48 protein-coding genes, 1 other RNA gene and 1 pseudogene (1 of these 50 cut by a window edge) are annotated in these 57,671 nt (G+C 49.6%); 21 read left to right on the top strand and 29 right to left on the bottom strand.

All coding sequences use genetic code 11. The features are described from left to right. Positions 1-71: 71 nt before the first annotated feature. Positions 72-806 (bottom strand): helix-turn-helix transcriptional regulator, encoded by a 735-nt coding sequence (locus tag JKP77_RS04820; protein ID WP_218310066.1) that lies wholly within the window; start codon positions 804-806, stop codon positions 72-74. A 130-nt stretch (positions 807-936) separates the two neighbouring features. On the opposite strand from JKP77_RS04820, the gene JKP77_RS04815 reads away from it, so the two are divergent. Continuing rightward, entirely contained in the window at positions 937-1,554 is a 618-nt protein-coding gene (locus tag JKP77_RS04815) for a glutathione S-transferase family protein (protein ID WP_218310065.1), read from the top strand. Between the two features lie 128 nt (positions 1,555-1,682). Here the strand turns inward: JKP77_RS04815 and JKP77_RS04810 are convergent, their stop codons facing one another. The 6 genes and pseudogenes from JKP77_RS04810 to gcvT all read right to left on the bottom strand — a co-directional run bounded on the left by JKP77_RS04810 (position 1,683) and on the right by gcvT (position 8,370). Then, on the bottom strand, positions 1,683-2,261 hold the full coding sequence (locus tag JKP77_RS04810) for a DUF4136 domain-containing protein (protein WP_218310064.1): 579 nt from the start codon (positions 2,259-2,261) through the stop codon (positions 1,683-1,685). Positions 2,262-2,499: 238 nt separating this feature from the next. Then, positions 2,500-3,147: a hypothetical protein gene (locus JKP77_RS04805; RefSeq protein ID WP_218310063.1), complete on the bottom strand. Its 648-nt coding sequence runs from the start codon at positions 3,145-3,147 to the stop codon at positions 2,500-2,502. Between the two features lie 214 nt (positions 3,148-3,361). Further along, positions 3,362-3,682, bottom strand: a pseudogene (gene fadA, locus JKP77_RS04800) (acetyl-CoA C-acyltransferase); the annotation flags it as partial. 203 nt (positions 3,683-3,885) lie between these two features. After that, positions 3,886-6,783 (bottom strand): aminomethyl-transferring glycine dehydrogenase, encoded by a 2,898-nt coding sequence (gcvP, locus tag JKP77_RS04795; RefSeq protein WP_218310062.1) that lies wholly within the window; start codon positions 6,781-6,783, stop codon positions 3,886-3,888. Positions 6,784-6,873: 90 nt separating this feature from the next. Next, the gene (gene gcvH / locus JKP77_RS04790) at positions 6,874-7,263 is read right to left on the bottom strand and encodes a glycine cleavage system protein GcvH (RefSeq protein ID WP_218310061.1); all 390 of its coding nucleotides are present in this window, start codon (positions 7,261-7,263) and stop codon (positions 6,874-6,876) included. Positions 7,264-7,290: 27 nt separating this feature from the next. After that, positions 7,291-8,370: a glycine cleavage system aminomethyltransferase GcvT gene (gcvT, locus tag JKP77_RS04785; protein ID WP_218310060.1), complete on the bottom strand. Its 1,080-nt coding sequence runs from the start codon at positions 8,368-8,370 to the stop codon at positions 7,291-7,293. A 133-nt stretch (positions 8,371-8,503) separates the two neighbouring features. Between gcvT and JKP77_RS04780 the strand changes: the two genes are divergently transcribed. Next, positions 8,504-9,358 carry a LysR family transcriptional regulator gene (locus JKP77_RS04780; protein ID WP_218310059.1) on the top strand — a complete coding sequence of 285 codons (855 nt, stop codon included), beginning with the start codon at positions 8,504-8,506 and terminating at the stop codon, positions 9,356-9,358. Between the two features lie 168 nt (positions 9,359-9,526). Here JKP77_RS04780 and JKP77_RS04775 read toward each other — a convergent pair whose 3' ends face one another. The 5 genes from JKP77_RS04775 to JKP77_RS04755 all read right to left on the bottom strand — a co-directional run bounded on the left by JKP77_RS04775 (position 9,527) and on the right by JKP77_RS04755 (position 15,554). Then, on the bottom strand, positions 9,527-10,810 hold the full coding sequence (locus tag JKP77_RS04775) for a M24 family metallopeptidase (protein ID WP_218310058.1): 1,284 nt from the start codon (positions 10,808-10,810) through the stop codon (positions 9,527-9,529). A 417-nt stretch (positions 10,811-11,227) separates the two neighbouring features. Then, positions 11,228-12,400 carry an FAD-dependent monooxygenase gene (locus JKP77_RS04770; RefSeq protein WP_218310057.1) on the bottom strand — a complete coding sequence of 391 codons (1,173 nt, stop codon included), beginning with the start codon at positions 12,398-12,400 and terminating at the stop codon, positions 11,228-11,230. A 34-nt stretch (positions 12,401-12,434) separates the two neighbouring features. Continuing rightward, positions 12,435-13,655 (bottom strand): 2-octaprenyl-6-methoxyphenyl hydroxylase, encoded by a 1,221-nt coding sequence (gene ubiH, locus JKP77_RS04765; RefSeq protein ID WP_218310056.1) that lies wholly within the window; start codon positions 13,653-13,655, stop codon positions 12,435-12,437. 2 nt (positions 13,656-13,657) lie between these two features. Continuing rightward, complete coding sequence (gene pepP / locus JKP77_RS04760; protein WP_218310055.1) at positions 13,658-14,971, bottom strand: Xaa-Pro aminopeptidase; 1,314 nt, start codon at positions 14,969-14,971, stop codon at positions 13,658-13,660. Between the two features lie 16 nt (positions 14,972-14,987). Continuing rightward, a complete protein-coding gene (locus JKP77_RS04755) occupies positions 14,988-15,554 on the bottom strand; it encodes a UPF0149 family protein (RefSeq protein ID WP_218310054.1) in 567 nt (188 codons plus the stop codon). A gap of 789 nt (positions 15,555-16,343) precedes the next feature. Between JKP77_RS04755 and ssrS the strand changes: the two genes are divergently transcribed. The 7 genes from ssrS (at position 16,344) to serA (ending at position 22,982) form a co-directional block, all read left to right on the top strand. Continuing rightward, a non-coding RNA gene (gene ssrS / locus JKP77_RS04750) (6S RNA) lies at positions 16,344-16,528 on the top strand. A 21-nt stretch (positions 16,529-16,549) separates the two neighbouring features. Continuing rightward, a complete protein-coding gene (locus tag JKP77_RS04745) occupies positions 16,550-17,446 on the top strand; it encodes a ribokinase (protein ID WP_218310053.1) in 897 nt (298 codons plus the stop codon). A gap of 21 nt (positions 17,447-17,467) precedes the next feature. Next, on the top strand, positions 17,468-18,409 hold the full coding sequence (locus JKP77_RS04740; protein WP_218310052.1) for a nucleoside hydrolase: 942 nt from the start codon (positions 17,468-17,470) through the stop codon (positions 18,407-18,409). A 180-nt stretch (positions 18,410-18,589) separates the two neighbouring features. Then, entirely contained in the window at positions 18,590-20,215 is a 1,626-nt protein-coding gene (locus JKP77_RS04735; protein ID WP_218310051.1) for a GAF domain-containing hybrid sensor histidine kinase/response regulator, read from the top strand. Between the two features lie 3 nt (positions 20,216-20,218). Then, entirely contained in the window at positions 20,219-20,812 is a 594-nt protein-coding gene (locus tag JKP77_RS04730) for a 5-formyltetrahydrofolate cyclo-ligase (protein ID WP_218310050.1), read from the top strand. Positions 20,813-20,884: 72 nt separating this feature from the next. Then, positions 20,885-21,538 carry a ribose-5-phosphate isomerase RpiA gene (gene rpiA, locus JKP77_RS04725; protein WP_218310049.1) on the top strand — a complete coding sequence of 218 codons (654 nt, stop codon included), beginning with the start codon at positions 20,885-20,887 and terminating at the stop codon, positions 21,536-21,538. Positions 21,539-21,752: 214 nt separating this feature from the next. Next, positions 21,753-22,982 (top strand): phosphoglycerate dehydrogenase, encoded by a 1,230-nt coding sequence (gene serA / locus JKP77_RS04720; protein ID WP_218310048.1) that lies wholly within the window; start codon positions 21,753-21,755, stop codon positions 22,980-22,982. A gap of 138 nt (positions 22,983-23,120) precedes the next feature. Here serA and JKP77_RS04715 read toward each other — a convergent pair whose 3' ends face one another. The 3 genes from JKP77_RS04715 to JKP77_RS04705 all read right to left on the bottom strand — a co-directional run bounded on the left by JKP77_RS04715 (position 23,121) and on the right by JKP77_RS04705 (position 25,721). Next, complete coding sequence (locus JKP77_RS04715) at positions 23,121-23,864, bottom strand: DUF481 domain-containing protein (RefSeq protein WP_218310047.1); 744 nt, start codon at positions 23,862-23,864, stop codon at positions 23,121-23,123. Positions 23,865-24,019: 155 nt separating this feature from the next. Next, complete coding sequence (locus JKP77_RS04710) at positions 24,020-24,832, bottom strand: DUF481 domain-containing protein (protein WP_218310046.1); 813 nt, start codon at positions 24,830-24,832, stop codon at positions 24,020-24,022. Positions 24,833-24,896: 64 nt separating this feature from the next. Continuing rightward, the gene (locus JKP77_RS04705) at positions 24,897-25,721 is read right to left on the bottom strand and encodes an HDOD domain-containing protein (RefSeq protein WP_218310045.1); all 825 of its coding nucleotides are present in this window, start codon (positions 25,719-25,721) and stop codon (positions 24,897-24,899) included. 235 nt (positions 25,722-25,956) lie between these two features. Here JKP77_RS04705 and JKP77_RS04700 point away from each other — a divergent pair, with 235 nt between their 5' ends. Continuing rightward, positions 25,957-26,163 carry a zinc ribbon-containing protein gene (locus tag JKP77_RS04700; protein WP_218310044.1) on the top strand — a complete coding sequence of 69 codons (207 nt, stop codon included), beginning with the start codon at positions 25,957-25,959 and terminating at the stop codon, positions 26,161-26,163. A 241-nt stretch (positions 26,164-26,404) separates the two neighbouring features. Here JKP77_RS04700 and JKP77_RS04695 read toward each other — a convergent pair whose 3' ends face one another. The 4 genes from JKP77_RS04695 to JKP77_RS04680 all read right to left on the bottom strand — a co-directional run bounded on the left by JKP77_RS04695 (position 26,405) and on the right by JKP77_RS04680 (position 32,145). Then, a complete protein-coding gene (locus JKP77_RS04695) occupies positions 26,405-26,683 on the bottom strand; it encodes a DUF1289 domain-containing protein (protein WP_218310043.1) in 279 nt (92 codons plus the stop codon). Between the two features lie 81 nt (positions 26,684-26,764). Further along, a complete protein-coding gene (locus JKP77_RS04690) occupies positions 26,765-27,475 on the bottom strand; it encodes an SIMPL domain-containing protein (RefSeq protein ID WP_218310042.1) in 711 nt (236 codons plus the stop codon). 279 nt (positions 27,476-27,754) lie between these two features. Then, positions 27,755-30,922 (bottom strand): efflux RND transporter permease subunit, encoded by a 3,168-nt coding sequence (locus JKP77_RS04685; protein WP_218310041.1) that lies wholly within the window; start codon positions 30,920-30,922, stop codon positions 27,755-27,757. 2 nt (positions 30,923-30,924) lie between these two features. Further along, the gene (locus JKP77_RS04680; protein ID WP_218310040.1) at positions 30,925-32,145 is read right to left on the bottom strand and encodes an efflux RND transporter periplasmic adaptor subunit; all 1,221 of its coding nucleotides are present in this window, start codon (positions 32,143-32,145) and stop codon (positions 30,925-30,927) included. Positions 32,146-32,319: 174 nt separating this feature from the next. On the opposite strand from JKP77_RS04680, the gene JKP77_RS04675 reads away from it, so the two are divergent. Then, entirely contained in the window at positions 32,320-33,378 is a 1,059-nt protein-coding gene (locus JKP77_RS04675) for a LysR family transcriptional regulator (protein WP_218310039.1), read from the top strand. 110 nt (positions 33,379-33,488) lie between these two features. On the opposite strand, the gene lpdA is transcribed toward JKP77_RS04675, so the two are convergent. The 6 genes from lpdA to ampD form a co-directional block, all read right to left on the bottom strand. Next, positions 33,489-34,907: a dihydrolipoyl dehydrogenase gene (lpdA, locus tag JKP77_RS04670; RefSeq protein WP_218310038.1), complete on the bottom strand. Its 1,419-nt coding sequence runs from the start codon at positions 34,905-34,907 to the stop codon at positions 33,489-33,491. 152 nt (positions 34,908-35,059) lie between these two features. Continuing rightward, positions 35,060-37,120 carry a dihydrolipoyllysine-residue acetyltransferase gene (gene aceF / locus JKP77_RS04665; RefSeq protein ID WP_218310037.1) on the bottom strand — a complete coding sequence of 687 codons (2,061 nt, stop codon included), beginning with the start codon at positions 37,118-37,120 and terminating at the stop codon, positions 35,060-35,062. Between the two features lie 20 nt (positions 37,121-37,140). Continuing rightward, on the bottom strand, positions 37,141-39,813 hold the full coding sequence (gene aceE / locus JKP77_RS04660; protein ID WP_218310036.1) for a pyruvate dehydrogenase (acetyl-transferring), homodimeric type: 2,673 nt from the start codon (positions 39,811-39,813) through the stop codon (positions 37,141-37,143). Between the two features lie 163 nt (positions 39,814-39,976). Beyond that, positions 39,977-40,723: a GntR family transcriptional regulator gene (locus tag JKP77_RS04655; RefSeq protein ID WP_218310035.1), complete on the bottom strand. Its 747-nt coding sequence runs from the start codon at positions 40,721-40,723 to the stop codon at positions 39,977-39,979. A 314-nt stretch (positions 40,724-41,037) separates the two neighbouring features. Continuing rightward, positions 41,038-41,910: a beta-lactamase regulator AmpE gene (ampE, locus tag JKP77_RS04650; protein WP_218310034.1), complete on the bottom strand. Its 873-nt coding sequence runs from the start codon at positions 41,908-41,910 to the stop codon at positions 41,038-41,040. Further along, positions 41,907-42,470, bottom strand: coding sequence for a 1,6-anhydro-N-acetylmuramyl-L-alanine amidase AmpD (gene ampD, locus JKP77_RS04645; RefSeq protein ID WP_218310033.1), 564 nt, complete (start codon positions 42,468-42,470; stop codon positions 41,907-41,909). The genes ampE and ampD overlap by 4 nt, the downstream gene beginning before the upstream one ends. A 133-nt stretch (positions 42,471-42,603) precedes the next feature. On the opposite strand from ampD, the gene JKP77_RS04640 reads away from it, so the two are divergent. The 9 genes from JKP77_RS04640 (at position 42,604) to JKP77_RS04600 (ending at position 50,436) form a co-directional block, all read left to right on the top strand. After that, positions 42,604-43,113: a retropepsin-like aspartic protease family protein gene (locus JKP77_RS04640; RefSeq protein ID WP_218310032.1), complete on the top strand. Its 510-nt coding sequence runs from the start codon at positions 42,604-42,606 to the stop codon at positions 43,111-43,113. A gap of 18 nt (positions 43,114-43,131) precedes the next feature. Beyond that, entirely contained in the window at positions 43,132-43,989 is an 858-nt protein-coding gene (gene nadC / locus JKP77_RS04635) for a carboxylating nicotinate-nucleotide diphosphorylase (RefSeq protein ID WP_218310031.1), read from the top strand. Positions 43,990-44,229: 240 nt separating this feature from the next. Beyond that, entirely contained in the window at positions 44,230-44,664 is a 435-nt protein-coding gene (locus JKP77_RS04630) for a prepilin-type N-terminal cleavage/methylation domain-containing protein (RefSeq protein ID WP_218310030.1), read from the top strand. A 106-nt stretch (positions 44,665-44,770) separates the two neighbouring features. Further along, entirely contained in the window at positions 44,771-45,982 is a 1,212-nt protein-coding gene (locus JKP77_RS04625) for a type II secretion system F family protein (protein WP_218310029.1), read from the top strand. A 134-nt stretch (positions 45,983-46,116) separates the two neighbouring features. Continuing rightward, on the top strand, positions 46,117-47,001 hold the full coding sequence (locus tag JKP77_RS04620; RefSeq protein WP_420840044.1) for a prepilin peptidase: 885 nt from the start codon (positions 46,117-46,119) through the stop codon (positions 46,999-47,001). Continuing rightward, positions 47,001-47,609, top strand: coding sequence for a dephospho-CoA kinase (gene coaE, locus JKP77_RS04615; RefSeq protein WP_218310028.1), 609 nt, complete (start codon positions 47,001-47,003; stop codon positions 47,607-47,609). The genes JKP77_RS04620 and coaE overlap by 1 nt, the downstream gene beginning before the upstream one ends. A gap of 624 nt (positions 47,610-48,233) precedes the next feature. Continuing rightward, positions 48,234-48,986, top strand: coding sequence for a cell division protein ZapD (zapD, locus tag JKP77_RS04610; RefSeq protein WP_218310027.1), 753 nt, complete (start codon positions 48,234-48,236; stop codon positions 48,984-48,986). A gap of 349 nt (positions 48,987-49,335) precedes the next feature. Further along, positions 49,336-49,563, top strand: a complete 228-nt coding sequence (gene yacG / locus JKP77_RS04605) for a DNA gyrase inhibitor YacG (protein ID WP_218310026.1) — start codon at positions 49,336-49,338, stop codon at positions 49,561-49,563. A 9-nt stretch (positions 49,564-49,572) separates the two neighbouring features. Continuing rightward, complete coding sequence (locus JKP77_RS04600) at positions 49,573-50,436, top strand: aspartoacylase (protein ID WP_218310025.1); 864 nt, start codon at positions 49,573-49,575, stop codon at positions 50,434-50,436. Positions 50,437-50,639: 203 nt separating this feature from the next. On the opposite strand, the gene mutT is transcribed toward JKP77_RS04600, so the two are convergent. The 3 genes from mutT to JKP77_RS04585 all read right to left on the bottom strand — a co-directional run bounded on the left by mutT (position 50,640) and on the right by JKP77_RS04585 (position 54,784). Beyond that, positions 50,640-51,035, bottom strand: a complete 396-nt coding sequence (gene mutT, locus JKP77_RS04595) for an 8-oxo-dGTP diphosphatase MutT (protein ID WP_218310024.1) — start codon at positions 51,033-51,035, stop codon at positions 50,640-50,642. Next, on the bottom strand, positions 51,035-53,749 hold the full coding sequence (gene secA / locus JKP77_RS04590; RefSeq protein ID WP_218310023.1) for a preprotein translocase subunit SecA: 2,715 nt from the start codon (positions 53,747-53,749) through the stop codon (positions 51,035-51,037). The genes mutT and secA overlap by 1 nt, the downstream gene beginning before the upstream one ends. Positions 53,750-53,905: 156 nt before the next feature. Then, complete coding sequence (locus JKP77_RS04585; RefSeq protein ID WP_218310022.1) at positions 53,906-54,784, bottom strand: M23 family metallopeptidase; 879 nt, start codon at positions 54,782-54,784, stop codon at positions 53,906-53,908. Positions 54,785-55,086: 302 nt separating this feature from the next. On the opposite strand from JKP77_RS04585, the gene JKP77_RS04580 reads away from it, so the two are divergent. Then, a complete protein-coding gene (locus JKP77_RS04580; RefSeq protein ID WP_218310021.1) occupies positions 55,087-56,919 on the top strand; it encodes a DUF5060 domain-containing protein in 1,833 nt (610 codons plus the stop codon). A 206-nt stretch (positions 56,920-57,125) separates the two neighbouring features. Here JKP77_RS04580 and lpxC read toward each other — a convergent pair whose 3' ends face one another. After that, a protein-coding gene (gene lpxC / locus JKP77_RS04575) for a UDP-3-O-acyl-N-acetylglucosamine deacetylase (protein WP_218310020.1) crosses the window boundary here: on the bottom strand, positions 57,126-57,671 show its 3' portion. The gene runs 366 nt beyond the window's last position; only the last 546 of its 912 coding nucleotides appear in the window; its start codon lies beyond the right edge, outside the window — the gene reads right to left on this strand; the stop codon is at positions 57,126-57,128.

The raw sequence follows: 57,671 nt of genomic DNA, 5'->3' as shown, positions 1-57,671 counted from the left end.
ACTAACACCGCTAGCTACGTTTTCGTTGATTGCGAAAAGGCAGAGGGCCATTAATGCCTGGAAGGAAAGCCCTAAATGGTTTTAAAAAACGGCGCGTAAATCGTTGAGAAAGTCTCTTTGGGGCGAGGTCGGAAATGCCCCTCTGCAATGGTGGCCTGTTTAACCCGGTCAAAACGGAAAACCCGGGTGGAATCGCGTAGATGGTCCCATGCAATGATGTACCATATCGGCCAATTCAGAAGTATATAATGCACCTCTATCACACGGCGGGTTATGTCTGCATTTTCAGCCTGATAGTCTATTTCCAGAAAATGACGAGCCAGGAATGCTTCGGCGATTTGCTCAGAAATTGCCTGACAGGGAGAATGATAATGCGTGGCAATGTTAGCAGCGGCATTATTCCCAACCATGATGCGCTTGCGGATATCGCTTACGGCATTACGTTGCTGCTGTGGAAACGCCTGAAACAATTTCTGCTTAATGTGCTTAAGATTTACTGTGAGTAATGGCGATTGCAGGTTTTCCATTATGGCCAGAGACAGAATCAGCTCAACCACTTCCCGGTGGCTTAAATTCAGTCGCTCTATGCCCCACCGTCCGGAAAGACGAACGCCGCCACCCCGCCCCCGGTCAGATTCAATCGGGTAACCCGCATCGCGCAAGTCGGCTAATTCCCGCATCAGCGTACGCTGACTAATACCTAAATGCTCACGCAGCTGTGAGGTTTGCCAGTACTCCTCAGACTGCAATAAGCCAATTAAACGGCTGCGTCTGTCGGTGCGTTGAGAAAAACTACGGTTTGTCATCAATCTAATATGCCATTAAGCGGCACAATTCTCCATACACTTATTCATATGGCGGCAACGCAAATAAAAATGTCCCATGACCCCCCTGTCTTCACACAGAACATTAACTAATTGAAAAGGAATACTGGCAATGAAACTTTACTTTAACCCAAGAAGCAGAAGCGTCACCATCGACTGGATGTTCAATGAACTGAATGCAGAGTACGAACAAATCCAGATAGATTTTGCCAGCAAGGATAGCAACCTTGACGGTTTGCATCGCATAAACCCGATGAAGAAACTCCCCACGCTGGTTGACGACGAGGCAGTGGTCACAGAAACCGCCGCCATTTGCGCATACCTTGCAGATAAGTTTCCGCAAAAAAGACTGGCGCCGGACGTCGGCTCGCCCGAGCGAGGCGTATATTACCGCTACCTCTTTGTTGCCGGGAACACCATTGAGCCAGCACTCTCTCTGGCATCAGCAAATATGGAACATCCTGATGCGTACTCTGTGGGTTGGGGAGACATGGCACGGGTAATGGATACCATCGAGAAAATGACCCCTGCCAGTGGCTGGGCGTTAGGCGATCAGTTTACTGCAGCAGATATCGTGTTTGGTGGCCTGTTGGATTTCGCTGCAAAATTCGACTGGATTGCGGTATCACCCAAAGTTGCTGCATACATCTCGCGTATTCGCCAGCGCCCCTCTTATCTGCGGGCACATCCTGAAATGATGAAGAAAGCGGTGGGTAACAGGCTCGTTTGACTACTTTAACAAGTTGCGATATTTCCAGATACAAGCGCCCCGGTTGACCGGGGCAATTTGCCAAAGGTTGTCGCAATGAGGGGTGATAAGTGACTTTTAGTCAAACTGACTTCATGTAAGTACGCTCTTCAATCGCCAGAGTCTGAAAGCTTCTGCGGATAGGGCTCAAGCAACTCATTAACCAGTTCAGTCAGCGCTGTCTGAATAGTAATACTGTCGTGGGTTTCCAGCTCAGCACTTCCGGCTGCGCTATAAATGAAATTCCCGTTTTCAACTATGTCAATTTGTAGGTTCTGATATTGTGTTACCTGCTCCCCCACCGGGATATTGAAGATACTTCCAAGAGATATTCCACTGGAACGACCAAAAACGCCAGTGCCCAGGCCAATGCTCACCGATTTCCCATTTTCCTTTAGCGCCGTTGAAGGAAAAAAGCCAACTTCGACATCTGCCTCTTCCTTACTGACGGGCGTTAACCCCTTGCGCGTCAGGATATCGGTAATCGACGCTGCCAGATGATTTTCTATTGTCGGATTAACGGAATTCAACGGTGGCTTTACAAAGAACGTGTTTACGGAAGCAAAGTTAAAATTTTCAACTTTCTTGATTTGCGGTTTGTTTGATGCACATCCTGCCAACGTCAGGGCGGCGATCAGTGCAACGAGAATAAAGCGGACATTACGCATTCGGATTTGTATATTTTGCATAGATAATCATTATTAAAACATCTTGATACTTTAACGAAGAACCCGTGTGATATGGATCGTTTGTGCCAAATAGTGATAACCATCGATAACAGTGGAATAAGACTACTTACCACTCAAATACCCTGCCAACTTTTGGCGGGCAGCAGAAACAAAAAAGCCGGTAACTAACGTTACCGGTTTTTTGAACTTGAATTTAGTGAGGCGTTACCGTAGTTGAGTGCAACGCCCTAACGTCCAGTTAGTTTGACTTTTTGCGCATGCAAAGTATTGCTACAGCAAAAAGCATCAACGATAAAACATGAGGAGTCGGTACTGGTCGCGCGTCTGCAATTTCGAATTGAACAAAATCAAATTCTAGCGTTTCTATTGAAATAATATCAAAAGTGAGTGAGCTAAGATTAACGCCACTAATGCCAAAGAAACCTGCAGTAACAGAATCCGGGCTATCAAATAGATCTGAGTAGTTGTTGCCAGCACTATCAAAATAATTGATAGTACTTCTTGTTCCTTCCAATGAAGACCAATCTATGCCAAAAGCAGATACGTTATTGGTAAAAGTAAAAGTTAGCAAAGCTGAACCACTGAAGCCTAAAGATTGATTGCCCTCGGTACGAGTCGATGCATTGGCGCCTGAGTATGTTGCGAGTGATGATCCAGAGATGCTTACGATAAAACTCCCGAAATCGATACTGTTGCTTGCAGTAAACAAGCCTTCAAAACCCTCGGTCATCAGAGAGCCCAAACCTGAGGACCAGTTACCGCGCTCAGCTTGTAAAGTCGGAACGCCTCCGGGCATATTAGTCTCGACTGTGTAAATTACAGCAGCTTGCGATACTGAAGCGGTGAGACACAGTAACGCTCCAATTAGCAGTCTTCTTAAATTCATTTTCATTTCCTACACGTGATTTAGCACTAAAAAACAGCAATTAATGTGCCTATATTATTGTTGTTTTAAATCATGGTCTTAATTTGCGCTTGCTAATAATTTGTAAAAAAATCTGACGATGAGCTAGCGATTTTGAAGTTGTAGAGAAGATAATAGGTACTGAAATGAAAAAGCCGGTAACAAAAGCTACCGGCTTTTTCAATTAGTTGGCGACTTACACGCGCTCGAAGATGGTTGCGATACCGTGGCCTAGACCAATGCACATGGTGGCTAAGCCTATGCTCTTGTCGTTACTTTCCGTTAAGTTCAGCAAGGTAGTGCTGATACGTGAGCCAGATCAGCTCAATGGGTGGCCAAGTGCAATGGCACCACCGTTGAGGTTTACTTTCTCATCGTAGCTGTCAATCCAACTCAACTGCTTAATGCACGACAACGCTTGCGCTGCGAATACCTCATTGAATTCAGCCAGTTCGATGTCGTCCATTGTCATGCCAGCGTGCTTTAATGCTTTTTGTGTGGCTGGTAACGGGCCATAATGGCAGCGTCAAACAACGGCCCAAGAATAACGCTAATTTATCCTTCTCAGTGTTCCTCTGGGAAAGCTTCACTTATTTTACGATTATGTCTGCTTATAAACTGTTCCCTTTATTCGCATATCCGTGAACAAGAAATAAAAAAGCCCACAATGTAGTGGGCCTTCACGCCTAAACGACTTATTTCATGGGAACAACACCACAATCACTCATCCCGATAAGTATCAATCGTCGGGCAGGAACACATGAGGTTTCTGTCACCGTATACATCGTCAATGCGATTAACACTTGGCCAGAACTTATTGCGATGTACTTCCGGGGCTGGATATGCTGCCAGCATGCGGTCGTAACCACGGTTCCAGTCGTTATCACAAATGTCAGCCAGTGTATGCGGTGCATTGTGCAGCGGGTTGTCCGTGGCATCCCACTCGCCGCTTTCTACTTTCGCAATTTCTTTGCGAATGCTGATCATGGCGTTCACGAAACGGTCAAGCTCGTACTTGGCTTCTGATTCCGTTGGCTCAATCATCAGGGTGCCCGCAACCGGGAAGCTCATGGTTGGCGCGTGGAAGCCATAGTCGTTAAGACGCTTGGCAATGTCCATCTCGCTTACACCAGAGGCTTCTTTTAACGGGCGCAGGTCGATAATACATTCGTGCGCCACGCGACCATTACGGCCTTTGTAAAGCACGTCGAACTGCCCTTCCAGAGACTTCGCTACATAGTTGGCATTCAGAATGGCAACCTCGGTGGCTTTACGCAATCCGGCCGAGCCCATCATCTTAATGTACATGTAGCTGATTGGCAGAATAGATGCACTGCCCCATGGCGCTGCAGATACTGCACCACAGTCTTTACCAGCATTATCGATATTCACTACCGTATGGTTTGGCAGGAAAGGCGCCAGGTGTGATTTCACACCAATAGGTCCCATGCCAGGGCCGCCACCACCGTGAGGAATACAGAAAGTTTTGTGCAGGTTTAAGTGCGAGACATCAGAACCGATGAAACCAGGTGAAGTAATGCCTACCTGCGCGTTCATGTTTGCGCCATCCATATAAACCTGGCCGCCGTGCTCATGCACAATGTCACAGATTTCGCGGATAGTCTCTTCATACACACCGTGCGTAGACGGATACGTAATCATCGCACAAGACAGGTTATCGCCCACGTCCTCGGCTTTTTTGCGAAGGTCGTTTAAGTCGACGTTACCGTTTTTATCACAATCAACCACAACCACCTTCAGGCTTACCATTTGTGCTGATGCCGGGTTAGTGCCGTGCGCTGAGCTTGGGATCAGACACACGTTGCGGTGCCCTTCTCCACGGCTTTCATGGTAACGCTGAATGGCCAGCAGGCCAGCGTATTCGCCCTGTGCACCAGAGTTAGGCTGCATAGAAAGTGCGTCGTAACCGGTGATATTGATCAGCCAGTCGCTGAGTTCCGCAATCATTTCCTGATACCCGGCAGCCTGATCCACCGGCGCAAACGGGTGCATCTGACCAAACTCAGGCCAGGTCACCGGGATCATTTCCGCCGTGGCGTTCAGCTTCATGGTGCATGAGCCCAACGAAATCATGGAGTGATTCAGCGCCAGATCTTTATTTTCCAGTGACTTGATATAACGCAGCATCTCCGTTTCTGAATGATACTGGTTAAACACTTCGTGGGTCAGAATGTCAGAAGTACGCTGCAGGTCGGCTGGAATAACCTGTTTGTTTTGCGTGGTCACTTCCGCGTCTAACGCTTCTACTGTGAGGCCATGATCGTCGCCCAGCAGTACATTCAGCAGAGTGTCGATGTCGTCACGCGTGGTGGTTTCGTCCATCGAGATACCCACTGCACCATCTAAATCGGCACGCAGGTTAACGCCGGCTTCATATGCCGCTTTCAGTACGGCATCCTTGTCATCAACCATTACTGTCAGGGTGTCGAACCAGGTACTGTGCTTCAGGCCGAGCCCTTTTTGCGTCAGGCCGGATGCCAGAATTGTAGTAAGACGGTGAATGCGCTGGGCAATGGTTTTCAGGCCTTCAGGCCCATGATATACAGCATAGAATGATGCCATATTGGCCAGCAATACCTGCGCGGTACAGATGTTTGAGTTCGCTTTTTCACGGCGGATGTGCTGTTCACGGGTTTGCAGCGCCATGCGAAATGCAGGGCGGCCACGGGTGTCTTTACTTACGCCAATGATACGGCCAGGAAGCGAACGCTTGTAGCTGTCACGGGTGGCGAAGAACGCCGCGTGTGGACCACCATAGCCCATAGGTACACCAAAGCGCTGCGCGCTGCCTAATGCCACATCAGCACCCAGTTCGCCAGGAGATTTCAGCATCACCAGGCTCATCAGATCGGCGGCAACAGACACCATACCTTTCTTCGCCTGCACGGCAGCGATGATATCGCTGATATCTTTAATTTCACCGGTGGTCGAGGGGTATTGCAGCAGCGCACCAAACACGTCGTGCTCAGCCGCTTCTTCGGCCGGGCCACTTACAATACCAAACCCAAACATTTCGGCGCGGGTTTCCACCACGTCACGGGTTTGCGGGTGAACGTCATCAGCGATGAAGTACAGGTTCGCCTTTTTATTCTTAGACACACGCTTTGACAGTGACATGGCTTCTGCTGCCGCAGTACCTTCGTCAAGCAGTGATGCCGACGCCAGCTCCAGACCGGTCAGGTCGATAGTCAGTTGCTGGAAGTTCAGAATGGCTTCCAGACGGCCCTGCGCGATTTCCGGCTGATACGGCGTGTACGCGGTATACCAGCCTGGGTTTTCCAGAACGTTACGCAAAATCACATTCGGTACATGGGTATCGTAGTAGCCCATGCCGATAAAAGACCGGTTAATGGTATTTTTTTGCGCAACGGCTTTTAATGCAGCCAGTGCGTTGACTTCGGTCTCGCCTTCTCCCACTTCAATGGGCTTTTCCAGCTCGATACCGGCCGGTACAGTCTGAGACATTAAATCGGCAAGCGACTCGGCACCAATGGTGTCCAGCATTGCCTGAATTTCCTGCTCGCCCGGACCAATGTGGCGGCGAGTAAATGCGTTTTTCTGCTCTAGCTGAGCCAGTGTAGGGGAAGAATTCGACATAACGTTAGGTAAGCATCCGCAGTAGTAAAAAAGACAAAAGGGGCCACTTCACCGCCCCTTTTATTTCATTGTTCAATCCGTGCCTGACGATTATTCGTCTTCAAGGGTATTTTCGTAACCCTCGGCGTCCAGCAGCGCGTCAAACTCTGACGCATCTGACGCTTTGATTTTGAACATCCAGCCGTCACCGTAAGGGTCTGAGTTCACCAGTTCTGGAGAGTCTTCCAGTTCTTCGTTAACTGCAACCACTTCACCTGTGATTGGCGTGTACACGTCAGACGCTGCTTTTACTGACTCGGCAACTGCCACATCGTCGCCTGCGCTGACTTCATCACCCACATCCGGCAGTTCAACAAATACCATGTCGCCCAGCAGATCCTGTGCGTGCTCAGAAATACCTACAGTGTAAACACCGTCACCTTCAGGGCGAACCCATTCATGAGAGGCGGCGTAGCGTAATTCGTTAGGGATATTGCTCATAATTGTTCCTGCTCTTGTCTCTTAAATTTATAAAACACTTTTACCATTGCGAACGAAGCTGGGCTTAACCACTTTTACTGTAACCCACTTTTTACGCATTTCCACCTCAACGGTTTCACCGACACCAGCGGGGACCCGTGCCATACCGATGGCATGTCCCAGCGTGGGTGAAAAGGTACCTGATGTGATCACGCCTTCGCCGTTTTCCGTCTTCACTTTCTGGCCATGACGCAGTACACCTTTCTCGGTCATCACCAGACCAATCAGCTTATCAGTGCCCGCTTCACGTTGTGCTTCTAATGCCTTACGGCCAACGAAGTCACGATCGGCAGGTTCCCAGGTAATCGTCCAGCCCATGTTGGCTGCCAGCGGGGATACCGTTTCATCCATATCCTGACCGTACAGGTTCATACCCGCTTCCAGACGCAGTGTGTCGCGTGCACCCAGACCACAAGGCTTCACGCCGGCATCCAGCAGGCCCTGCCAGAAAGAGGCAGCCTGTGCTTCCGGCACCATAATTTCATAACCGGCTTCACCGGTGTAGCCAGTGGTGGCGATGAACAGGTCTTCCGCCTGCACGCCGAAAAACGGCTTCATACCGGCAACGGCTTCTTTTTGCGCAGCGCTGAAAAGCGTTGCCGCTTTTTCTTTCGCATTCGGACCCTGTACTGCAATCATGGCGAATTCAGGGCGTTCGGTAATGGTCACGTCAAAGCCTTCTGCTTTACTGCGCAGCCAGTTCATGTCTTTTTCACGGGTGGCTGAGTTCACAACCAGGCGATAGTTGGTTTCATCGAAGTGATAAACAATTAAGTCATCCACCACGCCGCCTTCTTCATTCAGCATGCCGCTGTACAGGGCTTTGCCTTTTTCTTTCAGCTTGGCAACGTCGTTGGCTAGCAGATACTGAAGATAGGCTTTCGCCTGAGGGCCTGTGGCATCGACGATGGTCATGTGTGACACGTCAAACATTCCGGCGTCCTGGCGGACCGCGTGGTGCTCTTCAATCTGAGAGCCATAGTTGATTGGCATATCCCAACCAAAAAAATCTACCATTTTTGCACCGGCTTCCAGGTGCTTGGCATGTAGGGCAGTCGTGCTGGTCATTCGACTCACTCTTCTAGTAATAAAAACGCCTCAAAGTATAGAAAGAGTCAGGGTGATCAACAAATTGGAATTTCTTATACATACATTTACATTTATAATGTATTCACCTTATAACATCAGAAAAGCAAATCTAATGAAGCAGCTGTCACTGGATAATTTACGCACGTTTGTCAGCGTGATTGAGCAAGGCGGCTACGCCAAAGCCGGCGAGTGGCTGGGGCGCTCTCAGCCTGCCATCAGTCTGCAGATTAAAAAGCTCGAGGTGCAGCTGGACAGAAAACTGTTTACGAAAGTCGGGCAGCGTCATCTACCCAGCAGCGATGGAAACTGGCTATACCCGAAAGCCAAAGAGTTGCTGGAGATGAACGATGCGATTTTCCGCAGCCTGACACCGGCCCCTCTGAGTGGGCGTTTGCGTCTGGGCATTCCGAATGAATTCGCTTCTACCCTGCTACCTGGTCTTATTGGTGAGTTCTCTAAGCGTTATCCTGATGTATCGTTAGAAGTGACATCCGCACTTAGCCGCGATTTGCTGCATCCCGCCAGGCGTGAGCAGTTTGATTTAATACTGGCACTCGTCAACCCGGAAGAAGAAACCAAAGGCGAACGGGTGTTAGAAGATGAAGTGGTTTGGGTTGGCGATCCCTCGAGGCCATTGGTAAGCGACAGTATTTCGTTGGTGCTCGCCCCCGACGGCTGTATGTACCGCAGCCGCGTGATTGAGCAGTTAAAACAGCAGACGCGGGCATGGAAAATCACCTACACCAATGCGGATTTGTCGGGGCTGGTAGCCGCTATTCAGCAAGGTCTTGGTGTAACTGCACTGGCTCGCTCCAGCTTGCCACAAAACCTGACGCCACTGAGCCATCCTATTCTGCCTAAGCTGGGAAAAGTGAATATCTGTTTGTTTAATCAGGATACCCAGCATCCGGTAATCAGCAAAACGTTGTCTGAATTTATCACCTCGAGACTGAAGGCATCAGCCTGAGTTGTGCAGTGGCGCAAACGGGCAAAGGGTTGGGCGCACAACCAGCGGCGCAAACAACCTTACCTGTCACACAGTTGCAGCCCCAGCTCTGACGTAGCGTTTCTGGTTGCTTCAGAGCATAAAAAAAGGCGATGTAGCAATACATCGCCTTTGTTGATGTCGTTAAGGCTATACCGCCAGAGGCACAAGCGATCCTATAGGGTTATCCAGACTTTCCGGTGGTTCGGTAAACCAGTGCGGGCCTTTCTCTCCCATATAAATACAGTCTTCCAGTCGCACGCCAAACTCCCCCGGAAGGTAAATGCCCGGTTCGTTAGAGAAGCACATACCCTGCTGTAGTGGAGTGCTCTCTCCACGCACAAAATTGACACTTTCGTGCCCTTCCATGCCGATGCCATGGCCGGTTCGGTGAGACAGGCCCGGCAACGCATAATCCGGCCCATAGCCTTTTTGCTCATACACTTTGCGAACGGCATCATCAACACTGCCCGCAGTAGCGCCAATCTTGGCGGCCTCAAATGCCACGCGCTGTCCTTCGCGAACGAGGTTCCAGATCTTTCTTTGTTTATCATTGGGCTCGCCAAATACAAACGTACGACTGATATCCGACTGATAGCCGTGTACACTACAGCCACTGTCCATCAGTACCACAGAACCTTTTTTGATGGTCTGCTCCTGACGGGTGCCATGCGGATATGCGCTGGCCTCATTGAACAGCGACAAGCACCAGGTATCCTGTCCACCCAAACGCTGCTGCGCCCCGTTCATCAGTGTTTTCACATCAGCCTGAGACATGCCCTCCTGCAACTGTCCATACACATGCTGATACGCGCGAAGCGTGATTTCATTCGCTTTGTGCATCAGTGCCAGCTCGTGCGGTGTTTTCATCATTCGGCAGCCCAGCGTAACCGGATCTGCCGACACGTGACTGAACTGACGTCCCGCGCCCATTACGCCATGTAAAACGAAGTAGCGCACCGTGCTTTCAAAACCAATGTTCCCTGAGGTAATACCGCGTTTTTTCAGCACATCGACCACCAATGCGAACGGACTCTCATGCTCCTGCCATACATGAATATCGCCTTCTATTTGCAGCGATTCTTCTACACTGGGCTTTTCGAAAAACGGTGTCACGATGGCAACAGATCCGGATTGAGGAATGATCAATGCGGTCAGACGTTCACTGCGCCACCACTGAACACCGGAAAAATAATCCATGGCAGCGCCAGGCTCGATCACCAACGCATCAATACCGTGGGTTTTCATCAGTGTCTGCGCTTTACCGATGCGGGCTTCCCGCTCTTTGGCATTCACTGGCTTCACGGTACCCGTAATGTCGGTGAGTCGGGCATGGGTAGGGAAATCTTTATTTTCCTGGGCCTTAATGGCAAAAGGGGTTGCCATTGCTGCCAGGCCAACACCGGAAAACTTAAGAAAGTCGCGTTTGTTCATGAGTCAGTCCATTGGGTGGAAGAAGAGCTATCTTTCAGTATTCAGCGCGCGGATGCAACTTCGGCTTATCGTTAGAACGATAAAGCAGTCAATCTGGCGATACATCAACCTCTGACACCTACCATGCCACCGCAGATAACGACTTGTCGCGAAAGGTCAATAACAGCCCCTCGAGGGAGCCTTGGAAGATGCGATTAAAAAGGTTTCATCGAGTTTTAGGAAGCGAAGCAAGCGCTGCAGAACATGATTACAGTAACGCTTCGGCAGCGTGATCTATGAAACTACAGGCGGTTTGCGCGCCCGTCGCTATCTGAGACTGTCAATGATGACGTCATCATCTGAAAATTGTCAGAGCAACGCATTATCGCTTTCAGTTTTATCACTCACAGGATAAGCGTGAATATGCTGTCGGATAATCTACAGCCCCATCGCTTGGGCAACCCAACGATCTTTCACGCCAGGCAATGAATCCGTCGCCATCAAACCCACACCGCGGACAAGCTTTTTAAGCGGATCATCACCAGCGAACAACTGTTTGAAGCCTTCCATTGCAGCAACCATTTTTAACGCTTGTGCTTTTCGCTCCCGCTCCCATGGCCGCAGATAACGGTACCGATAAAACGGTTTTCCGGCGGCCTCAAGATCACGCAGACAATCAGCCAGTGCGAAGGCATCCTGCATTCCCAGGTTTGCTCCCTGCCCGGCGAGTGGATGAATAGTATGTGCCGCATCCCCCAGGATCAGCCCGCCGGGTTTTAACCACTGCCTGGCATAGCGCATAACCAGTGGAAAATGAAAGCGCTCGGTAGCCAGCGCCATGGTTCCCAGCGCAGCATTGCAGGTGGCTGTCAGCGCGGCACAAAACGCGCGGTCATCTAAACCTAACAGCGCGGCGGCATTGTCTTTTTCCTGCGACCAGACAATGGATATAAGATTCGGATCCGCCATTGGTAATAACGCCAGCGGACCGCTGGGCGTAAACACCTGACGCGCGACGCCGCCGTGTGGCTCATCGCATCGCAGATTTGCCACAATCGCGGTATGGCCGTAGTCTTTGAATGTCAGCGGAAACGCGGCCTGGTTGCGTACGAAAGAATTTGCTCCGTCCGCGCCCACCAGCAATTTACAGGCGATGGCATCGTTATTCTCCAACATGACAACGGTTTGTTCGTCGCCCCATAAAATACGGCTGATTGTGGTTTCAGTCACAGTGACGTTCGCCTGAGACGCCACTTCTGTGGCCAGCGCATTCACCAGCGCCTGATTCTCAACAATGTGGCCCAGATTGTCGGTCTGCGTATCGGCGGCATCAAAGGCTATTCGGCCAAAACTGTCTTTGTCCCATACCGCCATTTGCGTATAGGCACACAACCGCGACTGCGGAATATGTTGCCATGCACCCAGCAAATTAAGCCTGTCTGCATTGCGTTTATTTATCGCGCTTACTCTGACCGTTGGCGAATCGGGTAATGTCTGAGACAACGGCACGTCGCTGACTACCGCAACAGTTAGCTCGGTATTTTTCAGTGCACAGGCCAGCGACAGGCCAACCATTCCACCACCGACAATAAGCACATCTACATTTTGCATAATGGGTTTTACTTCACTGTTGTATGTTAAGTGGCTATCCGTTAACTACGGATCCGCGCTCGGTTTGACGGCCATAACCGGTAGTAAGTCGCACAAACTCCTGACTCAGAGCGGGCAGTAAATCCAGCGTCAACAGGCCGAGGTTACGTCCGGCCTGCAACGGAAAGTAACGGTTTGAAAACGTACGAACCAAGGTGTCTGTGAGCTTTACCGTAGCTCGTCTGTCGCCTTCCCGGCAGTGTCGGTAGCGATCAAGCACGCGATATAAGCCCGGATCTTCTGCTTCCATCACACTGTTGATCAGCCCCGTAACATCCCTCAGCCCCAGATTAAAGCCTTGTCCGGCTATAGGATGTAGCGTTTGCGCGCTGTTGCCTACTACCACACAACGGTGGGTGATTAGTTCGCGCGTGGTGTTGAGAATAAGCGGATAGGCGTCGCGAGGCCCCACCTCCATGATCCGGCCCTGACGGTAACCGAAGGCCTGCTGAAGTGCGTCTATAAAGCGCGAGTCGGACAAGGTCATAAGTTCGTCGAGTTGCTCACTCGCTACGGTCCACACCACGGAAAAACCATGTCCTTTAACAGTCTGGTCACCAAAGTCGGCCTGATAAGGCAAAAACGCCAGTGGCCCCTGTTCGGTAAAACGCTCAAAGGCATTTCCAGAATGCGGTTCGCTGGTTTGCACATTACAGATAATGGCACTTTGTCCATACGGAGACTGTTCACGGGTAAAGCCTGCCTGTTCAGACAAGCCGGAGCGTCCGCCATCAGCAAGTATGCAGAGGTCGGCGGAAACCTCGCCACCGCTTGTCAGCGCCAGCGATACCTTGTCTTGATGTTGAGTCAGCGTAGAGACCGTATCCGGAGCAACGTGGGTAAAGCGGGGATTATCCAGAAAAGACGGCAGGAGTTCACCCAGAGCTGATAACGAGACAACCTGACCGAACGCCGGTACCCTGTAATCTTCCGCTGTCAGTTCGCATAAACCTGCAGCCCCTTTATCTGTCACTTGTATGTGTTTTATTGGCTCAGGAGAGGCAGGGGCTAAGTCAATGCCAAGCGCAGCAAGCTCATTCACAGTGCGTCTGGACAGTGCAATCACCCGGTTATCAAAGCCCGGGGCGGGGCTGGCATCTGCAGGATCATGGGCATCAATCAATGTGACGTTGAACGGCGTTTTTGCCAGCAGCCCCGCAGCAAGCACCGAGCCAACGACGCCGCCTCCGACTATCACTACATCCTTGGTATCCACGTTTACTGACGCTCCATTAACGCTTCGATTTCTTCAATTTGTTTGGGTACATCGGCGGTTAAAATATCTACGCCGGTCGCCGTGATCACCACGTCGTCCTCAATCCGCACACCGATACCTTTATACTGCTCTGGGATATCAGTGTTTTCCGGCAGATAGATTCCGGGCTCGATGGTGATGACCATGCCGGGCTTAAGCGGGCGGTCTTTGCCATTAATTTTGTAATCGCCCACATCGTGAACATCTAATCCGAGATAGTGCCCCAGACCGTGCATGTAAAACTGCCGCCATGACTGCGATTCCAGGTTTTCACTCACCGCGCCTTTGAGAATGCCTAGCGTAATCAGCCCGTCGGTTATCACCTCCGCGCTGTGATGCATCAGCTCATTCAGCGTGACACCCGGCCCCACCATGGCAAGGACACTTTCCTGCACTTTCAATACCAGTGAGTAGATATCTTTCTGAGGCGCAGTAAATTTACCGTTCACCGGAAAGGTACGGGTAATATCAGCAGCATACCCCTGAAATTCGGCGCCGGCATCGATCAGGATCAAATCGCCGTCATTTACTTGTGCATTGTTCTCGGTGTAATGAAGAATGCAGGCATTCCGGCCACTTCCTACTATAGTGCCGTAAGCCGGCGAGCGCGCACCCGCCATTGCAAATTCGTGATGCAGTTCAGCTTCAAGCTGATACTCATAACAACCAGGATGCGCAAACTGCATGGCGCGCTTGTGCGCTGAGGCCGTAATCTGCGCCGCTGCGCGCATAACGGCAACTTCACAGGCCGATTTAAACACACGCATTTCATGTAAAATTGGCCTCACATCCTCAATAGAAAGCGGTGCAAGATTTTCTTTTGGCGCCGTTCTGAGCATGTCCAGAACAGCAAAAACGGCCTCGTCAGCCTGTGCAAATTCACCCTGCGCGAAATACACATGCTTATGCCCGTTTATCCATTCATGCAGTGCTTGTGGCAGCTGCTCAAGCTCGCAGGCCTCGTCCAGACCAAACTGATTCAGCGCTTCCTCAGCCCCCAGACGACGTCCCTGCCAGATTTCGGCTTCAGGATCTTTGCCCTGACACACCATGGCGCGAAAATTCGACTGATAACGCGGATGATTTGACAATACCAGCCAGGTATCAGGCTCGTTAAATCCGGTGAGATACCAGAAGTCACTGTGCTGGCGAAACACATATTCGGTATCACGGCTACGTGTGACCAGCGATGCGGCCGGGACCAGACAAATACTGTACGGGCGACATTGCGCCAGAAGGCGGTCTTGTCGGGTCGTAAATTCCTGCTGACTGATCATAACTGTCCTTTCGCGATTAATGTACCGATGGTTTCCCTGGCTGGTCTTCGAGTAACGACTGCCCCAACTCGCTGTAGCAAAGCAAAGCCGAAATTTTCACATATTCGATAACTTCGTCCAGCGCGCGCTCTGACTCTTCATCTTCGGTCATCGGCTCTTCCATACGGGCGATATCCGCAAAATCCTGTAATGCTTCACGAACATCGTCAGAACACTGCATCAAATCTTGTTGATATAAGCCAAAGCCCAACATAAAGCCCTGTACCCAGCTTATCAGTGCGGCGCCCCTGTCGTTAATAGGCGCTTTGTCATCAGGCAGCATCAGCTGCAGCGCAAACTCAGCTTCCAGTAACTGTTGACCGGTCTGATTAAAAAGACTGGTAAGTAACTGCTCAGCCTCCTGGTTAAAAGGGTCGCCAGAATTCGTGGTGTCGCTGAGCGCATCTAACCACTTTTGATCGGTAATCGACATACCACCAGCCATCATGCCGCACAATATGCCGTGAATTTCAGCAGCGTCAACTTTCACGCCCTGCTGTGACAAACGGTTAGTTACACCATCGTAATCAAGGAAATTTTCCACACAATACATCCTCAGGTCATTTGTCAGTATGGTATCAAAGACGGTGTTGAAAACCTATCTGCATCCGGCAGCACTGCTGCATTGTCGAGCATAAAGCAGGTAGCACAATACCTCACCTGCCCCACTGCAGGTGAGAAGCATCAGCTAACGTCCCCGCTGCAACTGCATCCTCATCAGTCGTGTAAATTGTCAATGAATACCGGCGTAGCGGTATTTCGATCAGGTGTTCTGATACACATGTCCTGGCCCGAATGGTCTTTGGAGCACGGTCAATGCGCCCTCTAAGCACATGCTGAGCCAGGGAAGATGCGCTTAGGATGGGCAGCGTAGGTTTGCAGGTTATCGCCCGATTACCAGACTATGATAATATCGCCCAATATATAGAGTGGCTATACTGCGTGGCTGCTGCCTAATCTGAATTGCAAACAATTCGCTGCGAAAATGAACACCAAAGATCAATTGACCCTGTCATATAAGCAAAGGCTCTGATTATTTGTTCTTTCGGGGTTGGCACAACCTTCCCGGATGCTTTAAGATCACACCTTCAATAAGGACATTTCTGTAGGGACAGTGTTTAGCTATCGACTTTACACCATCCTTATACCATCAGGTCTTGTAATGTGTAGCTGCTACAGCGATACTAATCCTGACCATTTGGTCAAAAATTGAAGCAGTAGCTTCTCACATTTCGCAACATCGTATGAAATTGGTTGTCGCTTGTCGTTTATGGTGATCTACTTCACCGTCGACAGCGTTTGTTATACCCTGTTGCGTTACGCATTATAACAATGCCTTCTGGGATATTTGCCAGTTCATTCATGTCCCTGGCCGATGCTTTACCATTAGGAAGTTGAGATCGTAACTATTGTGCAAGCTCGGCATTTGTACCGAGAAGCCTACGGTTACGGCGATTCTTCCGCCCTGAACTTTTCGGTTCACGGGCGAACAATGAACAGCGGTATTCCGGAAGGCGCCCTCTTTCGACGGAAGAAGAAATGGCGATAATAAATTTTGGTTCGATAAATATCGATCACGTTTATCAGGTTGAGCATTTTGTGAAGCCTGGTGAAACACTTGCCTCTACTGACTATCAGCAATTGCTGGGTGGCAAAGGTGCTAATCAGTCGATTGCTCTGGCTCAGGCTGGCGCCGATGTACGCCACGTAGGCAGCATTCACGAAAACGATGCTGCGTTTAAGCAGTTTCTAATCAAAAAAGGTGTGGATTGCCGGGGCGTTAAATGTAACGACACGCCATCAGGCCACGCTATCATTCAGGTCACCCCCAGTGGTGAAAACGCGATTGTGCTATTTGGTGGCGCGAATCAGACCATTACGTCTGAAACGGTCCGCTACGCACTAAGTGACACCAGCTCGTCTGACTGGGTGCTTACCCAAAACGAAACCAGCAGCATTGCCGATGTGCTCACCCAAGCTAAAGAGAAACAGCTGAAGGTGGCATTCAATCCGGCACCGATGAGCGAGTCGGTGAAATCACTGCCGCTTGACTGCGTGGATTTGTTGATTGTCAACGAAACGGAGGCGGCGGAGATTACCGGCGAAAGTGAGCTGGATAACATTATCAGCTACTTTACTGAACACTGGCAGCATGCCGAAGTCATTATTACGTTGGGGAAAGCTGGCGTACTGATGCTGCGTAAAGAAGGTACCATTCAGGTAGACGCTTTTGTCGTGGACGCTATCGACACGACTGCTGCCGGCGATACGTTTATTGGGTACTTTTTATCGGCGTACTGCAATCATACCGACGCCAGACAGGCACTGAAACGTGGCTGCGCCGCGTCAGCTATTGCGGTAACCCGCGAAGGCGCTGCGCAATCCATCCCGACACAACAGGAAGTTGACCGCTTTCTTGCAAAGCACGGCAGTTAACGAGGACAGCAAGAGATTCTTATGACACACAAAATAATTCTTGATACAGATCCGGGTATCGATGATGCCATGGCTATCTTTTTTGCCTTTCAGGCACCAGACATTGAGGTTCTCGGCCTGACCACGGTTTTTGGTAACGTGCCGGTTTCCATGTCAGCACAAAACGCGCTGACACTTTGCGAAATTGCAGATAAGAACATTCCGGTAACCAAAGGTGTTGGCATGCCATGGGTAGGACCAGAATCAACCTATGCACACTTCGTACATGGTGATTACGGTTTCGGCCATATCAAACCAGAAGCGCCAAAGCGTGAACTGGATCCTCGCAGCTCCGCACAGTTCATTGTGGATATGGCGCGCAAATACCCTGGCGAAATCACGCTGGTTGCTATTGGTCCGTTAGGCAACCTGGCACTCGCACTTCGCCTCGAGCCCGAACTTCCTAAACTGGTCAAGGGTGTCAGCATTATGGGCGGCGCCGCGTTTGTGCGTGGCAACGTCACACCTGTGGCAGAAGCCAATATCTGGAACGATGCGCACGCTGCAGAAATTGTGTTCGCGGCTGACTGGGACCTGACGATGTTTGGTTTAGATGTTACCAATTATGTGCCGTTTGCGCCGACGTTCGTTGACGTGCTGGCTGAGAAAAACCCGAAACTGGGTAGCTTCGTACAGGAAACCGCACAGTTTTACATGGATTTTTATTCTCAAAACCGTGACGACAGAGTGTGCTTTTTCCATGATGCGTTCCCTATTGCGCACCTAATACAGCCGGAATTATTCGAGCTGACAGAAGGTCATGTTCGTGTTGGCACAGGGCCGCTTGATCGCGGACAGACAGTGGTAGCACCGGCGGGTACAACGCCAAGTCCGCTATGGAATGAAGCGAATACCATCAAGGTTGCCACAAAAGTTGATCACGCAAAGCTGGAACAATTATTCATTGATACTTATGCTTTGTAGACGATAAGCTCTGCGTGTAGAAAAAGGGCCAGAGGCCCTTTTTTTATGCAAAAATTTCGCGGATACACAAAATTGGTACCCCGAAGTTCAGCACGCCTGGCCTAACCATGATGCAGTTAGCGCAGCCATTTGCCAGACTGATGTGCAGTCTATGAACGACAACAAGGGAGGTTCAGCGGTATGCAATCAGCCCCAATTCCTGATAATGAAGAGCAGCGCCTTGCAGAATTGCTGAGCTACGACATTCTGGATACAGAGGCTGAGGCACTGTTCGACGAAATTACAGCACTTGCCTCACAGATTTGCGAAAGCCCCATTGCGCTGATAAGCCTGGTTGATCCTGACCGCCAGTGGTTTAAATCCAAAGTCGGGCTGGACGCAAGTGAGACCTCGCGGAATATTGCATTCTGCGCCCACGCGATATTGCAGGATGAAGTGTTTGAAGTGCCAGATACCCTTGATGATCCCCGCTTTGAAGACAACCCACTTGTCACCGGCGCTCCCAATATCCGTGCATATGCAGGGGCGCCTTTGGTTACGCCTTCAGGCCTCGCCATTGGCACACTCTGCACCATCAGCGATAAACCCCAGAAGCTGACCGAGTTACAAAAACAGGCGTTAACCACGCTGAGTCACTCGGTCGTTGCGCATCTTGAGCTTCGTCGCAAGAACCTTGAGCTAAAACGCACCAATCAGTTTAAATCAGACTTTTTGTCCTACGTCAGTCATGAAGTTCGCACGCCGCTTAATGCCATTAACACCTTCTCCAGACTACTTGAACAGGAAGCCCAAGCCGAAAACATGCCGGTGATGTTTCGACAGTCATTGGGACATATCCGCCAGAGCGGAGAGCGCTTGCTGGACATTGTCAATTCGGTACTGGATGTAAAACAAATTGAAGCGGGTAAAATGAAGTTATTGCCCCGTCCGGTCAGCACTCGCGACTTCTTTATGCATTTATTTTCTTTAACCCGGGTGCGGGCTCAGGAACGCGATATCCATTTTCATACGCACATTGATGACTCACTACCAGACGTCATTGAGCTGGACGATACCAAGTTCGCTCAGGTTGCACTGAATATCCTGACGAATGCGATAAAATATACGCAAAAAGGCAAGGATGTCAGAGCCCAGATATTTTTTCGGGACAACACGCTTAAACTGGTAGTAAAGGACGACGGCATAGGCATAAGCGAAGAGGATCAGAAGCGCCTGTTTCAACCTTTTGAGCGCATGGAGAACGCTTCGCAGTTTGATGGCACTGGGCTTGGATTAATGATCACCCGAAAGCTGCTGGAACTGATGAACGGCACTATCCGTCTTACCAGCCAACTCAATGAAGGCACCACTGTGATGATCGATGTGCCGGTTAAATCAATGAACAACTCGTCGCTAATTGACGAAAATGGTCCGGCCTTCGTGCAACAGGTAAATCTGCGTGCAAACGCCACTGTGCTGGTTGTTGAAGATAATGAGATAAATCAGGTCGTCATTCAGGCGCTGCTTGAGAAGCTTGAGGTCGCTCATGCTATCGTCGACAGCGGGGAAGCCTGTTTAGAATGGCTTAAAAGCGAGCAGCCTGATCTGATACTGATGGACCTGAACCTGCCAGGAATTTCCGGCAAAGAGGCAACAACGCAGCTAAAAAAGCAATTCCCGTCATTGCCGGTTGTGGCACTTACCGCAGATGTAATCACCGACAAAAATACCCTGATTGCATCAGGGATGGACGCCGTGCTCACCAAACCCGTTGAAACGGTAGACTTAATACGTACACTGAACTTTTATTTGAACAACGAGCAGTAAGGCATGTCATCCAGCCGCGCACAATGGCGAAAACACTTTCGTGAAGCCCGTAATAATCTTTCTGCAAAGGCGCAACAACAAGCCGCTGCAGATGTTGCGCACCGGCTATCTTCTCTGCCGGAGCTTCGAGATGCCCGTCGTGTCGCCGCCTATCTGGACAACGACGGTGAAGTGTCATTGCGGGAACTTATCTTACTTCTGCAGTCAAGAGACGTTGCAACATCATTGCCTGTACTACACCCTTTTTCGGGCAAGCATCTGTTGTTTCTTGATTACACGCCGCATACCCCTATGAAGAAAAACCGCTTTGGGATCGCCGAACCTGAGTTACGCTGTCAGAGCGTACGACTGCTGGCGGAGCACCAGGTTATTCTGATGCCGCTGGTTGGCTTTGATAACAAGGGAAACAGGCTTGGTATGGGAGGGGGCTTTTACGACCGCACGCTGGCGAACCTCGACAGGTTATCCCGCCGACCGCTACTGATTGGTGTGGCACATGACTGTCAGCAAGCTGATGCCCTTCCGGTCATGCAGTGGGATATCCCCTTAAATGCAATAGTCACCCCAACGCAGACGATCAGGATATCCCAGCCCTGATTTCTTTACTCACCTTACCGTGTTTTTGCGGTACACTTTGTTCTTATTTGCTAACCCGGTAGGAAAGGCTCCATGGATCAGAATGCAAAGAAAAAGGCCGTAGCAGAAGCGGCAATTGACTATATAAAACCCGACACCATTATTGGTGTGGGAACTGGCTCAACAGTTAACTTTTTCATCGATGCACTGGCCGATATAAAACACAATTTGGCAGGCGCAGTATCCAGTTCAAAAGCGTCGACTGAGCGTTTGAAGGCGCTTGGCATTGAAGTTTTCGAGTTAAACGACGTCGACAGTTTGTCAGTGTATGTAGACGGTGCCGATGAAGTCACCGAACACAAACATATGATTAAGGGCGGGGGCGCTGCGCTGACTCAGGAAAAAATTGTCAGTGCGGTAGCCAAGGCGTTTATTTGTATTGTTGATGATAGTAAACGCGTTCCGATGTTGGGCAACTTCCCGCTACCGGTGGAAGTGATCCCGATGGCACGCTCTTATGTTGCCCGTGAACTTGTCAAACTCGGTGGTGATCCGTCTTACCGAATGGGTGTGGTCACCGATAATGGCAACGTCATTCTTGACGTGCATAATCTGGAAATTCTTGACCCGGTAGCGATGGAAAAAGCCATTAACAATATTCCGGGGGTAGTGACTAACGGGATTTTTGGAATTCGTGGTGCAGATACCGTATTGGTTGCCACTGATAACGGCGTAGAGCGCTTCTAAACCAGCGTGTACGCCGCAAGCGCTATGGGTGTTTAGTCCTGAAGGTCGTTCACTTTCATTGTTGCTGACAAAAATAGCGCTTTTCTCGTCATTAAATTTCTGTTATTTTGCGTTTAGACGTCCAGATGGCTCTTTGATATTTTTTCGTCATATTGCAGTTACTGCCAGTAACGCCAAATTACTTTAATCCCTCTTTCAATTGAGAAGCGAGTTCATGAGCAAAGTTTCACTACCCAAGGATAAAATCCGCATCCTGCTTTTAGAAGGCGTGCACCACAGTGCACTTGAAACCTTCAAAAACAACGGCTATACGAATATTGAATATCTCAAAACTTCGCTGCCTGAAAATGAGCTGATTGAGAAAGTGAAAGACGCCCATTTTATTGGCCTTCGCTCACGCACGCAGATTACCGACAAGGTAGTCGATGCCGCGCAGAAATTAGTGGCTGTTGGCTGCTTTTGCATAGGTACCAATCAGGTAGACCTGAACGCAACACAAATCCGCGGCATACCGGTATTCAATGCACCGTTTTCCAACACCCGCTCTGTCGCTGAACTGGTCCTGGGTCAGTTGATTTTGTTACTGCGTGGCGTCCCCTCTAAGAACGCGAAAGCGCATCGCGGAGAGTGGGAAAAAAGCGCGGTGGGCTCTTATGAAGCCCGTGGCAAGACGCTGGGCATTATTGGTTACGGTCACATTGGAACACAGCTGAGCATTCTTGCTGAACATCTGGGTATGCGTGTGCAGTTTTTTGATATTGAAGATAAGCTCGTACTAGGTAACTCTACCCAGGTAAAAGACCTTACCACGTTACTGAATACCTCAGATGTCGTATCTTTGCATGTGCCGGAAACCCGGCAAACGCAGAACATGATTGGGGAAACAGAGCTGGCCGCGATGAAACCAGGCAGCATCCTGATTAATGCATCACGAGGCACTGTAGTAGACATCGCTGCGCTGGAGCAGGCACTGGAAAGTGGCCACCTGAACGGCGCGGCCATCGACGTATTCCCCATTGAGCCCAAGTCAAATGAAGAAGAGTTCCAGTCGCCACTTCGACGTTTTGATAACGTAATACTTACGCCTCACGTGGGTGGAAGCACTCAGGAAGCGCAGGAGAATATTGGTATCGAAGTGGCCGGCAAACTGGCGAAATACAGCGATAATGGCTCAACCTTGTCAGCAGTAAACTTCCCTGAAGTGTCTCTGCCAGAACATACCGGTCGTTCACGCCTGCTACATATTCACCACAATCGTCCTGGTGTGCTGACGCAAATCAACCAGACATTTGCAGAAAAAGGCATCAATATTGAAGCGCAGTACCTGCAAACCAACTCTGAAATTGGTTATGTTGTGGTTGATGTGGAATTTGACCGCGCGTATGACGCGCTTGCCGAAATTCAGCAAATCGATGGCACCATTAAAACGCGGATCCTGCATTAAGCCGTAACGTGTGGATATCAGTGCGAATCCTGATGTCACTGAATGAGACATAGCGGGTTTCAGACTGAAATGAAAAAGGCTGCCAACAGGCAGCCTTTTTTATCTGACGACCACCCGGAAACCGGGCATCTGGCTTTCTTAGAAGAAGTTATAAACCAGCGTAACTGCGGTTTCAGTATCAAGCTTCTCAACACCCGGACCCACATCTGAGTTGTGGTCCAGTTTAACAGACAACTTCATAGACAGGTTTCCGCTGATAGTCGCTGTTAATGCACTTTCAGCTCGGGATTTGGTGTTATCCGAACCAACCTCGGTACTGACTGTTTGCGTGAATTTGGCGGTATCAGAAATCAGCCACTGGTAAGCCGCTGACGCACGGACAATCATACCGTTTTGTTCTTCACCTTCCTGCGTTTCAGCAAACGCATAACCCGGACCAATTGAGTATTCAAAAGACTGGGTGTCTGTTTCATAAAGCTTATGGTTCCAACCCGCGGCCAGCGTAGCCTGATAGTCAAAGTTGCTTAAGCGGTCATCTTCATACGACGCGAAGCCGAACAGACGGTAATCCGGATTATCCAGCTTGTAGTTGCCCTGCGCTGAGGCGAAGAATTTCTGCGCCGACGTTCTTTCTTCCTCAATCCCGTCAGTTTCAACGGTTTCCTTCTTGTACAACCCTTCAATGTTGTAATCGTTACTCCATTGCGCAAGTTCCTGATGGGCAGTCACGCCGGCACTGATTGACGTCGTATCAGTGTTACCGGTAGTGAAAATGAAACCCATCTCACCTTCCATCGTAAATGGCTTCATTTTATCCTGTGCCAGCGCGGCAGGCGATGCGGCAAGCGTAAGCAGTGACGCAGCAAGAAGTGTCTTGTTCATGTGTGTTCCTTTTATTGGTCTATCCAGGGGCTGAACGCCAGTTGCAGACGGCTTCCTGACTGGGTTCGGTCAATATTATTTTGGCGTATGTTAGCGGACACAACAGGAATAGCAATAATGTGTGCCCGATATCTTGCACATTCTGTCTTGTATGATTAAAAAAACTGGTAAACCAGCGCGACAGACGTTTCTGTATTCAAAGGATCCACATCTTCAGCAGCATCGGTCTCGTGATTCAGGATCACCGACAGCTTCATGGCAAGGGAGCCAAATAAATTTGCTGAAATGGAGGTTTCCGAGCGTGATTTGGTGTTGTCAGCCCCCGTTTCAGTGCTCACAAACTGTCGTAGTCTGGCACCAGAAGGCCAGCGATACCGATATTCGGCAGAGGCTCTCATTATCACCCCATTATTCACGCTGGTAGTGGTGCCAGGCTCAGCAGAAATAAACGCATATCCCGGACCGACGCTATAGCGAAACTCACTTTCTTCGTTTCGCCACAAACGCTGGGACCAGCCCGCCGCCAGAGAGGCACGATAATCATAGCCATTGAATGCATCGTTTTCATAATCACTATACATGAACAGCCTGCGGCCAGGGTGATCCAGCTTATAATCGAACTGTGCATACCCGAAAAAGCGCTGCGCGGTTTTTTCCCGCGTTGTTTCGCCATCTGCCGCAACTTCGCTTTCTTTGTAAAGCAGTTCCGCAAAATAGCTGTTGCTCCAGTTTACCGTTTCATGCTCAGAGGTAATGCCCGCTTTTAACGACGTGGTGTCAGTGTTGCCGGTCGCGGCCAGGATCCCCAGTTCGCCATCCAGGGAAAAATGTGGCACATCGTCATCCGCGTCAGGGACGAAGTCAGCATGGTATAGAGTTTGGATCAGGTTTCTGTCACTGGCATTCGCCACAGCATGAAAAGCCAGGCATGCAAAAGCCAGCGAGCAAAGGACAATTTTTTGCTTCATAGCGTTCTTTTAGTTTTTTAGCGCACCGTTTTTCTCGTCCTTCCCTGGCGACTTAATTTTTCCGTTATTGAATGAGTCCAGCCACCTTATTGGCTTCTTTGTTAGCGAACATTACCGCATTACCTAATGTTTCACCTTCTACTTTCACACTATTGGCTATTTCCGGTGGGAAAAGTTCAATATTCCCGTATTGCTCTTTTTGGTTTTCGCGCAGCGTAATTCGCCTTGCACAGGCGAGAAGCGCGATATCTGCCTCTGCCCGCATCTTTTCAGGCAAATGCATATTTTTAACCGGATAGAACAGCGGCAGAGGAAGCTTCCAACTCTCCATAATAGTACCGCTGCACTCATTAAAGGTAAAACCGAAATGTCTGCGCTGTTTCTCCTCTGGCAATCCCGGGTGGGGATCATCCAGATAGGCGATGTATTTTTCCGGCGCACATTTAGCTGCGACAAGTTCGCCAAAATTCTGCAGGATCCCCATCACGAAAAAACGCTCGCTGCCACGTATTCTTGCGTGCTTCGCAAGATATTTGGCAGTCATCCCGCAATACACCGACTGATACCAGTGCTTATCCAGCTTAATCAACTCTGTGTCGAAGTGTTTAAATGCCGAATTGGCCGTTTCAGCGACCACTAAATTATAGAGTGCCTCGCCGCCTATCACGCTGACCGCTTTTGCGATGGACTCTATCTGGGAAGGGAAACGAAATAACGCACTGTTCGCCAGCCTGAGCACCTTTGCTGTTAACGACGGGTCGATACTTATCATCTGGCCGATGTCATTCGCATCTGACCGGGGGTCGTCCAAAATATCCCGAATGCGCAGGCAAATATCCGGCATGGCGAAAGATTGCGTAGCATACGAAACAAATTTGGTTAACGACATAAGGAGGATCCTTCGAATTAAGTTAAGGTCATTATAACAATCATGGCGTAAAACACAGCCTGAACGACTGCCATTAAAGATAATTTTCAATACCTTTTACCGCAAATTATCAAGAGGTCCATTGGCAGCGGCAAATTTAATGTTTTCACACCAATCCTTTATTGCCTTGAACACGAATGAAACAGTAAGCCTTCGTGCTTAATCAATTTTTTCAACCAGGACAAGGAGTAGATTTATGTCAAATGATCAAACTGTCCCCTATGGCAGCGACGTATCAGCGGGAACGTATGAGTGTGTCGACTGTGGATACCAGTTGTCTAACGAGTCGAAAACCTCACTGCCGCCCTGCCCCAATCCAGATAATAAACTTCACACTGAAAACAGCTGGAAAATACTGAGCGGTCAGGGTGATGCCAAAGAGGATCCTTATCCAGACCGATAACTTTTCGTTTCTGACTTTGATGTCAGACCATTACGGTTTAATAATCCGGCTTGTTTCGGGCTTCAGAAAACGCGCTTTGTTGTTAGCGACTGCAGCCCGCCATTAGCCACGGCACGAGCCGCAAAGCATGTTACGGCAAGTGGAAATGATGTGTTAACGTCGTTGCTGCGTTTATACGATGCTGGTTTCCTTGCTCGTCTGACATACCGGGCACCTAAATGACAAGTCACTGCGTTGGACGCTACTCATCATTAAACAAATCGCCTTGTTGCGGCGTTGAGGGAGCAGGTTCGTTTATCTCGTTTTTCTTGCGTAACCAGGCTTTTTTACGCCGATGGCATGCATTGATAATTTGGCGACGGGTGGCATCATCGGTCTTCAACCAGTAAAGCCGTTCATCACGGCTTCTGAAGCAGCCAACACAATATCCGCGCGGTCCCGACTGGCACACACCAATGCACGGGCTGGGTACCGTAAAAAACTCCAGTTGTGCGGATGCCGGTGACGGCTTCTGTTGCATCGGTCAGCAACCTAAATTCGGTCAAAGGATGCACAGTATAGCGGCTTGTCTGTCAAACGCCTACCTGTGCAAATTGACAGATCAGTCCACCAATGTGTATTCAATTGTCGATACTACGCGTATCTTTTTTATGTGTGGATGGTGGGTATCACGGTCTGATATTGAAAACCGCCCCTGGTTTGCACGACGAATCTTTCCCAGCTGACTTTGAGAATCACTGGCAAACTTCAGCGCCACCTCTCTGGCGTTCACGGTTGCTTCTTCAATCATCTCTGGTTTAACATCGTTCAAACGAGTGAACACATATTGAGTTTGTGCATTGTAATTTTGTGTGGAAAGCACAATCCCGTCTTTCAGTAAGCTGCCAATCGAGCTCATCACCTCGCGCACATTGTTCACATCACTGGAGTAGACCGTCACAGTCTGTATCGCGCTATAGCGAAATTCCGCGCGGGGACCGCCCCCGTATTGTTGCGCAAGCTTATCGGTGATTTGTGGCTGGCCTACAGAAATCTCATCTTCACGGATGCCGGCCTGAGTCAAAAACTGCTTCACCTTCCCGGCATGCGTGTCCAGTTCATCATAAAGTGCTGGCAACTCGTTGCCCGCCTCTACAAACTGTATTGGCCAGATGACCTGATCGGCCAGGTATTCGCGTTCAGAAAGTCCTTTAACGGTGACTACGCGATCCCATGTTTTAAAGGTAATCAACGCATCTGATAATAACCAGCCGGCAATCCCTAAACCAGCGACCATTCCCAGTGCCAGTATACTTGCTCCGATTCTGGACATCTTCATTCTCCTTGTAGTTTCCGGGCAACCTTAGAAACGATTATCACAGATAAGCCATTTCTTTGGCTACTGACAGGATTGTCAATGTGAATGCATAACAGCATAACCAGTAAATGGGACAGAATCATGGCATTTTCAGGATGATTCAGGGCAGAAGCCTGTTACTGAGCCTTCACGCTATCACATTCCCTCTGTGAAATTGCCGCAGTTTCATAGAGAAAGGAGGTAACCGGTGATTAAAAAAAAGCCGCTCAAAAAGAGCGGCTGAAATGCCCCATATTACGAGGAGTGGGGCAACGCTTGGGTAAACGCAGACTGTTTACGGGCCTTTCGGCGCTGTAGAAGATAGTAAAATACCGGTGTGAGGATAAGACCAAACAGAGTAACGCCAATCATCCCAGCGAACACCGCCACACCCATGGCCTGACGCATTTCCGCTCCCGCTCCGGTAGACAGAACCATCGGCAGTACGCCCATGATAAACGCGAAGGATGTCATCAGGATCGGGCGCAAACGTAAGCGGCTTGCCTCTTTCACCGCTGACAACGTATCACGTCCCTGCTCCTCAAGATCTTTGGCAAACTCGACAATCAGTATGGCGTTTTTAGTGGCCAGCCCGACCAGCACAATCAGGCCGATCTGTGTGAAGATATTATTGTCACCCCCGTATATCCACACACCGACAAGTGCACTGAGCAGAGTCATTGGCACTATCAGAATGATTGCCAGTGGCAAACGCAGACTCTCGTATTGTGCAGCCAGTACCAGAAACACCAGCAACACCACCAACGGGAAAACCACCAGTGCGGTATTGCCTGCTAATATTTGCTGATAGGTCAATTCAGTCCATTCATAGGACATACCAATAGGTAACGTCTCATCAAGGATCTGCTCAATGGCGGCTTTAGCCTGATCAGAACTATACCCTGGTGCCGGAGCACCATTGATTTCCGCCGTAACATAGCCGTTATAATGCATTACCCGATCAGGACCAGCGGTATGCTCAACATCCAAAAATGAGCCCAGCGGGATCATCTGTCCCTGATTGTTGCGAATTTTAAAGCGCGCGATATCTTCTGCATTCTGACGATAAGGCGCATCTGCCTGTACATTCACCTGATACGTTTGTCCAAACAGGTTGAAATCATTCACATACACTGACCCCAGATACGCCTGTAAGGTGGTAAACAAGCTGTCAATATTTACCCCCTGACTGACCGCCTTATCGCGATCTACATCCACATTCAGCTGCGGTACGTTAACCGTAAAGCTGGTGAAACTGTCAGTCAGCGCCGGGTGAGCCCAGGCTTTCTGAATCACTTCCTGGGTTACACGTTCAAGCTCGCTGAAACCTAAATTTGCACGGTCCTGGACCTGCAACCTGAAGCCACCAATGGTGCCCAGCCCCATCACCGGCGGCGGTGGGAATATCGCCACATACGCACCTTTAATGCTGCCGAACTGCTGATTCAGCTGCGCCGCTATTGCGCCTGCAGATAATTCCGGTGACGTTCTTTCATCAAACGGTTTTAATGGCGTGAACAGCACACCCGAACTGGGACTGTTGGTAAACCCGTTAATGTTCAGACCAGGGAACGCGACGGCATCAGAAACACCCGGGTGTTGCATCGCAATCTCTGACATCTGACGGATCACTGACTCGGTTCTGTCCAGCGATGCCGCATTCGGCAACTGCGCAAATGCCACCAGATACATTTTGTCCTGTGCCGGCACATAACCGGTCGGTGTTGAGGAAAACTGGAACGCAGTTAATCCCAACAACCCACCATAAAGCACCATGACAATCCCGCTTTTGCGGATGAGCCCACCCACAGCGCCGGTATATTGTTTCTCGCCGCGCGCGAACAAGCGGTTAAACGGCCCGAACAACCAGCCGCTAAGGGCTTTATCCATCGCTTTTGTCAGCCAGTCTTTGGCATGACCATGGGGTTTCAGCAACAGGGCGGACAATGCCGGACTCAACGTCAGCGAATTTACAGCAGAAATCACGGTAGAGATGGTGATTGTCAGTGCGAACTGCTTATAAAACTGCCCTGTCAGGCCAGACATAAACGCGGTGGGAATAAATACTGCAGCCAGTACCATCGTGGTGGCAATAATAGGGCCGGTTACCTCTTTCATAGCCTGTACCGTGGCATCCACCGGTGACTTGCCATTGGCGATATTGCGCTCGACATTTTCCACCACCACGATGGCGTCATCGACGACAATACCAATTGCCAGTACCAGACCGAACAGCGACAACGCATTCAGTGAGAAGCCCATCATGTGCATAAACGCGAACGTACCCACCAGCGATACCGGTACTGCGACAAGAGGTATTACAGAGGCGCGCCACGTTTGCAGAAACAGGACAACCACCAGCACCACCAGTAAAATGGCTTCCAGCAGGGTATTTACTACCGCTTCAATCGAGCCTCTAACGAACACCGTGGGATCGTAAACTATTTCGTAGTCCAGTCCTTCGGGAAAGTAACTAGATAACCTTGCCATGGTGTCGCGAACATCATCAGAGATCTGAATTGCATTCGAACCTGGCGCCTGAAATATTGGTAACGCTGCAGCCGGGCGGTTATTCAATAGCGAACGTAATGTGTAGTAGTCCGCGCCAAGTTCGATGCGGGCAACATCCCGAAGCCGGGTCATTTCACCATTTGCGCCGGTTTTTACGATAATGTTCTCAAACTCAGATTGCTCAACCAGACGGCCGCGGACATTGATAAGCAACTGAAAGTCACTGGTTCCGGTTGGCTGCGCCCCCAGACTCCCTGCAGCAGCCTGCTGATTTTGCGCGCGAATGGCATTGATCACATCATCCGGATTCATCTGCAATGAAGCGAGTTTGTTGGGATCTAACCATACCCGCATGCTGTACTCACCAGCACCAAACAGTCGGACTTGCCCTACTCCGTTTACCCGGGCCAGTTCATCTTTTACGTTCTGCTCGGCATAGTTGGAGAGATAAAGCATGTCATAACGCGCGTCCGGCGAAGTCAGATGCACTACCATGGTCAGGTTCGGCGATGACTTTTCGGTTACCACACCTAAACGTTGCACTTCCTGTGGCAAACGCGGCAGCGCCCGGTTTACGCGGTTTTGTACTAAGGTGGTGGCCTCATCCGGATCCGTACCAATGGCAAAGGTGACGGTGAGCGTCATTCTGCCGTCAGACGTAGACTGGGAGGACATATACAACATGTTCTCCACGCCGTTAATTTCATCCTCCAGCGGGCTGGCAACGGTCTGACCGATCACCTTGGGATTCGCGCCAGGATAGTTCGCTGTCACGACAACAGTAGGCGGCACCACTTCCGGATACTCGGTGATAGGCAGTTGCCATACTGCCAGTGCGCCGCCAATAAAGATAAGCAACGAGAGCACGCCTGCAAATATTGGCCGATGAATGAAGAACTGGGAAAGTTGCATGATTACAGCTCCACGGTCGCACGGGTACTGCTACGCTGCGCCACTTCATCAAACGACGTTACGCGCTCCTGCCATGCCATGATTTCAGACAATGAGTCTTCCGTTGCCATTGGCACCGACGTTGGCGCAATGTTCACGCCTGGCCGAATGCGCTGAAGCCCGTCTACCACGATGGAATCACTGGGGTTAAGGCCGCTTTCAATCAGCCGCAGCGTGCCCATTTTGTCGCCCAGTTTCACCGGGCGGTATTCAGCGACATTATCCTGATTAACCACCAACACGTATTTGTTATTGAGATCGGTACCAATCGCTTTCTCTGCAATTAAAATCCCTGCCTCGCGGGTTTGTCCCGCCAGCTTCAGGTGCGCGAACATCCCGGGTAACAGTGCACCATGGGTATTATCAAACACAGCGCGAACTCGAATTGTGCCGGTGTTCGCATTCACCTGGTTATCAACAAAGTCAATATTCCCCCAGAAGTGATACTCCTCATCATTTGCCCGCCGCATCGCCACTGGCTTAGCATTCACAGCGTTACCATCCTGACAGCTATCGGCATAACGCAGGTAGGTTTGCTCATCAATGTCGAAATAGGCATAAAGAGGATGTGTAGAGACAATACGGGTGAGAACGGTCTGCCCCGCGGTAACATAGTTTCCTTCAGTGATATTGGCCCGGGATACCCGACCAGATATTGGCGCCTCAACCCGGGCGAAGCCACGGTTAAGTTTTGCCAGATCCAGCGCAGCCTCGATAGCGGCAACATTGGCACTGGCCTGTTCTGATGCAGAACGGCGGTTATCCAAGACTTCTTCCGACACTGACTGTGACTCACGCAACCGTGAAACACGCTCATAGTCATGATCAGTCAGCGATAACTGGCTTTTTGCCTGTTTAAGTTGCGCTGATAAGCGGTCCACTTCTGCTTTAAACGCCCGGTTATCAATCAGAAACAGCGTATCCCCCTGCTCCACCCACTCACCTTCATCAAAGGCGACAAACTCAATATACCCGGAAACACGGGGTCGTAACTCTACGTGCTCAGGCGCTTCCAATCTGCCGGTAAAGCTGTCCCACTCGGTAAGAGGCTGAGCAATCACTTCTGCAACATCCACCGGCACGGCCTGAGCACCTTGCTGGGGTGCCGCGGCGGGCTGACTATCGCAAGCGGTGAGCAATAGCACTACCCACACAATGATGCTTAGCCGAAATGTAAAGGTCATGAAGGTTCCTTGGTTCATAATCATAAAAACTTGATGAGGCTATTATGGCGACGCCGAATAAATAAAAAAAATTATCTTTTAATATGCAACACATCACATGATGTAATATATTAATAGCAATCGAGGGAGTAAAAATGCTCAGCGCGAGACTACCCGGAACAACGGAGAACAATTATGCGATCGCAGGATCTCAGCCTGTTAATGATATTTGATGCCATCATGACCGAGGGCGCAATTACCCGCGCCGCAGACCGTCTGGCAATGACACAACCTGCGGTATCCAACGCACTCTCCCGAATGCGAGTAGCATGGAAAGATGAGTTGTTCGTCAAAGACGGCAGAGGGATCCAGCCTACCTCGTTCGCCCGAAACCTCTGGAGCCAGATTCAGGACCCATTGGGTCAACTGGAGACGGCGGTCAATTCGGATGATTTTGATCCGGCGACAGCGCGAAGAACCTTCCGTATTGCCGCCACTGACAGTATGGTAGACATGGTATGGGGCCCGTTGCGTAAGATAATTGAGAATGACGCGCCGGGTATTAATGTGTATGCGGTTCCGTACTCAACCATTGATGCAGAAGACATGCTTAAAGACGCCGAGGCCGAACTGGCGTTTGCCAAACAATATCGGCAGGACAGCGTTATTCGTGCCGATCATCTGATCGATCCCCGCTGGGTTGTGGTAATGCGTCCGGACCACCCGCTGGCAAAAGAACAACTTAGCTTAAATGAATTTGTGAATGCTGATCATCTGCTGGTATCGCTGACCGGCGATGTTTCCGGCCCAACTGATCAGGCATTAAATAATCTGGGTTTGAAGCGCCGTGTCGCGATGTCAGTCAACCAGTTTCACAATGTGCCCTCACTGCTAAACCAGACAAATCTGATTTGCGTCGCGCCGTCACTGGTGCTGGAAAAAGAAATTTTTTCCGGTGAACTGGCGGTATTTGAAACGCCGGTGCAAATCAGCACGTCTCCCGTGTCGTTAATGTGGCATAAGCGCCAGGATATGGACGCAGGCCTGAAATGGGTGCGAGAGCTCATTGTGAACATCATCAGAGAACGTGTAGAACGCCACGAGATGCTGTTATCGCAATGCTGCCGCAAAGGCTACTGCGCGGCGACAGTAAAACGATTTATGGAGCAGCGTCACAGTAGTTGTCCGGAAGTCGTGGCCCAAACGCCGGGTGATACTGAAGCGAATGTCCAACCGGTCAAAGTGGCATCGTAACTTGCTAAGCTGTAAAGCTAATCAGTAGTGATGTGTTACCGACTTGATGGGTAATAAAGACATAAAAAAAGCGAGGCAGTTGCCTCGCTTTTTCATATCAGAATAGATAGTTACTTTTTCTTCGCTTTCGGGTTAGGCATATCAGTAATGCTACCCTCGAAGATTTCACACGCCAGGCCAATCGATTCGTTCAGCGTTGGGTGAGCATGAATAGTCAGACCCACATCTTCTGCATCCGCACCCATCTCAATAGCCAGACCAATTTCGCCCAGCATCTCTCCGGCGTTGGTGCCTACCATCGCACCACCGATAACGCGGCCAGAGTCTTTTTCGAAGATCATCTTGGTCAGACCGTCAGTGGCATCAGAAGCAATCGCACGGCCTGATGCAGACCATGGGAATGAGGCAGTCTCATAGTTAACGCCCTGTTCTTTCGCTTCTTTCTCAGTCAGACCTACCCACGCAACTTCTGGCTCAGTGTAAGCCACTGAAGGAATGCAGCGAGGATCGAAGTAATGCTTCTGACCAGAAATTACTTCTGCAGCAACGTGACCTTCATGAACGGCTTTGTGCGCCAGCATTGGCTGTCCGATGATGTCACCGATAGCATAAATATTGTCGACGTTAGTACGCAGCTGTTTGTCTACGTTGATAAAGCCTTTGTCGTCTACGTTTACGCCGGCTTTGTCGGCATCCACCAACTTGCCGTTAGGACGGCGACCTACTGCTACCAGCACTTTATCGTAGCGTACTGGCTCTGAAGGCGCTTTCTTGCCTTCGAATGTCACATACAGACCGTCGTCTTTCGCCTCAACGTTGGTGACTTTGGTTTCCAGCATCACGTTGAACTTGTCTTTGTACGACTTCATGAAGACTTTCATGATGTCTTTGTCAGCAGCCGGGATTAACTGGTCAAGGAACTCAACCACGTCAATTTTCGAACCCAGTGCTTCGTATACGGTACCCATTTCCAGACCGATGATACCACCGCCCAGAACCAACATTTTTTCCGGAATGTCTTTCATTTCCAGCGCGCCGGTTGAGTCAATTACGCGATCGTCTTCCGGGATAAACGGCAGAGTGACTGGCTCAGAACCTGCTGCGATAATGGCATTCTCAAACGAGATTGTGGTTTTGCCGTCTTTACCTTCCACTTCCAGCGTGTTTGCACCGGTAAATTTACCGTAGCCCTGGACGTGTTTTACTTTACGCATTTTAGACATGCCAGCCAGACCTTTGGTCAGTTGGCCAACAACGCCGTCTTTGTATTCGCGGATTTTGTCCAGATCGAATTTCGGCTCACCAAAAGTCACACCATGGTTAGACAGGTGCTTGGCTTCTTTGATGACCTTCGCCACGTGTAACAGTGCTTTTGAAGGAATACATCCTACGTTAAGACACACCCCACCCAGTGTTTCCCTGGCATCAACAATTACGGTTTCAATGCCCAAGTCGGCAGCACGGAATGCCGCGGAATAGCCGCCTGGTCCTGCGCCTAATACAACTAGCTGAGTTTTTATTTCGCTCATCGTGACCTCAAATTCTGTCCAAAATAGTAAATATGCGTAAAACGCCCGAATTTTACCTAGCGGCAACAAGCCATGTAAAGCGAAGTTGGCCTAATTGCCTGAAAAAACGGCGTAAAGGGGAATGCGCACATTCCCCCGCCGCGACTGCTGCCTTACAGCAACATTTGACGTAAGTCTTCCAGCACCGTTTTAAGGTGTACAGCAAACCTTGCCGCCACCGCGCCGTCAATAACACGATGGTCGTATGATAGTGACATGGGGACCATCAGGCGCGGTTCAAACTCTTTCCCGTTCCATTTTGGTTTTATGTCACTTTTCGATACCCCAAGAATAGCAACGTCCGGCGCATTCACAATGGGTGTAAATGCGGTACCGCCGATGCCACCTAAGCTTGAGATAGTAAAGCAGCTGCCCTGCATATCGGCCGCTTTCAGCTTGCCGTCACGCGCTTTGGCACTGATTTCCATCAACTCGCGGGAGATATCCATAATGCCTTTTTTGTCAACATCACGAACCACCGGCACCACAAGGCCTCCCGGTGTATCAACCGCAATACCTATATGGTAGTACTTTTTCTCAATTAAAGACTCACCGGTCTCGGAAAGTGAGGAGTTAAATACCGGATAGGCCTTAAGCGCATCCGCAACCGCCTTCATCATGAACACCAGTGGCGTAATTTTCACGCCCAGCTTGCGCTTCTCGGCAATCGCGTTCTGATCTTTACGGAACTGCTCAAGTTCTGTGATATCCGCCTCTTCAAACTGCGTCACGTGCGGGATAGTCACCCAGTTGCGATGCAGGTTCGGACCAGAGATCTTCTGAATACGCGTAAGCGGTTTCTCTTCCACTTCACCAAACTTAGAGAAATCTACCTTCGGTGGCGGAATGACCTGCAAACCACCGCCCTCGGTATTTCCACCCACTGCGCCAGCTGTGGCTTTCGGACGAGAAAGCTCGTACTTCACATAACTTTGCACGTCTTCTTTCAGGATACGGTCTTTACGACCAGAGCCATTGACCTGAGTCAGATCCACGCCGAACTCACGAGCCAGTCGGCGTACAGAAGGTGATGCATGCACCTTACCGGATTTCTGCTTTTCACCCGCTGATGGATGATGCGGTACCGGTGGGCGCTTAGGACGGTTACTGTCCTGCGCAGCTGCTTGCTGTTGTGGTTTCTCGTCTTTCTTCGACGCAGACTGACTGTCGCTCTTCGCTTCAGGCTTGCTTTCTTTCTTCGGTGCAGCGCCTTTCACTTTCAGCATCAGCACAGACGAGCCTTCAGACACTTTGTCACCCTGTTTTACCAGCAGCTTAGTCACCGTGCCGGCTTTCGGCGACGGCACATCCATGGTCGCCTTATCGGTCTCAAGGGTAATCAGGCCGTCTTCAGCTTCAATGGTATCGCCTTCAGAAACCAGAATTTCGATAACATCAACATCGGCATCATCACCGATGTCCGGTACCTTCACTTCGATTTCTTCTTCTGCGCCTTCATCAGCAGTTTCCTCTGCGTTAGCAGAATCATCACTGTCATCTGAAGATGCTTGTGAAGCAGAGTCATCCGAATCTGAATCTTCGGCCGGGGCGTCATCGCCGCCCTCGCCTTCAATTTCCAGTGTCAGCACCAGCGAGCCCTCGCTCACCTTATCGCCTTCTTTTACCGACAAACTTACCACTTTACCGGCGTGTGGCGAAGGCACATCCATAGTGGCCTTGTCAGTTTCAAGCGTGATCAGGCCATCTTCTTCAGCAACCGTGTCACCTTCTGCAACCAGTACTTCGATGACGTCTACTTCCGAATCATCACCAATATCCGGCACTTTTACTTCAACGGTTTTGCTGCCGCCTTTTGAGCCACCTGATGCAGGTTTATCTTCCTGTTTCGGTGCTTCTGATTTTGACTCGGCTTTCTCTTCTTTAGCAGGCTCTTCCTGCTCTTCAGAACTGCTGTCATCAGAATCACCAGCTTCACCCGCAGCAGCAAGCTTAGCCAGCAAATCGCCTTCTGAAATCTTGTCGCCGACTTTTACGGAAAGCTCTTTCACTTTGCCCGCAAAGGGCGCTGGAATATCCATGCTGGCCTTGTCACTTTCTACTGTGACCAGGGCATCTTCCGCTTCAACGTCATCGCCTTCTGCTACGCACAGTTCGATGACTTCAACTTCGTCTTCCCCGAGGTCGGGTACTAATACGTCTTTGATATCTGACATGTTACTTAGTCTCCCTGAACTTATGCGTAAAGTGGATTAACTTTATCCGGATCAATATCCAGATCCTTCATCGCTTTAGACAGCGTCTTCGCATCAACGTCACCCGCTTTGTAAAGCTCGTAAAGTGCCGCGTACGTCACGTATGCTGCATCCACTTCAAAATGACGACGCAGGTTCGCGCGGCTGTCTGAGCGACCAAACCCGTCAGTACCCAACACACGGTAGCTGCCTGGAACAAAGCTGCGTACCTGATCTGCATAGTTCTTGATGTAGTCTGTTGCCGCGATAGTCGGGCCATCAATACCGGCTTCCAGCGTTTCGGTAATGAACGGCACTTTCACCTTATCATCAGGGTGAAGCATGTTGTGTCGGTCACATTCCATGCCTTCGCGCGTCAGTTCATTGAATGATGTCACGCTGTAAACTTCGGCAACCACATTGTAGTCTTCTGCCAGCTTCGCCGCTGCTTCGCGAACCTGCTCCAGGATAGTGCCTGAGCCCAGCAGCTTCACTTTCCGTTTGCGCTTCTTATCGCCAACGGTATCAAGCAGATAAATCCCTTTTACAATGCCTTCTTCCACGCCTTTTGGCATTTCAGGTTGCTTGTAGTTTTCGTTCATAACTGTCAGGTAGTAGAACACGTCTTCCTGCTCTTCCAGCATGCGACGCATACCGTCCTGAACAATCACAGCCACTTCGTAGCCGTAAGTCGGGTCGTAGCTCACACAGTTCGGGATCAGCGCTGCCTGCGTATGCGAGTGGCCGTCCTGATGCTGTAAGCCCTCACCATTCAGTGTGGTGCGTCCGGCAGTTCCACCCACCAGGAAACCACGAGTACGTGAATCACCGGCTGCCCATGCAAGGTCGCCAACACGCTGGAACCCAAACATCGAGTAATAGATGTAGAACGGCACCATCGGTAAATCGTTCGTACTGTATGACGTGCCCGCCGCCAGCCATGACGCCATTGCACCTAATTCGTTAATACCTTCCTGCAATACCTGACCTTTCTTATCTTCGCGATAGTACGCGACCTGATCAGAATCCTGCGGCTCGTATTTCTGGCCTTGTGAAGAGTAGATACCAACCTGACGGAACAGGCCTTCCATACCGAAGGTACGGGCTTCATCCGGGATGATTGGCACAATACGCTTACCAATTTGCTTGTCTTTCAGCAGCGCGGTCAGTACACGAACGAATGCCATCGTCGTAGAGATTTCACGATCGCCTGAGCCTTTGGTCACAGCATCAAATGCCTTCATTGGCGGCGCGGGTAAATCTTCAGATGCCTTCGCGCGACGCACCGGCATATAGCCATGGAGTGCTTCACGACGGGCGCGAAGGTACTTCATTTCTTCGCTGTCTTCGTCAAACTTGTAGTAAGGCAGATCAGTCAGCTTCTCATCAGATACCGGAATATTAAAACGGTCGCGATACGCTTTTACCGCATCCATGTCCATTTTCTTCACCTGGTGAGCAATGTTTTTACCTTCACCAGCTGCCCCCATGCCGTAACCCTTAACGGTTTTCGCCAGGATAACCTGCGGACGGCCTTTGGTGTTTACCGCGCGATCGTATGCTGCGTACACTTTCACCGGATCGTGACCACCACGGTTCAGACGCCAGATGTCTTCATCAGACATGTTGGACACCATTTCTTTCAGCTCAGGGTATTTGCCGAAGAATTTTTCGCGGGTGTAGGCACCGCCTTTCGCTTTGCAGTTCTGATATTCACCGTCGATGGTTTCGTTCATCAGTTGCAATAATTTGCCAGAGGTATCACGGGCCAGCAGTGGATCCCAGTAACGACCCCAGATCACTTTGATTACTTCCCAGCCTGCGCCGCGGAATGTGCCTTCCAGCTCCTGAATAATTTTGCCATTACCACGAACCGGCCCATCAAGGCGCTGAAGGTTACAGTTAATAACAAAGGTCAGGTTGTCCAGGCCTTCGCGTGACGCCAGACCAATTGCACCCAAGCTTTCCGGCTCATCACACTCACCGTCACCCAGGTAGCACCATACGCGCTGCTCTGAACAGTCTTTAATGCCACGGTCTGTCAGGTACTTCAGGAAGCGGGCAAGATAAATCGCCTGCATTGGCCCTAAGCCCATGGATACGGTTGGGAACTGCCAGAAATCCGGCATCAGTTTCGGGTGCGGATAAGACGAAATGCCTTTGCCATCGACTTCCTGACGGAAACCGTCAAGTTGCTCTTCGGTCAGACGGCCTTCGATAAACGCGCGGGAATAAATACCCGGGGCGACGTGGCCCTGATAAAATACATAATCGCCGCCATCTTTTTCGTTAGGCGCGCGATAAAAGTGGTTGAAGCCCACATCGTAAAGCATGGCTGAAGAGGCAAAAGAGGAAATATGGCCACCCAGCTCCAGGTTTTTCTTAGACGCTCTCAGTACCATCATTAGCGCGTTCCAGCGCAGGGCGTTTCTGATTTTGCCCTCGATAGTCTGGTCGCCAGGCATGGTAGGCTCCTGCCCCGGCGGTATGGAATTTATATAAGCGGTTGTCGCATCGTACGGTAAATGGGCACCATTTCTGCGCGCTTTTTCAATCAATGATTCTAATAAGAAGTGAGCCCTGTCTGTACCTTCTTCTTCTAATACTGACTCTAACGAATCCAACCATTCTTGTGTTTCTTGCGGATCCACATCTTGGTGCATCATATCAGTCATGGTGCCATCCTATGTTTGCTTATATAGAACATCATCCGTCCGGGTGACTATTCCCGTCGGATGAATACCTAAATTACGTTGTACTCTGAGCAAGCCAATGTGGCTCACCCATTACTGATGCCTGATTTTACACATAGCACCAGAATGTCGGGCTTCACGCCTCTTATATTTCCAGTCGTCTCAGCGCACGTTGTACGCGGCTGTCACGCTGGTTAATATCCAGTAGGGTTTTTTCAATAAATGCCAGATGCGCGTTACAGGCTTGTCTCGCCGCTTCCGGATCCCGTGATGCAATGGCTTCAACAATTTCACGGCGCTGACGCGCGATGTCGTCTACCACCGTGGTATGCAGTGCCAGCATCTCAAGGTTTCTTTCAATGTTCTCAATCAACATACTTTGCATCGTGCTCATCACGTGCAGCAGTACCATGTTGTGAGACGCCCTCGCCATAATGATATAAAAGCGACCTAAGGCCTCAGCCTGTTCGCGTTTACTTTCATCTTTTCCTGGCGTCGGTAGTTCTTCCAGTGCACTGCGCAGCGCCTGATAATCCTCAGGCTGCCCGCGCAATGCCGCATAATACGCAGCCATGCCTTCCAGCGCGTGACGAAACTCCAGCAAATCAAACTGGGTTTCCGGCCGTCGGCTGATAAGCGCCATTAACGGATCGGTCATCGCCGCATTCAAATCGCGACTGATAAAGGTACCACCGCCCTGTTTGCGTTCTACCAACCCGCGCGCCTGCAAGTTACCAATTGCTTCGCGGAGCGAAGGACGAGACACGTCAAATTCCTGAGCGAGTTCACGCTCGGGTGGAAGCTGTTGCCCTGCCAATAGCGTCCCGTCCAGAATCATGGATTCCAGCTGTTCGGTGATCACATCTGACAGTTTCTTACGTCCCTGACGCATTTATCTTAGTCCCGCTTACGAAAAAAGGCGGCTAAATTGTAAACAAGTTTACGACGCCACCCACAATTGGTAATACCATTTTACCTATACAGTGTAGGTCAGAATGTTTCGCACGTAAATAGTGACAAGCATAGCAGGCCGGGACCAGGCTGCTATTTGTTAAGCTTTATTGTTGAATTTGTTGCAAAAAATGGGTTGCGCAAAACTGGTCTGATGAGGATTACTGGCTGCAAAACAGCCAGTAATGTCTTGCTTTTCCTGTCCGTATTAAGAAATGGTCAGGGAGAGTAGTAAGGGTAATAGCCACTGAATGATCAGGACAATGTCCCCACCAGAGTGAGTGCCGCTGTCACAACAAGCAAAAACAGAATGTTGCGCTTCGCCAGTTTTACCAGCACCTTGGGTTCAACCGCCGCATTTTCTTTCTGCGCAGCCTGTTCCTCCGGTGTGAGCATTTCCGCTTTACCGGCAATGGTCGTTAGCAACTGTCGGGGCATCGTTTGAAGGTCTGTCAGTGACTTTATCCATGTTGGAAACGCATTGGAGAAGTGTCCCATCATCAGCAGCCCAAAGGCCGTAATACGCACCGGGATGAAGTCGAGGGCGTAAAGCAGCCGCGCGGTCGCCTGCGCTAGTGATGATTCTGATTCACAAAAGGCATCATGTGCACTGCGGGTAAAGGTATAAAACACGGCTCCCGGAGCCCCAAAAGCCAGAAACCACAAGATCACTGCCGCATAATGCTGATAGTTCAGCCATGTCAGATGCTGTCCAAAGGTTTTCCCTTCAGACTGCGCCTGCGTGCCTTCTTGCTGATAGTTACATCCACTGTGCCCCAACTGATCGGTGTACAGCGTACAGGCTTCCAAATCGCCCCGTTCCGCGGCCTTAAGAAAACACTGATAAGTGGCGCGTAATGCAGGGCAGCCAATACAAATAAACAGAACAACAGTTTGCTCCAGGAACGTCAGAAATGTGCCAAGCAACCAGTGCTCGATAAGCGCAAGCAATAGCGCCGGCAGCAGCAGTACGCCCCATACCTGAACAGCTTCCGTATCCTCTTTTATCCAGCCTCTGTCTGTTGCCCACCGCCGGAACTGCTCCGCATAGCGTTCAACATGCCATGCCGGGGTCTTTTCCAGGCTACGCTCCAGCGACAGTACAATGAGCAAGCTAATTAACATCATAATTGTGATTCCCTGTTATCAAAGAGAGACTGCCGGTACCTGGCCCAGTCGAAATACGGGCCGGGATCGGTTTTTCTCCCCGGTGCGATATCATTATGCCCGATAATGCGCCCGCAAGTGATCAGAGGATAGTGCAACAGGATGTGTTTGCTTAACGATGTCAGCGACGCATACTGCGCATCGGTATAGGGAAGCTCATCCGTGCCTTCCAGTTCGATGCCTATCGCGTAGTCGTTGCACTGCTTACGGCCCTGAAAAGAAGAAACTCCGGCATGCCAGGCCCGCCCGCTGAAAGGCACATACTGCTCAATACGCCCGTCGCGGTAAATAACGCAGTGCGCAGAGACCCGCAAATGGGCGATGTCTTTGTAAAACGGGTGCGCCGTTTTATCCAGAGTGCCGGTAAACAAATCACGAATACCTGACGTACCAAATTCGCCGGGAGGCAGACTAATGTTGTGAATAACCAGTAGCGAGATCTCGACATTATCTGGCCGCGCATCCCAAAAGCTGCAGTCGACACGGGTAGCGTGCGCAAAATAGTCCGGGTTTGAATTCATGCAAGAGCCTAGCAATATTGACAAATCAATAGTGAAAGTGTGACATCAGAGTAACAGGGTGCTTGTAACAACGGTAGTAATAACCGCTTGTACGCGGCTTGACGACTCAGTTGGCAAATATAACAGGAATAAAATGACGCAAAACACAACAGGTGCAGGTAAGTGGATGTATGTGCTGGCATGGGTATGCGCCTTCGGCCTGCTGATACTGGTTTTCGGCGATTTACTTGAGAAGCAGGTAAATCCAAACCAGGAGCCCGAATCAATGCGTATTGATAATCAGACGGAAGTCAGGCTAAAGCAAAACCGTGCCGGTCATTACGTAACCAGCGGCTATATTAATGATGTGCCGGTGACTTTTCTGGTAGATACCGGTGCCACAGATGTCTCTGTACCGGCTCACCTGCAACAGGAACTCGGACTGCTTGCTGGCAGAACCGGCCTGGCAAACACCGCCAATGGTTCAGTTCGCATAGCAGAGACGCAGATCGACTCACTTCGTATAGGCGATATTCAGTTAAGTGGCATTCGGGGAAACCTTAATCCTGGTATGCAAAGCGACCAGATTTTGCTGGGAATGAGCGTTTTGCGCCAATTGGAGTTTACTCAGCGTGGGGAATGGTTAATATTGCGTACCCTTTGACAAGACGAGCAATACGCCATGACACGCCCGGATTTACGCCATATTGAAAAACAAGTCACTCTTGCCCTTGAAGAAGACTTGGGTGGCGAACTACTGCCCTCACAGGACATCACCGCAAACCTGATTGATAACGGGGCGCAGGCCAACGCGACCATTATCACCCGGGAAGACTGTGTCGTGTGCGGAGTCGACTGGGCGACAGCCGCATTTGCGCTGGTTGATTCTGCCATTCGTATCGAGTGGCATGTGAAAGATGGCGATAAGGTATCGGCCGACACACGTTTATGTCGCATCAGCGGGCCAGCCCGCGGTATTTTGACTGCCGAGCGCACAGCGCTCAACTTCTTACAAACGCTTTCCGGCACCGCCACGGTGACGCATTACTATGCGTCTATTCTGAAAGACAGCCCAACACGCATTCTGGATACCCGTAAAACGCTGCCGGGTTTACGTCTTGCACAAAAGTATGCGGTAACCTGTGGTGGCGGGAAAAATCATCGTGTGGGGTTGTTTGATGCTTTTCTTATTAAGGAAAACCACATCATGGCGTGCGGTGGAATTGCCAATGCAGTTACAAAGGCAAAGCAGGATCACCCTGACAAGCCGGTAGAAGTAGAAGTTGAGAACCTTGAAGAGTTTGCACAGGCAAAAGCAGCCGGAGCAGATATCGTCATGCTGGATAACTTTGATAATGAACAGATCCAACGCGCAGTCGACATGAATAACGGTCAGTGTAAACTGGAAGTATCAGGCAATATTACTGACGACAGACTCTTTTCTTTAGGGTCAATAGGTGTGGATTACATTTCTTCAGGCGCGTTAACCAAACATGTACAGGCTATTGACCTGTCCTTAAGAGTAACGCTGGAAGGCTGATTTTCTGCGGTGTATAGCAGATAGTTATTACTTACTGCAGCCACGTTAGGGTATGACATTGAACACATTATGTTCACCAAAACGAACACCACGGTATATTTTCTGATACTTGTCAGATACAAAACTCTTTCTATACTGACAATCAAGTACCGGGGACGTTGGACAGAACGCCTCAGGTATATAACGTAATGTTGAATGAAATTTATTTTAAAAGCGTGATACACGTCCCGGAGAAAGACCATGAAACAAGTTAAAGCATCTAACCAAAAAGGTTTTACACTAATCGAACTGATGATCGTTGTTGCTATCATCGGTATCCTGGCAGCCATCGCACTGCCGGCTTATCAGAACTACACGCAGAAAGCACGCTTCACTGAAGTGACTAACGCGACTGCTGCCGCTAAATCTGCGGTTGAGGTTTGTGCGCAAACCCAGTCTGGTGCAGACGCAGCCGCTGTACTAGCTAACTGCGAGGGTGGTAGCAACGGTATTCCTGATAACGTTACTGTTGGTGCAGGTGTTGTAGGTTTGACCACTACTGCGGGTGAAATCGAAGCAGAAGCCCCAACCGATTCTGATCTGGCTGGAGCAACCTTCACTATTACTCCAACGCTGGATATGGCCACTCGTAAAGTGACTTGGGATTCAGCGTGCGACCCAGCAACACTGTGCTAATTATCAGCCAGTAATAGTTTAAACAAAGCCCGGTGAATACTGGGCTTTGTTGTCTTCAGAACATCAGTAATCCTAACCTCCTTCAACATTTTCTGAGGTAATACTCATGGCCAAGGCAGCAACCGTATTTACCTGGCAGGGCAAAGACCGGCATGGCAGCTCACGTAAAGGGGAAATATCCGCCACGTCACTAGTTGAGGCTAAAAACCTGCTTCGTCGTCAGGGGATTTCAGCGAATAAAGTTAAAAAGCTGGCAACGCCTCTTTTTGGTCGAGGCAATCAGAAAATAACTGCCGCCGACATTTCGGTTGTCTCCCGGCAAATTGCTACCATGCTTGGGGCTGGCGTAACGCTCATCCAATCTTTGGAAATGATTGCTCAAGGGCATGCTAAGCGCACGATGCGTGACTTGTTAGGCGAGATTACTGACGAAGTGAAAGCAGGTAATCCTTTGTCTGTTGCTCTTAGAAAGCACCCAGACCATTTTGATGACTTATACTGTGACCTGGTCGCAACCGGTGAACAATCTGGTGCTCTTGAAACCATTTATGACCGTATTGCGACTTACAAAGAGAAAGCTGAAGCGCTTAAATCAAAGATCAAAAAAGCGATGTTCTACCCCATCGCCGTTCTGGTTGTAGCGTTTATTGTAACTACCATTCTGTTGATTTTCGTGGTGCCTCAGTTTGAAGAGATTTTCAGTAGTTTTGGTGCTGAGCTTCCCGCTTTCACTCAGTTCGTTCTCGCTATTTCAGCATTCGTACAGAACTATGGTGTATTTATCGCTATTGGTGCAGCTGTGGCCGGTTTCCTGTTTATGCGGGCATACAAAAAATCTCTCAAACTGCGTGACAAGATTGATAAACAAATTCTAAAAACACCAGTTGTTGGCGAAATTCTGAAGAAGGCAAGTATCGCGCGGTTTACTCGTACGCTATCAACGACATTTGCAGCAGGTGTTCCTCTCATCGGCGCGCTGGAATCTGCTGCCGGTGCTTCGGGAAATGCTGTTTATCGTGATGCTATCTTATTTATGCGAAATGAGGTATCGGGCGGTATGCCTATGCATAAAGCGATGCGGGCAACCAATGTCTTTCCTGATATGGTGACGCAAATGGTTGCTATTGGTGAAGAGTCAGGCGCAGTAGATGAAATGCTGTCAAAAATAGCTACGATATACGAAGCAGAGGTTGACGATATGGTTGACGGCCTCACCAGTCTTCTGGAGCCCATGATTATGGCAGTATTGGGTGTTGTCATCGGCGGATTAATCATTGCGATGTATCTACCTATTTTCGAAATGGGTAATGTTGTATAGATCCTATCGACACATTCATGAAGCTGCTGAGTCAAGTGACAGCTATGTTTTGCACTGATAATACATCTTTCCATTGTGAAAAGGCTGCCAGTCTGGCAGTCTTTTCAGCTCTTCATACAGACAAAAAATAATCCATGTTGGAATCTGTTGTTACATTAAGCCTGCAAATGCCGGCATTCTTTTACAGTGTCGTTTTTATTGTCAGCCTGATGGTTGGCAGCTTTCTGAATGTGGTTATTCACCGCCTTCCCATCATGATGGAGCGTAGCTGGAAGCAGGAATATCAGAGCTACTTTTCTTCTGATGATGAGGTAGCAACCACCGAATCAGAAACATTCAACCTGATAAAGCCTGACAGCACCTGCCCAAAGTGCAATCATAAAATCAGAGCCTGGGAAAATATTCCGGTAATCAGCTATATTTTGCTGCGCGGCAAATGCGCCGCCTGCCGGGCCCCCATTTCTGTTCGCTATCCGCTGGTTGAGTTATTCACGGCGATAACCTGTACTTTCGCTGCCTGGCATTTTGGTCCGTCTGTACAGGCCCTGTGGGCTGTACTGTTTAGCTTTGTACTGATAGCCCTGTTATTTATCGATCTTGATAAAATGTTGCTGCCGGACCAGCTCACACTCCCACTGTTATGGCTGGGATTACTACTTAGCACTGCTAATGTGTTTGTAGGCCCAACCGACGCTATTATTGGCGCTGCCGCAGGCTATTTAAGTTTGTGGTCGGTCTATTGGGCGTTTAAATTACTCACCGGCAAAGAAGGCATGGGCTATGGCGATTTTAAATTACTCGCGGCTCTTGGTGCATTCACTGGCTGGCAAGGCTTGCCGGTGATTATTTTGCTGTCTTCACTGGTAGGTGCCATCGCCGGCATCGCTATTATGGTTTTTCAAAATAAGGGGAAATCTCTGGCGATACCGTTTGGACCGTATCTGGCAGTAGCGGGCTGGATCGCCTTACTCTATAAAGACACTATTATTGAAACCTATCTCAACTGGGTACTGGGATAATGCCCAAAAAACTGGTTATTGGCCTGACTGGCGGCATAGGCAGCGGAAAATCGGCCGTCACTACCCTGTTCGAGTCTCATGGCGTTGATATTATCGATGCTGATGTGGTCGCCAGAGATGTGGTTAAGCCCGGATCCGTCGGCTTAAAGGAAATCGTCAGTAAGTTCGGCGAAACGATTTTGCTTGCTGATGGCACGTTAAACCGCGCACAGCTGCGCGAGGTTGTCTTCCACAATGCTGATAACAAAACCTGGTTAAACGCGCTGCTACACCCACTTATTCGTGAAGCGATGCAAAGTGGCATTCAGAACAGCACCAGTGAATATTGTATTCTTGCTGTTCCCTTGCTCATTGAAAATAACCTCACCACCATGGTGAACCGTGTACTTGTTGTCGACTGCACTGAACAGCAACAACTTGAAAGAGCGATGCATCGGGACGGTAGCAGCGAACAAACGATCCGCAACATCATGGCGTCACAGGCCAGTCGCGAAGAACGACTGCAGGCTGCTGATGACGTCATCGACAACACGGGCAGTAAAGATTCTCTCAGAGAGCAGGTCACCGCCTGTCATATCCGCTATCTGCGTCTCGCCGAAGAGCAATAAATCAGCACGACCTCAGAGCCTGTTTATCTTTGTTCAGTATTTATGTTGGATGCTAAAACGCCCTAATACAAGGCAGAAGCAGCGTGGTTTGGCAATCCAAATAAGCGGCTGATAACGCAGTAGTAGGGCGTTTCCGCTCCAACCCTGTGGGCAGTGGCCAGTTTCGCGCCATGCGGCCCACAAATTCACTTATTTAGGCCCCCTAAACTTCGCCCATTTGCGATTGTCTGGCACAAAACTGGCCGTCTGCATAAGCACTGAACAAAGATAAACAGGCTCTAAAATAACAGTGAGTAACAGCGGCCTCCTCGTTGCCACCGGGTTGCGTTTATCTGTAAATAGTGTACAACCTTGCAAAGGTGCACTGGGAATGTTCGATTAAGTCTGTAGTCGCACCTTCCTAGAGAGTGTTGACCTTTGCAACGTATTCAAAAATGGGTGTACCGAAAATACATTGCTACGTTTCGGCTCCAATATTGCTTTCCAATTATGATCAGAGTCTGGTCACGTACTGCCACTTCGCCACGTCCATATCGATAGGATATGCGTATTAAATAGCTCTTGCGCTTGAAATTTTGTTAATTTTACGCTGTAGTTCGATCTGAATATCAACTAAGGAACTCCATGTCTGACGCCGTTTTTGAATTTCCCCTAAAGGAAAAAGTCCGTAATTACCTGCGCGTTGAGCAATTGATGACTCAACTGAAGACAGGTGCACAGGTGCAAACGGCGCCACTTCAGATGTACTTCTTCGATCAGCTGTTTATTCTGCTGGATCTTTTCGACAGACTGGATTTGCGCACCGATATACTGAAAGACTTAGATGCTCACGAAAAAAACCTGGTGCACTGGTCGCAACACCCAAAAATAAACAGTGATGCGCTGGATCAGGCGTTACGCTCCATTATCAGCTTGCGAGAAAAACTGAAAGCCAGCAAAAAGTTTGGTCTTGAATTACGGGAAGACAAGTTTCTGTCATCCATCCGACAGCGCTTCGCCATTCCGGGCGGTGCCTGCAGCTTTGATTTGCCAAACCTGCATTTCTGGTTAAACCAGCCCATTGAATCCCGTCAGCAAGATGTAGCTGACTGGCTATCCTCGCTTACTGTGCTTGAGGATGCTATCGCTATCAGTCTGTCATTTTTAAGAGAGCGCGGTCATTTTCAGAAACTTGAAGCCATTAATGGGTTTTATCAAGGTGTTGCGGATGACAAGAATGAACTGCTGAGGATCCGCTGCCAGGTGGACAATGGCTACTTCCCTACTGTCAGTGGTAACAAGTACCGTTACGCACTTCGCTTTATGTGGTTTTCACCGGAAGATGGCATGGGCCCGTCGGTAGATGCTGATGTGGCTTTCTCGCTTGCTGCCTGCTAAGCGGTAGATAGCAGGAATTGTCATAGCTATTATCTCGCATAAAGGATTACCGTCGCGCATGGTGCGCGACGCACTATTAATAGTTTTGTAGAGCAACTCAACCCGGCATAATGCAGTTGATAAAAACTTTGTCGTTGGGATCCCGCCTTTTTTCTGCAACAACTATTCAAAGCGTCGTTATTACTTTAACGTATTTGAGGCAGAGTCATGTTGAGCAAAGTCCTCAACTATTCAATTAGCCACAGCGTAATAAACTTTGTACTTTCTTCTTACAGCAGGTCGTTTCACCTTTTTTCATTTCCGCGAACGCAGTACTATATGAGCATCATTTACCAGCCCCTGATTTTTGATGAATGTAAACTGTCCCATCTGTAGTAAATCTGTTTCCTGGGGTGCGCAGAGCCCCTATCGTCCTTTTTGTTCAAAGAAGTGTCAGCTGATTGATCTCGGAGAGTGGGCGAGCGAAGACAGAAAAATTGCTGCCGACCCCGAGCCATCGGATAAGCCGGAGGCGCTCGATATTGAAGAGATAGAAGCGATGCTGGCCAAACAGCAGGATGATTTTTTCAAACATTAAGGAATTTCGATGATTCAGTCTGTTGCCCTTGTCGGCGGAACACACGGAAATGAAACCAGTGGGATCCAACTGGTGAGAAACTGGTTAAAAGGTGACATTCCGGATACCTACGGTTCACTTGATATTCGTTGCTATCTGGCAAACCAGGCAGCCATTGATGCCAATATTCGCTTTGTGGAAGCGGATTTAAACCGGCAGTTCTCGTTTGAGAACCTGATGGCTGACTCTACTTCCCGCGAGGCCGTACTGGCAAAAACGCTTAACGACAAGCTGGGTCCTAAAGGAAACGCCCTCACCGATTTGGTTGTGGATATCCACAATACCACCAGCAATATGGGGGCAACGCTGATCATACTGGAAGCCGATGATTTCAATATTAAGCTGGCGCGGTATGTCAAAAAGGTCATGCCAGAAGCCAACATTCTGCTGGAAGACGAAAAGCCGGTAGCTGATCACGCGTACCTTTGCACAACCGGAAAGCGCGGCGTGATGATTGAAGTCGGCGCGCAGCCGCAGGGCGTGTTACGTGAAGACGTTTATCAGCTTACGTTGACCATGACAGAAGCCGTACTGGCGTTTTGCGAGGCATATAATCAAGGTGAACTGGGTGAACTGCCTGAATGTGAGGCATTCCGGCTGGGGGATAACGTGTCTTTCCCGTTAGACGAGAATGGCGAGCGCACGGCAATGATACATCACCATCTTCAGGACGCTGACTTCGTCCCTCTGGTTGCAGGTCAGCCCGTATTTCGGGACTTTAAGGGTAATGATGTGCTTTGGGACGGTGACACCACCTATCCGCACTTTATCAACGAAGCGGCATACCATAAACTGCATGTCGCGTTTGCCACGGCGAGTCTTATCAGGTTGTGACGTCTTTTAGCAACTGGCGCAAGGCTGTCAGTTGCAGCAGGCAACATGCATACTGCAGGGCCAAGCCCACCACAAAGTAGGCGGCGTGTCAGGTTTAAGCAGGGGAAACTGACTTGTTGTCCCCGCTCACACCACGGCTTAAATCACAGTAAGAAACAGAGATAAAAAAACCGGATGTTTTCTCATCCGGTTTTTAATGATAGTTACAGCGGGCGTTTTTTCCGCAGTGCATCGATGATGTCGACATTGGCGGCAGGAAAATCCTCTGGTTCAAGCGCATCAATATCACGCCATTGCCCTTCCTGTCCTTCTTTACCGAACGGCTCACCGGTGAAAGTCGTGACAGTATGAACATCCAGCACCACTTTTTTATCACCGTAATCATGCGTGATCACAGTAAGCGGCGAAGTCTGTATAACCTGAATACCGACTTCCTCATCCAGCTCCCGCTGCAGCGCCTGCTCTACCGACTCTTCGCCATCGACTTTACCGCCGGGAAACTCCCATTTCCCGCCCTGGTGTTTGTCGTCAGGACGAAGACAGACATATACCTGATGGCCGCGAAGGATAACGCCCACGGCCACATGCACCTCAGCCATTAATTCAGTTTACCGTGACACTGTTTGTACTTTTTGCCTGAACCACAAGGGCAAGGATCGTTGCGGCCAACTTTAGGGCCTTCACGCACCTCTGTACGCACTTTATTACTTGCCGCCTCAGGTTCTGGTGCCGCGCTCGCTTGCTCATGCTGATAATTCTTTGGCACATCGTCAGCTTGTCGGCGCTGCTCTTCCACCTTCTCTACGTCTTCTTCTGCTCGCACTTTGACACGCGAGAGGATAGTAATCACCTCAATTTTCAACGCTTCTAACATTTGCGAAAACAGTTCGAAAGATTCGCGCTTGTATTCTTGTTTCGGGTTCTTCTGTGCGTAACCGCGCAGATGGATCCCCTGGCGAAGGTGGTCCATCGCCGCCAAATGTTCTTTCCAGTGACTGTCCAGATTCTGCAGCATCACCGCTTTTTCAAACTGGCGAAGTACGTCCTTACCGACCACGTTTTCTTTTTCCTGGTATGCCTTTGTGACTTCTTCATGAATGCGCTCACGCAGCTTTTCTTCATAAAGTTTGTCGTCGCTGTCCAACCAGCTTTGTACTGGCAGATCCACGGCAAAATCAGCTTTCAGACGCTCTTCAAGGGCCTTAACATCCCACATCTCCTCGAGCGACTGCGGCGGAATGTATTCATCTACCACACCACTGACAACGTCTTCACGAATAACCGCTATGGTCTCGCTGATATCGCCTTCATCCAACAGCTCATTACGCTGCTCGTAAATCACTTTACGCTGATCGTTGGCTACATCGTCGTACTCAAGCAATTGCTTACGAATATCGAAGTTACGGCCTTCCACTTTACGCTGTGCATTTTCAATGGCGCGGGTCACCCAAGGGTGCTCAATCGCTTCACCACGCTCCATACCCAGGCGCTTCATCATGCCTGCCATTTTTTCTGATGCGAAGATACGCATCAGCGCATCGTCCAGCGACAGATAAAAACGGCTGGAACCCGGATCGCCCTGACGACCTGAACGGCCGCGAAGCTGGTTATCAATACGACGCGACTCATGGCGTTCTGTACCGATAATGTGTAAACCACCGGCGTCGAGCACTTCTTTGTGACGCTTTTGCCAGGCTTCTTTTACTTTGGCAATTTTTTCGTCAGACGGATCTTCCAGTTGTTCAACTTCTACCTGCCAGTTACCGCCAAGCACGATATCGGTACCACGGCCTGCCATGTTAGTGGCTATAGTGACGGCACCGGGTTTACCGGCTTGTGCAACAATGTCAGCTTCCTGGGCGTGAAATTTGGCATTCAGAACCTTATGCGGAATTTTTTCTTTCTTCAGAATGCGAGAAAGCAACTCTGAGTTTTCAATTGATACCGTACCCACCAGAGTTGGCTGACCACGTTTAACGCAATCTTTGATATCTTCAACGATGGCTTCGTACTTTTCTTCTGCAGTGAGATAAATCAGGTCCGCCTTATCATCACGCACCATCGGACGGTTGGTTGGGATAACAACCGTTTCCAGACCATAAATATGGTTAAATTCAAATGCTTCGGTATCGGCGGTTCCGGTCATGCCGGACAGTTTGTCGTACAACCGGAAGTAATTCTGGAACGTAATCGACGCCAGCGTCTGGTTTTCGTTCTGAATTTTCACGCCTTCTTTAGCTTCTACCGCCTGATGAAGACCTTCAGACCAGCGACGCCCTTCCATCGTACGGCCGGTGTGCTCGTCAACGATAACAATCTGTTCGTCTTTTACGATGTAATCGACATCTTTACTGAACAGCTTGTGCGCACGAAGTGCCGCATTGATATGGTGAAGCAGCGAAATATTTCCCGCAGCAAAGAGTGATTCGCCTTCAGGCAACACGCCTTCTTGGTGCAGAATTTCTTCTACATGAATCTGACCCCGTTCAGTCAGGTGGATCTGTTTGGCTTTAAGGTCGATGGTGTAGTCACCATTGCCTTCTTTACCTTCTTCGTCTTCCTCTTCCTGCTGGATGAGTTGTGGGATAACACTGTTAATACGACGATACAGTTCTGAACTGTCTTCTGCAGCGCCAGAGATAATAAGCGGCGTTCTCGCCTCATCAATCAGGATGGAGTCAACTTCATCGATTACCGCGTGATGGAGTGGACGCTGTACGCGATCCTGTGGACTAAACGCCATATTGTCACGCAGGTAATCGAAACCAAACTCGTTGTTTGTGCCATAGGTGACATCGCTGGCATACGCTTCACGCTTTTGCTCAGGAGACATACCGGGAACATTACAGCCAACTGTCATGCCCATAAAGTTGAATAACTTGCGGCTCCAGTCAGCGTCACGACGGGCCAGATAGTCGTTAACAGTAATAACGTGAACCCCTTTGCCGGTAAGGGCATTGAGGTAGGTTGGAAGGGTTGCCGTAAGGGTTTTACCCTCACCAGTACGCATTTCAGCAATTTTACCTTCATGCAGTACCTGGCCACCCAGCATCTGTACGTCGAAGTGGCGCATTCCGTAAACGCGTTTACTTGCTTCGCGAACAGTTGCAAACGCTTCTACGATGAGGCTGTCAAGCGACTCGCCTTTTTCCAGGCGTTCACGAAACTCTGCGGTTTTGTTTTTCAGCGCCTCATCGGAAAGCTTTTCATATTCGGCTTCCAACGCATTAATGGCATCGACACTCTTTTTTAGTTTTTTTAATAGTCGGTCGTTTCTGCTACCGAATACTTTTCTCAGGACGCTTGAAAACATTTGGTTGATTTTTCCACTACTTGTCGAGACGCCGTACTCTGTACAAGTACATTGTCAATTTCCAAAAAATGACCGTCACAACCTTACCGTTGTGTCTGCCACCCAATTTTGATTGTTGCAGACGTTAATTGTCTGCTTTACCTGGCTGCTACCGCATTACTTCTTGTAAACAAAAGGTAGAGGATCGATTTGCTGTCCGTTTCTTATTACTTCGTAGTGTACATGTGCGCCGGTAGAACGGCCTGTGCTACCCATGACAGCAACAGACTGCCCTTTGGTAACCACTTCACCGACAGAAACACGTAGTGACTTGTTATGCCCGTAGCGGGTAATCAGGCCATCACCGTGTTCAATTTCTACCAAATTTCCATAACCATAGCGCTCACCTGCCCAGGTAACTATCCCTGCAGCGGTGGCGACGACGTTATCTCCGGTTTCCCCTGCGAAGTCCAGCCCTTTGTGCATGGCTTGTTCACCGGTGAAGGGATCTGCACGCATACCGTAATAAGATGACAACCATCCAGATTCAATGGGACGACCAGATAATTGACTCTGCTTCTGGATAAGGTGCCCCCTGACCAGACTTTCAAGCATGGTCAGTTGCTGAGCTTTAATATCCAGGGATTGTTGCAGTGCCGCGATCTCTCGCATTATGGGGTCGTCCTGATGATTATCAGGTAACGTTGCAGGCATGAAAGCGTCCAGGTCTGCCGCTGTCATGCCTAATTCTTTTGCCAGTTTTTCGTTCTGGGTATCAAGTTGATTTAGCTTTGCTGACAATGCTGCAACGTGTGCAAGCAACGTGTCCAGCTTCACTTTCGTATCGCTTCTGAGCGAATCCACTTCGCTTTGCTTTTCTGCGACTTCCGATTGCGCCAGCTTAATACGCGCAATATCCTCGGAGACGGATTCAGTCGAGCGACTGGACACCAGCATGAACAGAGACGACAACACCGTCGCACTCACCAGTGTTCTTACACTGATGCTTTTGCGATAGCGTCGGTTGGTTCCTGTCAGGGTGATCGTCAGCTTCATAAATCAACTCATAAAAATTCGACCGATAGTGTAACTCTGTTTGCGGCGTGGAACAAACGCAGATGTGTGCTTTCATGCTTAAGGATAAGAATTCGGGATATAAAGGTTGCAGACCCTGCACTATCTGGCTTAGCAATGGCCTCGTCTGAGCGTTATTCTCCCGCGTTCAAATCAGGTACGTATGTTTATTTATTCGTGCGACACTTCTGTTACATCATTCAAACAAAAACCCACATCACCTTAACAATCTGCAGAATAAGCGCTACTATGTATGCGCTTACAATTTTTGCAAAGGCGACCTGATGCGAACTGCAACTTCCTACAAAATGCCTGGCAATTGCTGCCTTTTCGTAGTGCTTTTCATGCTTTCTGCGTGCCAGACAACCACAAAACCGCCACAGGCAGCCTTCCAATGGCAGCCAGTAACATTAAACTTTGAAGGTCCGCAGACGTCAGAAACTGACCCAGTGAACCCGTTTACCGACTACAGGCTTTTGGTACGGTTTGTTCACCAAGATAGTGAACGCGTTATCCGTGGCTATTACGCTGCAAACGGCAACGCGGCCGAAACCAGCGCGTCCAGTGGCAACGTCTGGCAGGTGAAATTCACACCAGACCGTCCCGGACTATGGCGATACCACGCCTCTCTTTATAAAGGGGCAGGTGTAGCGTTGGCCGACAGGCCGGAAGCTGGACAACAAATCCCTATCACTAACGCAACAGGTAACCTGAAAGTCGTGAAAGCTGAGAGCCAAGCAACTGGCTTCCATGCGCTTGGCACACTCTATACAAAGGGCCGGTACTATTATACAGCTGATCAGGATAAGGTCTGGCTTAAAGGGGGAACCAACAGTCCTGAGAACTTGCTGGCATTTAATGAATTTGATCAAACCTACCGCATTACTACCCAGCAAAGGGATGGTGAAGCCAGCAGCGGCACTGACATCCACGAGTACAAAAACCACCGCAAAGACTGGCTGCCAGGCGATCCTACATGGCAAAGCGAAAAGGGTAAGAATCTCATTGGCGTGATGAATTACCTTGCTGACCGAGGCATGAACAGCGCGTACTTTCTGACACTTAATATAGAGGGCGACGGGAAGGATGTGTGGCCTTATACCAGTCCAACTAACTTTGAACGTTTCGATGTCAGCAAGCTGGCGCAATGGAACGTGGTGTTTTCTCACATGCAGAAAAAAGGTATTGCACTTCACCTTGTCATTCAGGAGACAGAAAATGAGCGCTTGCTGGATGACGGCGATACCGGTCCTTTGCGTCAGTTGTATTTTCAGGAGCTCATTGCCAGATTTGCACATCACCCCGGACTTATATGGAATCTGGGTGAAGAAAATGGCCCTGCAGAATTTTCGCCTGATGCGCAGACAGACGAACAGCGTATTGCAATGTCGCGTTTTTTGAAAGAAGCCGATCCCTACTCACACCCTGTCATTATTCACACTCACTCTACCCCCGAGTCCAAAGATGAAATATTAACCCCGCTACTCGGAGAGTCTTCATTAGATGGCCTGTCTTTTCAGGTGAATCTGCGGGAGCAGGTCTATTCTGAAATCACGAAATGGCTGAGTAAGGCTGAAAGTCACAACCGCAAATGGGCGATCACCATGGATGAAATAGGTGAATGGATGGATGGGGCGAAAACCGACACCGTTGATCCAACCCATGACACCCTCAGACGACACGCCTTATGGGGCAGCCTGATGGCTGGCGGAGCCGGCGTTGAGTGGTATTTTGGAGCACACCAGCAACATAACGATTTAACTGCAGAGGATCTTCGTTCACGCGATAATTTGTGGCGGCAAACAAAAGTCGCTCTGGACTTTTTCAATCAGTATATTCCGTTTGAAGAAATGTCGCCGGCGCCTGCTGTTGTATCAAACGAGAATGTGTACAGCTATATAAAGTCTGGCAATATCTATCTGCTTTATATTCCAGAGGGTGAGTCAACTGACCTTATGCCGGGCTGCACCGGGGCCAGATACTCGCTGTCGTGGTTTGATCCCCTGCACGGGGGCGACCTTATTCGCGATACAAAAGTACTTTCTGGCAAGACACTATCAATACCTGCAGCACCTGGTAATGGTGACTGGGTAGCACTAATACAACGTCTTAAGTAACTTCAGATAGAATAGCGAGCCACCAAGGGCGTACCAGCTCACTAAAGGCCTTTCCCGGCATCAAAGGAAGGTCGCCGATCTTCAAGATAAGTTGTGATGCGAAACATCATCGCCCTGATTGTATCTCGCTTATCTACCTTGATTCAGGCTATGTGAAAGACATAAAAAAGCCGCCAGGAAAGGCGGCTTTTATGCGAAAGCGTACTTTACGCCAGGACAGGCTGGGCGTAGCGAATAGGCGCGTCTTCCTGAGAATCATAAGTGATGTATTCCCAGCACTCTTTTTGCGCCAGCACGGCATTGAGCAGTTTATTGTTCAGCCCGTGGCCAGTTTTGAAAGCACGAAGCTCACCGATAATGCTGTGACCACCAAGATATAGATCGCCCACTGCATCTAAGATCTTATGCTTTAAGAACTCATCGTCATAACGCAGACCTTCCGGATTCAGAATGCGAAACTCGTCCAGCGCCACGGCGTTTTCCATGCTACCGCCAAGTGCCAGATTGTTGGCATTCATGTACTCCAAATCGCTCATGAAACCGAATGTACGAGCGCGGCTGACTTCATCCACGTAGGAACAGGAATCAAAGTCCATAACCATATGCTGACGCGTCTGGCTGATTACCGGATGGTCGAAGTCAATTCGAAAATCAACACGAAAACCATCATGCGGCACCAATTCTGCCCACTTGTCACCGTCTTCAACGCGTACCGGCTTTTTAATGCGAATGAATCGCTTAGCGGCATTAAG

It is taken from the genome of Alteromonas antoniana, assembly GCF_019249295.1.
In the GTDB taxonomy this organism is placed as follows: domain Bacteria; phylum Pseudomonadota; class Gammaproteobacteria; order Enterobacterales; family Alteromonadaceae; genus Alteromonas; species Alteromonas antoniana.
This window is presented reverse-complemented; position numbering and strand designations above follow the sequence as displayed.

Bases quoted from the DNA above. Each gene is read 5' to 3' on its own strand.
- JKP77_RS04820 (WP_218310066.1), bottom strand. From the start codon at position 806: ATGACAAACCGTAGTTTTTCTCAACGCACCGACAGACGCAGCCGTTTA.
- JKP77_RS04815 (WP_218310065.1), top strand. From the start codon at position 937: ATGAAACTTTACTTTAACCCAAGAAGCAGAAGCGTCACCATCGACTGG.
- JKP77_RS04810 (WP_218310064.1), bottom strand. From the start codon at position 2,261: ATGCAAAATATACAAATCCGAATGCGTAATGTCCGCTTTATTCTCGTT.
- JKP77_RS04805 (WP_218310063.1), bottom strand. From the start codon at position 3,147: ATGAATTTAAGAAGACTGCTAATTGGAGCGTTACTGTGTCTCACCGCT.
- gcvP (WP_218310062.1), bottom strand. From the start codon at position 6,783: ATGTCGAATTCTTCCCCTACACTGGCTCAGCTAGAGCAGAAAAACGCA.
- gcvH (WP_218310061.1), bottom strand. From the start codon at position 7,263: ATGAGCAATATCCCTAACGAATTACGCTACGCCGCCTCTCATGAATGG.
- gcvT (WP_218310060.1), bottom strand. From the start codon at position 8,370: ATGACCAGCACGACTGCCCTACATGCCAAGCACCTGGAAGCCGGTGCA.
- JKP77_RS04780 (WP_218310059.1), top strand. From the start codon at position 8,504: ATGAAGCAGCTGTCACTGGATAATTTACGCACGTTTGTCAGCGTGATT.
- JKP77_RS04775 (WP_218310058.1), bottom strand. From the start codon at position 10,810: ATGAACAAACGCGACTTTCTTAAGTTTTCCGGTGTTGGCCTGGCAGCA.
- JKP77_RS04770 (WP_218310057.1), bottom strand. From the start codon at position 12,400: ATGCAAAATGTAGATGTGCTTATTGTCGGTGGTGGAATGGTTGGCCTG.
- pepP (WP_218310055.1), bottom strand. From the start codon at position 14,971: ATGATCAGTCAGCAGGAATTTACGACCCGACAAGACCGCCTTCTGGCG.
- JKP77_RS04745 (WP_218310053.1), top strand. From the start codon at position 16,550: ATGGCGATAATAAATTTTGGTTCGATAAATATCGATCACGTTTATCAG.
- JKP77_RS04740 (WP_218310052.1), top strand. From the start codon at position 17,468: ATGACACACAAAATAATTCTTGATACAGATCCGGGTATCGATGATGCC.
- JKP77_RS04735 (WP_218310051.1), top strand. From the start codon at position 18,590: ATGCAATCAGCCCCAATTCCTGATAATGAAGAGCAGCGCCTTGCAGAA.
- JKP77_RS04730 (WP_218310050.1), top strand. From the start codon at position 20,219: ATGTCATCCAGCCGCGCACAATGGCGAAAACACTTTCGTGAAGCCCGT.
- rpiA (WP_218310049.1), top strand. From the start codon at position 20,885: ATGGATCAGAATGCAAAGAAAAAGGCCGTAGCAGAAGCGGCAATTGAC.
- serA (WP_218310048.1), top strand. From the start codon at position 21,753: ATGAGCAAAGTTTCACTACCCAAGGATAAAATCCGCATCCTGCTTTTA.
- JKP77_RS04715 (WP_218310047.1), bottom strand. From the start codon at position 23,864: ATGAACAAGACACTTCTTGCTGCGTCACTGCTTACGCTTGCCGCATCG.
- JKP77_RS04710 (WP_218310046.1), bottom strand. From the start codon at position 24,832: ATGAAGCAAAAAATTGTCCTTTGCTCGCTGGCTTTTGCATGCCTGGCT.
- JKP77_RS04705 (WP_218310045.1), bottom strand. From the start codon at position 25,721: ATGTCGTTAACCAAATTTGTTTCGTATGCTACGCAATCTTTCGCCATG.
- JKP77_RS04700 (WP_218310044.1), top strand. From the start codon at position 25,957: ATGTCAAATGATCAAACTGTCCCCTATGGCAGCGACGTATCAGCGGGA.
- JKP77_RS04695 (WP_218310043.1), bottom strand. From the start codon at position 26,683: ATGCAACAGAAGCCGTCACCGGCATCCGCACAACTGGAGTTTTTTACG.
- JKP77_RS04690 (WP_218310042.1), bottom strand. From the start codon at position 27,475: ATGTCCAGAATCGGAGCAAGTATACTGGCACTGGGAATGGTCGCTGGT.
- JKP77_RS04685 (WP_218310041.1), bottom strand. From the start codon at position 30,922: ATGCAACTTTCCCAGTTCTTCATTCATCGGCCAATATTTGCAGGCGTG.
- JKP77_RS04680 (WP_218310040.1), bottom strand. From the start codon at position 32,145: ATGACCTTTACATTTCGGCTAAGCATCATTGTGTGGGTAGTGCTATTG.
- JKP77_RS04675 (WP_218310039.1), top strand. From the start codon at position 32,320: ATGCGATCGCAGGATCTCAGCCTGTTAATGATATTTGATGCCATCATG.
- lpdA (WP_218310038.1), bottom strand. From the start codon at position 34,907: ATGAGCGAAATAAAAACTCAGCTAGTTGTATTAGGCGCAGGACCAGGC.
- aceF (WP_218310037.1), bottom strand. From the start codon at position 37,120: ATGTCAGATATCAAAGACGTATTAGTACCCGACCTCGGGGAAGACGAA.
- aceE (WP_218310036.1), bottom strand. From the start codon at position 39,813: ATGACTGATATGATGCACCAAGATGTGGATCCGCAAGAAACACAAGAA.
- JKP77_RS04655 (WP_218310035.1), bottom strand. From the start codon at position 40,723: ATGCGTCAGGGACGTAAGAAACTGTCAGATGTGATCACCGAACAGCTG.
- ampE (WP_218310034.1), bottom strand. From the start codon at position 41,910: ATGATGTTAATTAGCTTGCTCATTGTACTGTCGCTGGAGCGTAGCCTG.
- ampD (WP_218310033.1), bottom strand. From the start codon at position 42,470: ATGAATTCAAACCCGGACTATTTTGCGCACGCTACCCGTGTCGACTGC.
- JKP77_RS04640 (WP_218310032.1), top strand. From the start codon at position 42,604: ATGACGCAAAACACAACAGGTGCAGGTAAGTGGATGTATGTGCTGGCA.
- nadC (WP_218310031.1), top strand. From the start codon at position 43,132: ATGACACGCCCGGATTTACGCCATATTGAAAAACAAGTCACTCTTGCC.
- JKP77_RS04630 (WP_218310030.1), top strand. From the start codon at position 44,230: ATGAAACAAGTTAAAGCATCTAACCAAAAAGGTTTTACACTAATCGAA.
- JKP77_RS04625 (WP_218310029.1), top strand. From the start codon at position 44,771: ATGGCCAAGGCAGCAACCGTATTTACCTGGCAGGGCAAAGACCGGCAT.
- JKP77_RS04620 (WP_420840044.1), top strand. From the start codon at position 46,117: ATGTTGGAATCTGTTGTTACATTAAGCCTGCAAATGCCGGCATTCTTT.
- coaE (WP_218310028.1), top strand. From the start codon at position 47,001: ATGCCCAAAAAACTGGTTATTGGCCTGACTGGCGGCATAGGCAGCGGA.
- zapD (WP_218310027.1), top strand. From the start codon at position 48,234: ATGTCTGACGCCGTTTTTGAATTTCCCCTAAAGGAAAAAGTCCGTAAT.
- yacG (WP_218310026.1), top strand. From the start codon at position 49,336: ATGAATGTAAACTGTCCCATCTGTAGTAAATCTGTTTCCTGGGGTGCG.
- JKP77_RS04600 (WP_218310025.1), top strand. From the start codon at position 49,573: ATGATTCAGTCTGTTGCCCTTGTCGGCGGAACACACGGAAATGAAACC.
- mutT (WP_218310024.1), bottom strand. From the start codon at position 51,035: ATGGCTGAGGTGCATGTGGCCGTGGGCGTTATCCTTCGCGGCCATCAG.
- secA (WP_218310023.1), bottom strand. From the start codon at position 53,749: ATGTTTTCAAGCGTCCTGAGAAAAGTATTCGGTAGCAGAAACGACCGA.
- JKP77_RS04585 (WP_218310022.1), bottom strand. From the start codon at position 54,784: ATGAAGCTGACGATCACCCTGACAGGAACCAACCGACGCTATCGCAAA.
- JKP77_RS04580 (WP_218310021.1), top strand. From the start codon at position 55,087: ATGCGAACTGCAACTTCCTACAAAATGCCTGGCAATTGCTGCCTTTTC.